Source organism: Pleomorphomonas sp. T1.2MG-36, from assembly GCF_950100655.1.
GTDB lineage: Bacteria > Pseudomonadota > Alphaproteobacteria > Rhizobiales > Pleomorphomonadaceae > Pleomorphomonas.
This window is the reverse complement of the sequence record NZ_CATNLY010000012.1, coordinates 682792-739076: the sequence shown is the minus strand read 5'-3', so window position 1 is coordinate 739076 and position 56285 is coordinate 682792. Positions and strand designations below refer to the sequence as shown.

The 56285-nt window shown below is 65.0% G+C and carries 52 protein-coding genes and 1 riboswitch (1 of these 53 running past the window's edge); of the genes, 20 read left to right on the top strand and 32 right to left on the bottom strand.

Translation table 11 applies throughout. From position 1 onward, the window contains the following. The 4 genes from rhaS to QQZ18_RS10330 all read right to left on the bottom strand — a co-directional run. Positions 1-293, bottom strand: the 5' portion of a protein-coding gene (gene rhaS / locus QQZ18_RS10345; RefSeq protein ID WP_284540754.1) for a rhamnose ABC transporter substrate-binding protein. The gene continues 703 nt to the left of window position 1, outside the view; the window shows 293 of its 996 coding nt (coding positions 1-293); its start codon is at positions 291-293; its stop codon lies off the left edge, out of view. 51 nt (positions 294-344) lie between these two features. Then, a complete protein-coding gene (locus QQZ18_RS10340) occupies positions 345-1157 on the bottom strand; it encodes a DeoR/GlpR family DNA-binding transcription regulator (RefSeq protein ID WP_284540752.1) in 813 nt (270 codons plus the stop codon). A 77-nt stretch (positions 1158-1234) separates the two neighbouring features. Next, positions 1235-2089, bottom strand: a complete 855-nt coding sequence (gene rhaD, locus QQZ18_RS10335) for a rhamnulose-1-phosphate aldolase (RefSeq protein WP_284540750.1) — start codon at positions 2087-2089, stop codon at positions 1235-1237. Between the two features lie 6 nt (positions 2090-2095). Next, positions 2096-3364, bottom strand: a complete 1269-nt coding sequence (locus QQZ18_RS10330) for an L-rhamnose isomerase (protein WP_284540748.1) — start codon at positions 3362-3364, stop codon at positions 2096-2098. A 363-nt stretch (positions 3365-3727) separates the two neighbouring features. Here QQZ18_RS10330 and rhaM point away from each other — a divergent pair, with 363 nt between their 5' ends. Continuing rightward, a complete protein-coding gene (rhaM, locus tag QQZ18_RS10325; RefSeq protein WP_284540746.1) occupies positions 3728-4042 on the top strand; it encodes an L-rhamnose mutarotase in 315 nt (104 codons plus the stop codon). A 3-nt stretch (positions 4043-4045) separates the two neighbouring features. On the opposite strand, the gene QQZ18_RS10320 is transcribed toward rhaM, so the two are convergent. From QQZ18_RS10320 to QQZ18_RS10300, 5 genes are all read right to left on the bottom strand, one after another. Then, entirely contained in the window at positions 4046-5068 is a 1023-nt protein-coding gene (locus tag QQZ18_RS10320; RefSeq protein ID WP_284540744.1) for a LacI family DNA-binding transcriptional regulator, read from the bottom strand. Positions 5069-5139: 71 nt separating this feature from the next. Further along, positions 5140-5973, bottom strand: a complete 834-nt coding sequence (locus QQZ18_RS10315; protein ID WP_284540742.1) for a carbohydrate ABC transporter permease — start codon at positions 5971-5973, stop codon at positions 5140-5142. Next, the gene (locus QQZ18_RS10310) at positions 5970-6860 is read right to left on the bottom strand and encodes a carbohydrate ABC transporter permease (protein ID WP_446728626.1); all 891 of its coding nucleotides are present in this window, start codon (positions 6858-6860) and stop codon (positions 5970-5972) included. The genes QQZ18_RS10315 and QQZ18_RS10310 overlap by 4 nt, the downstream gene beginning before the upstream one ends. Before the next feature lie 193 nt (positions 6861-7053). Further along, positions 7054-8352 (bottom strand): ABC transporter substrate-binding protein, encoded by a 1299-nt coding sequence (locus QQZ18_RS10305; RefSeq protein WP_284540740.1) that lies wholly within the window; start codon positions 8350-8352, stop codon positions 7054-7056. A gap of 69 nt (positions 8353-8421) precedes the next feature. Then, a complete protein-coding gene (locus QQZ18_RS10300; RefSeq protein ID WP_446728635.1) occupies positions 8422-10770 on the bottom strand; it encodes a family 78 glycoside hydrolase catalytic domain in 2349 nt (782 codons plus the stop codon). A gap of 302 nt (positions 10771-11072) precedes the next feature. Here QQZ18_RS10300 and QQZ18_RS10295 point away from each other — a divergent pair, with 302 nt between their 5' ends. Beyond that, the gene (locus tag QQZ18_RS10295; RefSeq protein WP_284540738.1) at positions 11073-12152 is read left to right on the top strand and encodes an ABC transporter ATP-binding protein; all 1080 of its coding nucleotides are present in this window, start codon (positions 11073-11075) and stop codon (positions 12150-12152) included. A gap of 4 nt (positions 12153-12156) precedes the next feature. On the opposite strand, the gene QQZ18_RS10290 is transcribed toward QQZ18_RS10295, so the two are convergent. Continuing rightward, on the bottom strand, positions 12157-12798 hold the full coding sequence (locus QQZ18_RS10290; RefSeq protein WP_284540736.1) for a TetR/AcrR family transcriptional regulator: 642 nt from the start codon (positions 12796-12798) through the stop codon (positions 12157-12159). A 110-nt stretch (positions 12799-12908) separates the two neighbouring features. On the opposite strand from QQZ18_RS10290, the gene QQZ18_RS10285 reads away from it, so the two are divergent. The 4 genes from QQZ18_RS10285 to QQZ18_RS10270 all read left to right on the top strand — a co-directional run bounded on the left by QQZ18_RS10285 (position 12909) and on the right by QQZ18_RS10270 (position 18070). Then, positions 12909-13910, top strand: a complete 1002-nt coding sequence (locus QQZ18_RS10285; RefSeq protein WP_284540734.1) for an HlyD family secretion protein — start codon at positions 12909-12911, stop codon at positions 13908-13910. A 3-nt stretch (positions 13911-13913) separates the two neighbouring features. Further along, complete coding sequence (locus QQZ18_RS10280; protein WP_284540732.1) at positions 13914-15113, top strand: ABC transporter permease; 1200 nt, start codon at positions 13914-13916, stop codon at positions 15111-15113. Next, positions 15110-16228, top strand: coding sequence for an ABC transporter permease (locus QQZ18_RS10275; protein WP_284540730.1), 1119 nt, complete (start codon positions 15110-15112; stop codon positions 16226-16228). Before QQZ18_RS10280 ends, QQZ18_RS10275 begins: the two co-directional genes overlap by 4 nt. 63 nt (positions 16229-16291) lie before the next feature. Then, positions 16292-18070, top strand: coding sequence for a monovalent cation:proton antiporter-2 (CPA2) family protein (locus QQZ18_RS10270; RefSeq protein WP_284540728.1), 1779 nt, complete (start codon positions 16292-16294; stop codon positions 18068-18070). Between the two features lie 2 nt (positions 18071-18072). Here QQZ18_RS10270 and thiM read toward each other — a convergent pair whose 3' ends face one another. The 3 genes from thiM to QQZ18_RS10255 all read right to left on the bottom strand — a co-directional run bounded on the left by thiM (position 18073) and on the right by QQZ18_RS10255 (position 21175). Continuing rightward, positions 18073-18879 carry a hydroxyethylthiazole kinase gene (thiM, locus tag QQZ18_RS10265; RefSeq protein WP_284540725.1) on the bottom strand — a complete coding sequence of 269 codons (807 nt, stop codon included), beginning with the start codon at positions 18877-18879 and terminating at the stop codon, positions 18073-18075. 59 nt (positions 18880-18938) lie between these two features. Further along, positions 18939-19042, bottom strand: a riboswitch (TPP riboswitch). A gap of 85 nt (positions 19043-19127) precedes the next feature. Continuing rightward, complete coding sequence (locus QQZ18_RS10260) at positions 19128-19871, bottom strand: phosphotransferase family protein (protein WP_284540723.1); 744 nt, start codon at positions 19869-19871, stop codon at positions 19128-19130. 86 nt (positions 19872-19957) lie between these two features. Then, positions 19958-21175, bottom strand: coding sequence for an amidase family protein (locus QQZ18_RS10255; protein WP_284540721.1), 1218 nt, complete (start codon positions 21173-21175; stop codon positions 19958-19960). 262 nt (positions 21176-21437) lie between these two features. Between QQZ18_RS10255 and QQZ18_RS10250 the strand changes: the two genes are divergently transcribed. Then, positions 21438-23027, top strand: coding sequence for a diguanylate cyclase (locus QQZ18_RS10250; protein ID WP_284540719.1), 1590 nt, complete (start codon positions 21438-21440; stop codon positions 23025-23027). Between the two features lie 58 nt (positions 23028-23085). Here QQZ18_RS10250 and moaC read toward each other — a convergent pair whose 3' ends face one another. The 3 genes from moaC to tpiA all read right to left on the bottom strand — a co-directional run bounded on the left by moaC (position 23086) and on the right by tpiA (position 25923). Next, on the bottom strand, positions 23086-23565 hold the full coding sequence (moaC, locus tag QQZ18_RS10245; RefSeq protein ID WP_284540717.1) for a cyclic pyranopterin monophosphate synthase MoaC: 480 nt from the start codon (positions 23563-23565) through the stop codon (positions 23086-23088). 1 nt (position 23566) lies between these two features. Then, on the bottom strand, positions 23567-24898 hold the full coding sequence (locus QQZ18_RS10240; protein ID WP_284540715.1) for a dihydroorotase: 1332 nt from the start codon (positions 24896-24898) through the stop codon (positions 23567-23569). Positions 24899-25182: 284 nt separating this feature from the next. Next, positions 25183-25923: a triose-phosphate isomerase gene (gene tpiA / locus QQZ18_RS10235; protein WP_284540713.1), complete on the bottom strand. Its 741-nt coding sequence runs from the start codon at positions 25921-25923 to the stop codon at positions 25183-25185. 157 nt (positions 25924-26080) lie between these two features. Here tpiA and QQZ18_RS10230 point away from each other — a divergent pair, with 157 nt between their 5' ends. The 4 genes from QQZ18_RS10230 to trpC all read left to right on the top strand — a co-directional run bounded on the left by QQZ18_RS10230 (position 26081) and on the right by trpC (position 30528). After that, a complete protein-coding gene (locus QQZ18_RS10230) occupies positions 26081-26575 on the top strand; it encodes a TIGR00645 family protein (protein ID WP_284540711.1) in 495 nt (164 codons plus the stop codon). Between the two features lie 152 nt (positions 26576-26727). After that, positions 26728-28620 carry a peptidylprolyl isomerase gene (locus QQZ18_RS10225; protein WP_284540709.1) on the top strand — a complete coding sequence of 631 codons (1893 nt, stop codon included), beginning with the start codon at positions 26728-26730 and terminating at the stop codon, positions 28618-28620. A gap of 96 nt (positions 28621-28716) precedes the next feature. Next, the gene (gene trpD, locus QQZ18_RS10220) at positions 28717-29730 is read left to right on the top strand and encodes an anthranilate phosphoribosyltransferase (protein WP_284540707.1); all 1014 of its coding nucleotides are present in this window, start codon (positions 28717-28719) and stop codon (positions 29728-29730) included. 9 nt (positions 29731-29739) lie between these two features. Beyond that, positions 29740-30528, top strand: a complete 789-nt coding sequence (gene trpC, locus QQZ18_RS10215) for an indole-3-glycerol phosphate synthase TrpC (RefSeq protein WP_284540705.1) — start codon at positions 29740-29742, stop codon at positions 30526-30528. A gap of 91 nt (positions 30529-30619) precedes the next feature. On the opposite strand, the gene QQZ18_RS10210 is transcribed toward trpC, so the two are convergent. Together QQZ18_RS10210 and fabI are read right to left on the bottom strand one after the other, a co-directional pair. Continuing rightward, complete coding sequence (locus tag QQZ18_RS10210) at positions 30620-31057, bottom strand: glyoxalase superfamily protein (protein ID WP_284540703.1); 438 nt, start codon at positions 31055-31057, stop codon at positions 30620-30622. 248 nt (positions 31058-31305) lie between these two features. Then, on the bottom strand, positions 31306-32124 hold the full coding sequence (fabI, locus tag QQZ18_RS10205) for an enoyl-ACP reductase FabI (protein WP_284540702.1): 819 nt from the start codon (positions 32122-32124) through the stop codon (positions 31306-31308). A 151-nt stretch (positions 32125-32275) separates the two neighbouring features. On the opposite strand from fabI, the gene QQZ18_RS10200 reads away from it, so the two are divergent. Next, positions 32276-33703: an FAD-binding oxidoreductase gene (locus tag QQZ18_RS10200; RefSeq protein ID WP_284540700.1), complete on the top strand. Its 1428-nt coding sequence runs from the start codon at positions 32276-32278 to the stop codon at positions 33701-33703. Here QQZ18_RS10200 and QQZ18_RS10195 read toward each other — a convergent pair. The 5 genes from QQZ18_RS10195 to QQZ18_RS10175 all read right to left on the bottom strand — a co-directional run bounded on the left by QQZ18_RS10195 (position 33687) and on the right by QQZ18_RS10175 (position 36277). Beyond that, entirely contained in the window at positions 33687-34370 is a 684-nt protein-coding gene (locus QQZ18_RS10195; RefSeq protein WP_284540698.1) for a hypothetical protein, read from the bottom strand. The genes QQZ18_RS10200 and QQZ18_RS10195 overlap by 17 nt on opposite strands. 36 nt (positions 34371-34406) lie before the next feature. Next, positions 34407-34676 (bottom strand): hypothetical protein, encoded by a 270-nt coding sequence (locus QQZ18_RS10190; RefSeq protein ID WP_251726904.1) that lies wholly within the window; start codon positions 34674-34676, stop codon positions 34407-34409. A 162-nt stretch (positions 34677-34838) separates the two neighbouring features. Then, positions 34839-35243, bottom strand: coding sequence for a TIGR02301 family protein (locus QQZ18_RS10185; protein WP_284540695.1), 405 nt, complete (start codon positions 35241-35243; stop codon positions 34839-34841). A 67-nt stretch (positions 35244-35310) separates the two neighbouring features. Then, on the bottom strand, positions 35311-35748 hold the full coding sequence (locus tag QQZ18_RS10180) for an NUDIX hydrolase (protein ID WP_284540693.1): 438 nt from the start codon (positions 35746-35748) through the stop codon (positions 35311-35313). Between the two features lie 4 nt (positions 35749-35752). After that, entirely contained in the window at positions 35753-36277 is a 525-nt protein-coding gene (locus QQZ18_RS10175; protein ID WP_284540691.1) for a hypothetical protein, read from the bottom strand. A 139-nt stretch (positions 36278-36416) separates the two neighbouring features. Between QQZ18_RS10175 and QQZ18_RS10170 the strand changes: the two genes are divergently transcribed. Then, positions 36417-37193, top strand: a complete 777-nt coding sequence (locus QQZ18_RS10170; RefSeq protein ID WP_284540689.1) for an SOS response-associated peptidase — start codon at positions 36417-36419, stop codon at positions 37191-37193. Positions 37194-37196: 3 nt separating this feature from the next. Here QQZ18_RS10170 and purN read toward each other — a convergent pair whose 3' ends face one another. Together purN and purM are read right to left on the bottom strand one after the other, a co-directional pair. Further along, positions 37197-37847: a phosphoribosylglycinamide formyltransferase gene (gene purN, locus QQZ18_RS10165; protein ID WP_284540687.1), complete on the bottom strand. Its 651-nt coding sequence runs from the start codon at positions 37845-37847 to the stop codon at positions 37197-37199. Positions 37848-37962: 115 nt separating this feature from the next. Beyond that, entirely contained in the window at positions 37963-39027 is a 1065-nt protein-coding gene (purM, locus tag QQZ18_RS10160; protein ID WP_284540685.1) for a phosphoribosylformylglycinamidine cyclo-ligase, read from the bottom strand. A 229-nt stretch (positions 39028-39256) separates the two neighbouring features. Between purM and QQZ18_RS10155 the strand changes: the two genes are divergently transcribed. The 5 genes from QQZ18_RS10155 to QQZ18_RS10135 all read left to right on the top strand — a co-directional run bounded on the left by QQZ18_RS10155 (position 39257) and on the right by QQZ18_RS10135 (position 45474). Further along, entirely contained in the window at positions 39257-39802 is a 546-nt protein-coding gene (locus QQZ18_RS10155) for a CDP-alcohol phosphatidyltransferase family protein (RefSeq protein ID WP_284540682.1), read from the top strand. After that, positions 39799-40920 (top strand): AI-2E family transporter, encoded by a 1122-nt coding sequence (locus QQZ18_RS10150; protein WP_284540680.1) that lies wholly within the window; start codon positions 39799-39801, stop codon positions 40918-40920. Before QQZ18_RS10155 ends, QQZ18_RS10150 begins: the two co-directional genes overlap by 4 nt. Beyond that, positions 40917-41600: an HdaA/DnaA family protein gene (locus QQZ18_RS10145; protein ID WP_342398917.1), complete on the top strand. Its 684-nt coding sequence runs from the start codon at positions 40917-40919 to the stop codon at positions 41598-41600. The genes QQZ18_RS10150 and QQZ18_RS10145 overlap by 4 nt, the downstream gene beginning before the upstream one ends. Before the next feature lie 162 nt (positions 41601-41762). Next, positions 41763-43970: an RNA degradosome polyphosphate kinase gene (locus tag QQZ18_RS10140; RefSeq protein ID WP_446728625.1), complete on the top strand. Its 2208-nt coding sequence runs from the start codon at positions 41763-41765 to the stop codon at positions 43968-43970. Next, on the top strand, positions 43900-45474 hold the full coding sequence (locus QQZ18_RS10135) for a Ppx/GppA family phosphatase (RefSeq protein WP_446728624.1): 1575 nt from the start codon (positions 43900-43902) through the stop codon (positions 45472-45474). Before QQZ18_RS10140 ends, QQZ18_RS10135 begins: the two co-directional genes overlap by 71 nt. A 61-nt stretch (positions 45475-45535) precedes the next feature. On the opposite strand, the gene rnd is transcribed toward QQZ18_RS10135, so the two are convergent. Further along, positions 45536-46684, bottom strand: coding sequence for a ribonuclease D (gene rnd, locus QQZ18_RS10130; protein ID WP_284540676.1), 1149 nt, complete (start codon positions 46682-46684; stop codon positions 45536-45538). A gap of 75 nt (positions 46685-46759) precedes the next feature. Further along, a complete protein-coding gene (locus QQZ18_RS10125) occupies positions 46760-48199 on the bottom strand; it encodes a cryptochrome/photolyase family protein (protein WP_284540674.1) in 1440 nt (479 codons plus the stop codon). A gap of 124 nt (positions 48200-48323) precedes the next feature. Here QQZ18_RS10125 and QQZ18_RS10120 point away from each other — a divergent pair, with 124 nt between their 5' ends. Then, on the top strand, positions 48324-49709 hold the full coding sequence (locus tag QQZ18_RS10120; RefSeq protein WP_446728634.1) for an L-serine ammonia-lyase: 1386 nt from the start codon (positions 48324-48326) through the stop codon (positions 49707-49709). A gap of 212 nt (positions 49710-49921) precedes the next feature. Next, entirely contained in the window at positions 49922-50836 is a 915-nt protein-coding gene (locus QQZ18_RS10115) for a LysR substrate-binding domain-containing protein (RefSeq protein WP_284540670.1), read from the top strand. A 22-nt stretch (positions 50837-50858) separates the two neighbouring features. On the opposite strand, the gene QQZ18_RS10110 is transcribed toward QQZ18_RS10115, so the two are convergent. From QQZ18_RS10110 to QQZ18_RS10090, 5 genes are all read right to left on the bottom strand, one after another. Next, positions 50859-52136: an ABC transporter permease gene (locus QQZ18_RS10110; protein ID WP_284540667.1), complete on the bottom strand. Its 1278-nt coding sequence runs from the start codon at positions 52134-52136 to the stop codon at positions 50859-50861. Next, positions 52133-52819 (bottom strand): ABC transporter ATP-binding protein, encoded by a 687-nt coding sequence (locus tag QQZ18_RS10105; RefSeq protein ID WP_284540665.1) that lies wholly within the window; start codon positions 52817-52819, stop codon positions 52133-52135. Before QQZ18_RS10105 ends, QQZ18_RS10110 begins: the two co-directional genes overlap by 4 nt. Positions 52820-52822: 3 nt before the next feature. Beyond that, a complete protein-coding gene (locus tag QQZ18_RS10100) occupies positions 52823-53278 on the bottom strand; it encodes a hypothetical protein (protein ID WP_284540663.1) in 456 nt (151 codons plus the stop codon). Positions 53279-53358: 80 nt separating this feature from the next. After that, on the bottom strand, positions 53359-55101 hold the full coding sequence (locus tag QQZ18_RS10095) for an alkaline phosphatase (RefSeq protein WP_284540662.1): 1743 nt from the start codon (positions 55099-55101) through the stop codon (positions 53359-53361). A 183-nt stretch (positions 55102-55284) separates the two neighbouring features. Further along, on the bottom strand, positions 55285-56256 hold the full coding sequence (locus QQZ18_RS10090) for an SDR family NAD(P)-dependent oxidoreductase (protein ID WP_284540660.1): 972 nt from the start codon (positions 56254-56256) through the stop codon (positions 55285-55287). Between the last annotated feature and the right edge of the window lie 29 nt (positions 56257-56285).

Sequence of the window (56285 nt, the reverse complement as noted above, 5' to 3'; positions counted from 1 at the left end):
AGGGCGTCCTTGTCGTTGGCGGAGATGGCGATGGCGTCGACCTTCTGGGCGATCAGCGAGTTGACGACGTCGATCTGCGCTTCGGCGGTCGAGGTGGTCGGGCCGGTGTAGATGATCTCGACATCGCCGAGTTCCTTGGCCGCTTCCTGGGCGCCCTTGTGGGCGGCGTCGAAGAAGCCGTTGCCGAGCGTCTTGACCACCAGGGCGATCTTGACGTTCTCGGCACTGGCCGAGCCCGACATCAGCGCGATGGCGGCGGCGGTGGTTACGATCAGTTTCTTGAATAGGGTCATCTGGGTCTCCTCCCGTTTCGACCTTCCATCGACCTCCGCCTTTTTCCTCAGTCAGGCGACGGTCGGGGATTGCTGGGTATCTTCTTTCCGGTCCGTGGACGCGATGATCAGGCCGATTCCGGCGGTCTCCACCATCCGCCGGTCGCGCTCGTCGATGCCGTCGTCCGTGATGATCGTGCTCACCCGTTCGAGCGGGCAAAGGATAAGGCTGGACCGTGTCTTGAACTTGGAACTGTCGACCAGGACGATGAGCTCGTCGGCCTGGCGCATCAGGCGCTGCTCGGACTGGATGATCAGCGAGTCCGATTCCATGATGCCGAGCGGCGATACGCCGCGGGCGCCCATGAAGAAGCGGCGGGCATAGAAGTGGCCCGTTCCATCGCTGTCGAACGGCGACAGGATGATGTTCTGCTCGCGATAGACCGCGCCGGCCGGCAGCATCACCGTGCATTTCGAATGCTTGATCAGGTGCTCGGCGATCGGGAACGAGTTGGTCATCACCTGCAGGCGCATCTGCGCGAGAAAGTGCACCATCGGAAAGGTGGTGGTGCCGCCGTTGATGGTGATCGCCTCGCCCTCGTGACAGAGCTTCACCGCCTCGCGGGCGATGGCGCGCTTCTGCGCCGAGTTGACGGTCTCGTCGGCTCGGAACGACCGGGCCGCCAGCACGCCGATCTGCGGCGGATGCAAGGCCTCGGCGCCGCCGCGCACCTTCTTCAGGCGGTTCTGGAGCGCCAGCGCGCTGATGTCGCGGCGGATCGTCGCCTCGGAGGCGTCGGTCAGCTCGACGATGTCCTGCACCGTCAGGATCGGTCGTTCCTGGACGGCGGAAAGGATGATGCGGTGGCGTTCGCGTTCGTGCATGGGCTGTCTCGGCTCCTGGAGTTGGGGCTCGGACGATGGCGTGCCGGCGCCGCGGGGGCAAGCGCCGGCGCGATTGATCAGGGCTTGGGGGCGGCGAGCTTCCAGCCGTCGAGCGCCATCGCTTCCGGCTGCGGCACCACCTTGAAGCGGGCGGCGAGGTCGATCAGGTCCTGCGTCGACATGGTCTGGCGCGGCCCTCCCATCGACAACACCTTCACCAGGATCTCGGCCGCCTTCTCGGCAGTGTCGACCAAGCCGAAGGCGTCGTCGAGCGTCGGACCGACGCCGAACACACCATGGAACGGCCAGAGCACCAGCGGCCTCTTCGCCAGCAACCGGGCAGTGGCGTCACCCATCTGGTCGGTGCCGGGCACCAGCCATGGCATGGTGCCGACACCGTCGGGGAACACCACCAGGCATTCCGTGGAGCCTTCCCAGAGGGCGCGCGTCACGTTGGCGTCGCTCCAGTCGAGCACATAGGTCAGGGCGATCAGGTTGGTGGCGTGGCAGTGCAGCACCACGCGGTCGCTGCCGTTGGTGGCGGTCTGGCGGGCGATGTGCCCCTTGAAATGGCTGGAGAATTCCGACGTCGGCCCGCCGCCGTCGCGATAGCCCCACAGCACCTCCAGGAAGCTACCGTCGGCGCCGACACGCACCACGCCGAGGTTGTTTTCCGGATCGAGCTGGACGTTGCGGAAGAACTTGCCGGTGCCGGTGACGATGTAGCTCTGCCCGGCAATCGCCGGCAGCGGCTCGGTCATCGGCAGGCGGCGCGGCTCGCGGATGCCGGCGAGATAGGGCGCAATGTCGTCGTCGGTGAGACGCAGGCTGATGTTGCCCCCGTTGCGCTCGTCCCAGCCCTTGTCCCAGCAGTCCGTCGTGGCTTTCACCATCGCCTTGACGAACCAGGCATCGATCATATTCGCAGTCATAGTGGCTCAGGACTCCCGCTTGGCGAGCACGTCGCGCTCGTAAGCCTTGACGACATCGAACCAGGCGGCGCCGACCGGCACGTTCCGGCTTTCGCAATAGTGATTCCAGACGGCAGCCCACGGGCTCGTCTTATGTTCCTCGAACAGCGCCATGCGCAGCGCGTAATCGCCGGTCGTTTCGGCGGCCTTGAGCTTGATCGCCGGCTCCAGCATGGCCTTCAGCAGCGCCTTGCGCATGTTGCGCATGCCGATCACCCAGGCGGCGATGCGGTTGATCGAGGCATCGAAATAGTCGAGACCGATGGCGGTGCGGTCGAGCATTCCGCCGCGCACCAGTTCGTTGGCGATGGCCTGCAGCTCGTCGTCGAACAGCACCACGTGGTCGCTGTCCCAGCGCATGGGACGCGACACGTGCAGCAGCACGCGATCGACGAACTGGAAGACGGCCGACAGCTTGTCGGATACCACCTCGGTCGGATGGAAATGGCCGGCGTCGAGGCAAAGCATGGTTCCGCGCGTCGCCGCGTAGCCCATGTAGAACTCGTTGGAGCCGACGGTGTAGGCCTCGGCGCCGATGCCGAACAGCTTGCTCTCGACGGCGTCGTAGTGGAACGCCTTGGAGATCTTCTCGGAGATCACCTCGTCGAGCGCCGCCTTCAGCGTCTCGCGCGGTCCGTAACGGTCGAACGGATAGTCCTTCGAACCGTCGGGAATCCAGATGTTCATCACCGAGGCCGTGCCGAGCGAGCGGCCGAAATGCTCCGATACCTTGCGGCTCGCCTTGCAGTGGTCGATCCAGAACTGGCGGATGCCGGTGTCGGGATGGCTGAGCGTCCGGTTGTCGGCACTCTTCGGATGCGAGAAGCAGGAGGGGTTGAAGTCGAGGCCGAGGCCATTTTCCTTCGCCCAGTCGACCCAGCGCTGGAAGTGCTTCGGCTCGATGGCGTCGCGTTCGACCTTGCGGTCGGCCTCCAGATAGAGGGCATGGAGGTTGAGCCGCTTGGCGCCGGGGATCAGCGACATCGCCTTGTCGAGGTCGGCGCGCAACTGGTCGGCATTGCGGGCCCGGCCGGGGTAGTTGCCCGACACCTGGATGCCGCCGGTGAGCTCGCCATCCGGGTTCTCGAAACCCTTGACGTCGTCGCCCTGCCAGCAGTGCATCGACACGGGAATGGTATCGAGCTTGGCCTGGACGGCCTCGGTGTCGATGCCGTCGCGGGCGAAATGCTCGCGGGCGAGTTCGTAGGCTTTGGTGATCGACGCGTTATCGGACATGACTCGCGGTTTCCTCCCGTTGGCTCCGCTGCTCGCTATCAATCATATTTCATCACAAACGATCAAGTGTGATCATGCCGGGGTGTTTCGAATATGCGAGGGCAACCTCAGTTGGTTTGGGACGATATCGACAGTTTGTATGTTGAAAATACAATGATTTTCAGATCTTGGCGGCGGTTCTGGCGTACATTTGCGTACCGACAAAAGTTCTAGCCGAATGACGGGAACGACGATATGCCGATCAAAGGTTTGATTTTCGATTGAAAATGATTGAATTTGCGTAGTGATCCCACTGGGAACGATCGGATAGGATTGACTATGATCCGTTTGTGGGCCGATGTGGCGTCGGCAGGGAGGAGAGCCATGATCAGAAAAGCCTTCGTCATGTGGGTCAATCCGGACGCCCACGCCGAGTACAAGCGTCGCCATGACGAGATCTGGCCGGAGCTGGCCGCGGTGCTCAAGGCGCATGGAGCGCACAACTACGCCATCTACCTGGACCCGAAGACATCGACGCTGTTTGCCACCGTGGACATCGAGTCCGAGGAGCGCTGGGATGCCGTCGCCTCGACGGACGTGTGCCAGAGGTGGTGGACGTACATGGCCGACATCATGCCGTCCAATCCGGACAACAGCCCGAAGTCGGCGGACCTTCGCAAGGTGTTCTTCCTCGCGTGAGCGTCAGGCGCTTACTGGAGCCGGACCGGTTGAGCCCTTCACGTCGAGGCGGGGCGGCAGGATGATGTGCCGGTCGGTCCGGCGCCCTTCGATGCGCTCGATCAGCAGCTTCATCGCCTCGCTGCCGAGCAGGTGCCCCGACTGATCGATCGACGTCAGCGACAGCTGCGGCAGCTCGGCGAGGCGCGAGTTGTCGTATCCGATCACGGAGAGGTCTTCCGGTATCCGGATGCCGAGCTTCAGCGCTTCGGCCATCAGGGTGAACGCGACGGAGTCCGTCCAGCAAAAGACGGCGGTCGGACGCCGGGGGGCGACCAGAATGCGTTGGGCCACCTCCTCGTCATAACGCTCGCCGCGGAAATGTGTGCCCTCGAAAATCGACATGTTGTCGGTCAGGCCATGAGCCGTCATGGTGTCCCGATAGCCTGACAAACGCAGGTTCGTCGAATTGTTGGGGGCGGCAGATGTCGGTTCGAGGCCGAAATAGGCGATGTCGCGATGGCCGAGCGATATCAGGTGCTCGACGGCAAGCCGAGCGCCGACGCGATCGTCGTTGTTGACGGTGTCATAGCCGCAGTCCCGATCGTGGCGGCCGATCATCACGGTCGGCACCGAGGTGGCGACGGTGGTGAGATAGGACTCCTCGAGGCGCGGCGCGACCATCAGGAACCCGTCGATCTTGTGATCGAGCATGGTGTCGATGGCGTGTTTCTCGCTGGCTTCGGCCGAGGGACGAAAGCCGATCAGCGGCTCGTAGCTGGTGCTCCTGAGCGTCGAGATCACACCGTCGAGGATGTCGGGGAAGAACGGATTGCGCATGTCCGGCAGCACGACGCCAAGGGTGTAGGTCCGGCCCCTGAGGCCGCGCGCCGCCGTCTGCGGACGATAGCTGAGCGCGGTCATTGCCGCCTCGACGCGGGTCCGCATGTCGTCAGACAGGCCGTAGGCGTTGCGCAGCACCTTGGAGACGGCGGCGCGCGACACGCCGGCCGCCTCCGCCACATCCTTGATCGTCGCGCGCTTCATGGTGCTCCGCCCGTTTCCGGCTCGTTTCCGAGGTTTCCTCTATACATTCGGCAGTTTGCCGGCAACGGCTATCATCCCTTCACGGCGCCGGCCGTCATGCCCTCAACGATCTGGCGGTTGAAGAACAGGAACATGATCAGTGGCGGAATGGTGATGATCAGGATGTTCATGAAGAGAAGATTATACGACGTATTGAACATGCTCTGGAAGTTGAACAACGTCAGCTGCACCGTGGCGTTCTTGGCTCCCGGCAGATAGTAGAGCGGGTTGGTGAAGTCGTTGAAGATCGCCACCGATTGCACGACGATCACCGTCACCGCCACGGGCTTCAGAAGCGGCAGCACGATGCGGAAGAACAGCGTGAACGGCCCGGCCCCTTCAAGGATCGCCGCTTCGTCGAGTTCGCGGGGGATGGTGGCGATGAAGGCCCGGAACAGCAGCACCGAGAAGGACAGGCTGTAGGCGATCTCGATCAGGATCAGCCCCGACAGCGTCTTGAACAGGCCCAGCCATTGCAGCAGCCAGATCGTCGGCACCACGGCCGGCGGCATGATCAGGCCGGCCAGCACCATGAAGTTGATGAGGCCGCTCCAGCGCGATGGTCGTCGCTGCAACACGAAGCCAACCATGGCGCCGAACACGACGAGCCCGGTTACGGCCACGACGGTCAGGATGATCGAATTGACGAAGGCTGTGATCAGCATGTAGTCGCGCGCCTGCACTACGGCGACCAGGTTGTCCCAGAAGTGTGTCTGGGTGGGCCAGGAGAAGTGCAGCTGCGAGGCTTCCGGCTTGTCCTTCAGCGCGTTGACGAGGATGAACAGGAAGGGCACGACGAACACCGCGAAGGCGGCGGCGAGCGACAGAATGCCGGTCGCGTAGTATCTCAGCTTCCTGGCGGTCATGCCTCGACCTCCTTGCGGTTGAGGACGAAGGACAAGGGCACGACGATGGCCGCCACCAGCACGAACAGCACGACGTTGCCAGCAGTGGAGAGGCCGTAGAAGCCGGCCTGATACTGCTTGTAGATGACCGACGCCACGACGTCGGTGGTGAACCCCGGCCCGCCCTTGGTCATCGCCCAGATCAGGTCGAAGGACCTGAGGCCGCCGATCAGGCTGAGGATGATCACCGTGACGGTGGCCGGACGGGCGAGCGGCAGCGTCACGTTCCAGAAGCGCTGCAGCGCGTTGGCGCCATCCATCTTGGCTGCTTCGTAATACTCGGCCGGAATGGAGACGATGCCGGCGATGTAGATGACGGTGGCGAGACCGACGCCCTTCCAGACATCGACGAAGGCGACCGAGAGCAAGGCGTAGCGCGGATCGGTCAGCCACGCCGGCCCCTTCAGGCCGAAGACGGCGATGATGTCGTTGATGAGGCCGTTGGTCGGATGCATCAGCATGGTGAAGGTGATGCCGACGCCGATGGTCGAGACCAGAACCGGGAAGAACACCACGGCGCGCAGGAGGTCGCGCATCATGACGTTGGACGTCAGCAGGATGCCGAGGAGCATGCCGAGCACCACCTTCGACCCCGAGGTGACGACGGCATAAATCAGCGTGTTGACAAGCCCCCAGACCAGGAAGGGTTCGCTGAAGAACTGCCGGAAATTGTCGAGCCCGATGAAGGAATACTGGAACAGCGTCCAGCGGGTCAGGCTGAAGAACAGCGAGGCGAAGGTCGGAACCAGGAACAGGACGCCGAAGATGATGGCGGCCGGCAGATAGAACCAGCTCGGATAGGCCGCCGCGAGCGAGCGGCGGGTGCCTTTTATTCCGTGACGTGTCATGGGGAACTCCAGAGCCGCTTGTCCGGTCGGTCGCAGCCTCGCGCGAACGCGGGGCCGCTTCTCGGGAGGAGAAGTCTAGATCATCCGTGAGAAAGGTCGTCTGACCTTTCGGATCGATCGACTAGGCCGAACAATGGGGTGGAGGCAGGCCGGCGTGCTGGCGCCGGCCCGGGATCCCATTGTTCGCGATGCTTCATTCCCAGCCGGGCAGGCCAAGTTGCAGCGCCTGCTTGCGCACGTCGTCGTCATAGAGCTTGGCGCCGTCGAGCGGCGAGCGGATACCCGAGCCGATTTCGACGGTGATCTGCTCGAGCGCCGGCCCCTTGACCGGCGACAGGAACTCGAGCGCCGGCGCATTCTTGCTGCCTTCGGCAAAGTAGCTGACGAGATCCTTGGTCGGGGATGGAACGTCGTCCGGTAGCGTGCAGGACTTGGTCATGTACGGCCCCAAGGCCCCGATCGCTTCTGTCTGCACGTCGCAGCCGTCCTTGCTGGCGACGAAGGCGATGAACTTCTTGGCCTCTTCCGGGTGCTCGGTCTGCGAGTAGGCGTAAACGCCTTCTCCGACCCAGACGGTCAGCCCGTTGTTGGCTGCATCGTCGCCAGGCAGGGCGAAGAAGCCGACGTCATCGAGGTTCTCCTTGTAGTTCTCGAACAGATTGCCGATGGCGAAGGTCAGCATCGGGTAGTGGACGCCTTCACCTTTCGACACCATGCGAAGGCCGTCGTCATAGCTTGCCGAGCCGAAGTCCTCGTTGAGATATCCAGCCTTGAACACCTCTTCCTGATGCTCGAAACCCTTCATGGCGGCCGGTGTGGTGGCGAACTTCGCCTTGTTGGCCGTGAAGTCGTCCGGGAAGGTCGGCGCCGCTTGCAGCACGTTGTAGAAGTCGCCCAGGAAGAACAGCTGCGAGGTCCAGGTATCCTTGAACGTCTGGATCACCGGAGCCGCCTTGGTCTTTTCCTTGATGACGGCATTGTTCTTCATGAAGTCGGCCCACGTCTTGGGAACGGACAGGCCAAGCTCGGCATAGATTTTCTTGTTGTAGAGAACGCCGCCGCCCATCGTTGTCCGGAAGGGAGAGCCGTAGATCTTGCCGTTCTCGCTGACCACCGACTTGAAGGTGTCCATGATGTCGGACTGATAGGCTTCGTCGGTGAGGTCGAGCATGTTCTGCTGCGGGTTGAGCGCGTGGAACAGCGAGCCGGTGTTGTACATGAAGACGTCGGTCATCTCGCCGGTGGCGAGCCGCGTCTTGACGATGTTGTCGCCCTCGCCGCCGCCGGGGCGGGATTCGACCTCGACGGCGATCTCAGGGTTCTTGGCGTGGAAGGCGGCGGCCAGCGCTTCGGACGCCTTGACGGTCGCCGGAGCGTTGTCGACGAGGAAGGTCAGCTTCACCTCCGCCGACGCCGGGAATGCAAACGATAGCGCAAGCGCGCTACCGGCCGCGGCCGTCACCAGAAGACGGCGGGAAATCGCAAAGATCATGGTCTCTCCTCCCAGTTTTCCATCCGTCCGGCCGTCCTCTCGGCCAAGGCGGAGAACCGTTCGCTTGCCTCAGTGGGCGACGGCAAACGTGATGACGTGGCGCCCGCTTCCCACGGCGAGACGCTGCTTGCTTTCTTCGGTGGCCGGGTCGACCGGCTTGCCGTCGAGGATGACGTTCCGGGCGCCGGCGGGCACGATCAGGGTGCCGCGCGCCCCGTCGGGGACGACGGTCTCCCAGATGACGGTGCCGTCGTCGACGCGCCAGCCCGCTTCGATCCGGCCTGCTGCCGAATGGTGGATGGCTGCCACCGGCGATAGCGCCGGAATGATCGCCGGCTCGAACAGGATGTGCCGGAAGCCCGGTTCGTCTTCGTCGGGCCTGAGGCCGGCCACCTCCTCGAACAGCCACTGGCACACCGCGCCATAGGCATAGTGGTTGTACGAGTTCATCGACGGATCGAACACCGAGCCGTCCGCCTGGATGGCGTCCCAGCGCTCCCAGATGGTCGTGGCGCCGTTTTTCACCTGATAGAGCCAGCCGGGCACTTCCTCCTGCAGGAAGAGCGCCCCGGCAAGGTCCGGCTCGCCGATCTTGATCAGCGCGGGCAACAGGGCGGGGGTGCCGATGAATCCGGTGCCGATGCGCCCGCCCGCCCGGGCGATGGTCGCCTTGAAATAGTCCTTTGCCGCCGAGCGCTTGTCCTCGGGAATGAGGTCGTGCAGGAAGGCGAGGGCATAGGACGTCTGGTCGTCGTAGGCGAGGCGGCCGGACGGTGTGATGAACTCGTGGGCGAAGGCCGCCTTCACCACCGCGGCCCGGTCCGACAAGCGCTTTTCGGTCGCCTTGTCGCCAACGAAGCCGGCGATCTTCGCCGTCAGCTTGGCCGCGATGAAGAGATAGATGGTGGCTGCCGCGTCGTCGCCGATGGTCGGCAGCGGTTTCTCGCTGGGGCCTTTCGGCTGCAGCCAATCGCCGAAGGTAAAGCCGCGCGCTCCCCAGGGGCGTGGCGGCCGGACGATCGGGCCGTTGCTGATCGACCAGACGAAGTCGTTCCAACGGATCATCGCCGGAAGCGTCTCGCGGAGGATGTCGAGGTCGCCATAGTGGCTGTAGAGCGCATGCGGCACGATCGATATGGCGTCGCCCCAACCGGTCGAGCCATAGAAGCCGACGTAGCGATCCTCGTGCCCGCGTGTCGGGTCGGGAACCACATGGGCGATCTCGCCATCCGCCCGCTGGTCGGCCATCACGTCGCGCAGCCACTTGACGAAGAAGTCGTGGCTGTCGTGCAGATAGCAGGCCGTGGCGGCGAACACCTGCGCGTCGCCGGTCCATCCGAGGCGCTCGTCACGCTGCGGACAGTCGGTCGGCACGTCGACGAAGTTGGAGCGCTGCGACCAGACCGAGTTTTCGACAAGGCGATTGACCAGCGGGTGACCTGTGGTCAGCCAGCCGGTCCGCGTCACCGCCGACGAGATCGGCACCGAGGCGATATCGACGATCTCCGCCTTGCCGGTCACCGTCACCCGCGCGAAGCGGAAGCCCTGGAAGGTGAAGATCGGTCGATAGCTTTCCTGTCCCTTGCCCTTCAGCACGTAGGTGACGAGGCAGGGTGCCGAACGCAGGTTGGTGTTGCAGAACTCGCCCTTGTCGAGGATTTCCGAGTGCTCGACCAACACCGTCGCGCCGGCTTCGCCCGTCACGGTCAGGGCGACATAGGCGGCGGCGTTCTGGCCGAAGTCGTAGATCGTGCGTCCCTCGGCATCCGTGAAGGACGAGACCGGCCGCAACAGATCGAGTTCCTTGACGCCGTTGACCTCGTGGGCGACCAGCACGGACGGATCGAAGTCCTCGTGCGGCACGCTGCCCTGATCGGCAGCGGCGCCTTCGAGACGGGCATCGTAGGTCTCGCCGAAGTAGATGCCGGATTTCAGCACGGGCGTGAGCCCGCTCGACCAGCTCGCGTCGGTGGCGAGGATCGTTTCCCCGTCCGCTTCGATCTCGGCGATGGCGGCGATGCGATCGCCCCAGGTGTTGAAGAGGGCGTGCTCGTGTGCCCACATCATCTGCGAGCGATACCAGCCATCGCCCAGCCAGATGTCGATGACGTTGTCGCCGTCGACCAGCATCGGGCCGACGTCGTAGGTCTGATAGCTGAGGCGATCGTAGTAGGAGGTCCAGCCCGGCGTCAGCAGGTCGTCACCGACGCGCTTGCCGTTGATGAAGGCGCGATAAAGCCCAAGCGCGCTGATCCTGAGAAGCGCCCGGCCACCACCTTTCGCCTGAAACGTCTTGCGCAGGAACGGCTGCCGCGTGCCGACACCGGCGTCGGAAAGCGGGCGGATCATCTGCGCCTTCCAGACATGCCCTTGGCCGGCGTTCGACGCGCCGACGGTTGCACGAGGGCTCGATCCCATCACGTTCATCTGTCTTGTCCTCCCACGGAGCGATCGAGCTGTGGCCAACCGTTCCGGTTTCCCGTTTGGCGCCGTTTGCGGCGCATTTTGTGGACCGGTTTACATTGAGGATGAACTAGCATCCGTCCCGTTCCAACCTTGCTTGCAAAAAAGTGTAGACCAGTTTACAAAATTGTAAAGAGGGAGCCTCGAGGAAAAGCTCTGCGTCCGGCGTTGGAGGCGTTGGGTCGCGAAATTCCAAGTGAATTCAATGCGAAACAACATCGGTCGCAGAGCGGCGTGGTGGGCAAGGGGAGGGCGGCGTGGCTGGACTGAAACTGGAGAGCGTGCGCAAGAGCTTCGGCGAGCTCGCGGTGATCCACTCGGTCGATCTCGATATCGACAGCGGCGAGTTTGTCGTCTTCGTCGGTCCGTCGGGCTGCGGCAAGTCGACGCTGCTGCGCCTCATCGCCGGCCTGGAAGACACCACTTCGGGGCGCATCGAGATCGACGGCGAGGATGTCACCGAGACGCCGCCTTCGCAGCGCGGTGTCGCCATGGTGTTCCAGTCCTACGCCCTCTATCCCCACATGACGGTGGCGGAGAACATGGGCTTCGGCCTGAAGATCAATCGCGCACCCAAGGCCGAGATCGCCCGCAAGGTGGGAGAGGCGGCGCGGGTGCTGCACCTTGAGGAACTGCTCGACCGCAAGCCCAAGCAGCTTTCGGGCGGCCAGCGCCAGCGCGTCGCCATCGGCCGCGCCATCGTCCGCAACCCCAAGGTCTTCCTGTTCGACGAGCCGCTGTCCAATCTCGATGCCGAGCTGCGCGTTCAGATGCGCCTCGAAATCGCCCGCCTGCATCGCGAGGTGAAGGCGACCATGATCTACGTGACGCACGATCAGGTGGAGGCCATGACGCTGGCCGACAAGATCGTGGTGCTGAGGTCGGGCCGCGTCGAGCAGGTGGGTCGGCCGATCGACCTCTATGCCGACCCCGACAATCTGTTCGTTGCCGGCTTCATCGGCTCACCGAAGATGAACTTCCTGAAAGGCATCGTCGGCGGTCGGGCCGATGCCGGCACAGAAGTCCGCATTCCCGCCTTCGATCTGGTGCTGCATCTGCCCATCGACGCCGACCTCGCGCCGGGCACGGCGGTGCTGGCCGGCGTACGCCCCGAGCAGTTCCACCAGACGGCCGCTCATATGATAGCTCTGCCGATCGAGGTGCTGGAGAACCTCGGCGGACAAACATACGCCTACGGCAGGGCGTCGGATGGCGATCAGATCATCGCCGAGGCGCGCTTCCTGCCACCCGGCTGGCGCGGCGCAACGCTCGATATCGGCTTCGATGCCGCGAGCGTTCTGCTGTTCGACCCGGATACGGGATTGCGAATCCGCTGAACGGCTAAGCCGCAAACCCATCCAGGAACAGCGCGATCGACGCCTTCACCCAGCTTTGCCGCTCGGCCGGGGTGAATGGGTCTCTGAGGCCCAGCAGGATCTGTCGTTGCGCCTCGTTGATCGTGCCGCGCAGGAGGTGCGCCACCGTCTCGACGTCGCCGTCTCGCAGAAAGCCGCTGGTCTGGTGGTCGCGAACCCAGGTCTCGAATGCCTTGGTGATGCGGGCCGTGGCTTGCCGGTAGCTGTCGGCAAGCGCAGGCACCTCCTGGCGCTCGCCGGCGATGAGACGGGTAAGCCGTACCGCCTCGTCCGACAATGCGAGATCGGCGTAGTTGGTCAGCAGGGCTTCGAGGCTGGAACGAGGGTCGACCCTTGCCAGGCGCGCCGCGTCGAGCCCCCCGATGGCGGCGTCGATTCGCGCCTCCATCGCCTCCTTCAGGAGATCTTCCTTGGCGTTGAACAGGCGGTAGAGCGTTCGCGTCGACACGCCGGCATCGCGGGCGATGGTGTCTATGCCCGTGCGAACGTAGCCCGTTTCCAGAAAGGCCTTCGCCGCCGCCGCGATGATCAGGGCGCGCGTCTCGTCCTCGCTTCTGACCGGCGGTCGGCCGGGGCCGCGCGTTTGGGGCTGAGTACTGTCGACCATGATGGTTCCCTCTTGCTTGACACAGGGTGGCGTCCGGAAATAAAGAAAACAATGATTTTCCATATTTTCGCAAGCCGAATCCGTTCTGGTTGCAGTTGCGGAAGGCAAGGATGAGATCGTTGTCCGCTTGGCGCCCCCTCGTTATCGCCGGCCTGGCTGCGGCCGGCCTCGGTCTTTCCGTCATCTGGGCGGTCGATCATCCTGAGCCGCTGATGCTGCAAGGCGAGGTGGAGGCGACCCGCGTCGACCTCGCCGCGCGTGTTGCCGGCCGCGTCGTCAGGACGCCGGTCGATATCGGCGATCGGGTCGCCGCCGGCGATCTGGTGATCGAGCTCGACAGTCCGGCGCTCAGGGCCGGGCTCGACACGTCGAAGGCTGCGCTCGCGGTGGCCAACTCCAACCGCGACCTCGCTTTTTCGACGCGGCAGGAAATGATCGACGCCCGCCGGGCCGAACGGGAAAAGGCAGAGGCCGACGTGCTGCTGGCGCAGAAGACTTACGACCGCGTCAGCCAGTTGCAGGAGCGGTCTTTCGCCTCCGAGCAGGTGCTCGACGAAGTCTCCAACAAGCTCAATGCCGCGTTCAAGGCGCGTGCCGCCGCCGAGGCCAATCTTCAGCTCGCGATCAAGGGCAACAGCCCCGAGCAGAAGGCGGTCGCCGTGGCGCAGGTCGAACAGGCCGCGGCTGCCGTCGCCCAGATCGAGACGGACCTTGCCGAACTCACGGTGAAGGCGCCGATGGCCGGCGAGGTGACGGCGCGGACCGCCGAAATCGGCGAACTGTTCGGCGCCGGCACGCCGCTTCTTTCGATCGTCGACATCGACAACGCCTGGTTCACCTTCAACGTCCGGGAAGATCTGCTGAATGGCCTTGCCGTCGGCGACATCCTGAAGGTGCGGGTGCCCGCGTTGGGCGGACGCGAAATCGAAACTCGCGTGACGGTCATTAACGCTCAGGGGTCCTATGCCAATTGGCGCGCCACCAAGGCGACCGGCGATTTCGATCTGCGCACCTTCGAAGTGCGGGCTCGGCCCGAAGAGGCGATCGAGGGCCTGCGCCCCGGCATGAGCGGACTGATCGACTGGTCCGGTCCCCGGCTCATGGATCGCTGAATCATGGCGCGAAGGGCCCACCTCGCGGCCGGCTTCCGACGGGTTCTTCTTGCCGAACTGCGGCAGATCGGTGCGCGGCCGGGCCTGATGTTCATGCTGGCGCCGTTCCCCCTGCTGCTGTTCGTGCTGCTGGCGGCGGTGTTTCAGCTCGGCCTGCCGCGCGAGCTGCCCATCACCGTCGTCGATCAGGATCGCTCGACGCTGTCGCGACAGATGGTCCGCATCGTCGATGCGACGCCGGAGGTGGCGGTCACGCGCGAGGAGGGCACGCTCAGCGAGGGGCGGCAACGGCTTCTCTCGGGTGAGGCCTATGCCGTGGTGCTGATACCGCCCCGCACCGAGCGCGACGTGCTGGCTGGCCGCCGGCCCGAGGTGGTGCTGTTCTACAACAACCAGTACATGACACCGGGCAGCCTCGTCGCGCGCGGGGTCGGCGGCGCTCTCGGCACGGTGGCGGCCGGCATTTCGATCGAGGCGCGCGTCGCCCGTGGCGCCGACGTGGAGAGCGCCACGCAGTCGGTGACGCCGGTGCCGGTGCGACAGAGCGCGCTGTTCAATCCGAGCCTCGAATACGTCCAGTTCCTGCTGGCGGCGGTGATGCCGACGGTGTTGCAGATCTTCATTGGGGCCAGCGCCGCGCTGTCCTTTTCCCGAGATCGTCAGGGCGTCGCCGGCCTCGGCAAGTCGCTCCGGCTCGGTGGTACCCTCTTGAAAACGACGGCGGGCAAGATGGCGCCCTATACGCTCGCCTATCTCCTCGTGCTCTGGGGCGCCGACGCCTTGCTGTTCGGCCCGATGGGCGCGCGCTTCGGTGGCAGTTTGGCCTTTCACGTCGCCTATGGCGTCGCCTTCGTGCTCGCCTCGCAGATGCTCGGCGCGGCGGCGGCGCTCATTGCCCGCGACACGGTCTCGGCGCTGGCGGCCGTCGGCGTCATCACGGGGCCGGCGTTCGGTTTCACGGGCATCACCTTTCCCCGTCTGTCCATGAACGGCTTTTCCGACATATGGGCCGACCTGCTGCCGGTGACGCACTATCTCGAACTGCGGACCGACAACATCCTGAGGGGAGCGCCGCTCGACATTTCGATGCCGGCCTTCGGCTGGCTGCTATCGCTGGCGCTCGCCTATGGCGGAGTGACGCTGCTTCTCCTGTGGCTCCACGGCCGTCCCCGGTCGTCCGTCGCCAAGGCGGTGGCCCGATGATCGCCGCCTTCTTGCGCGAGATCGCCGTGGCGATCCAAGCCATCTGGAACGACAAGGGCGCCCGCTCGACCATGTTGGGCGCGACGCTGTTCTTCTCGGTCTTCTTCCCGCAGCCCTATCTGTCCGAAGTGGTGCGCGATATGCCGGTGGCGGTCATCGATCAGGATGGTTCGACGCTGAGTCGCGAACTGATCCGCCGGATCGACGCTGCCGACGCTGTCGCCGTTACCCGTTATGCGGCCGACATGCCCTCGGCCCGCAAGCTTTTCCTCACGCGCCAGATTTACGGCATCATCGTCGTTCCTCCGCAGTTCGAACGAGATCTTCTCGCCGGCCGTGCAGCGCCGATCGCCGCCTTTTCCGACGGCGGCTATTTCCTGCTCAACTCGGTCATGTCCTCGGCGCTGTCCAACGCGGCCCGCAGCCTGGGTGCCGAGGTCCAGGTCGGGCGGCTCACCGCCTCAGGCGTCGACATGGCCCAGGCCATGGCCATCGTCGAACCGCTGCGCGTCACGACGGTGCCGCTGTTCAACCCGACCGGCGGCTATGCCAGCTTCGTGCTGCCGGCCGTCTTCGTGCTGATCCTGCAACAGACCCTTCTGATGGGGATCGGCAATCTCAAGGCGGGGCGCCGTTCGGCGGGCGGACTGTCGACCTTTGCCGACGCGATCGTCTACGTCGCCCTCTACAGTCTTTGGGCCGGCGTGGTCCTGGTCCTGCTGCCCTGGGTCTATCGGTTGCCCCGCATCGGCGATGTCGCCGTCATGTATGCGGTCGCCGTGCCCTTCCTGGCCGCCGTCACGGCGATGGGCTTCGCCGTCGCCCGGCTGATTCCCAGCAAGGAAGGCGTCATCTTCTTCCTGGTCGTGCTCGGCATGCCGCTGTTTTTCCTGTCCGGCGTCTCCTGGCCGGCCGAGGCCATGCCGCAGTTCCTCCGTACCGTGGCTTTCGCCATTCCCTCGACGACGGCGGTGCCGGCATTGGTGCGCGTCAATCAGATGGGCGCCGACCTGCGGTCGGTCGAGACGACGATTTTCGTCCAGCTCGCCCTTTGCCTCGCCTACTCGATGCTCGCCGTCGCAGCGGAGCGGTGGAAGAAAAAGCCATCAGCCTGACGCGACTTGCGCACCGCAACGGTTTCTGACCACACTCGGGAAAACACTGAGACGAGGTGCAGTATGGCGGCGGCGGGTCTGGGGTCGACGATCGGCCCTGTAGTGGTCCTTCTTTCAGCCGGCGTCCTGGCGGTGCCGCTGTTCCGCCGTCTCGGCCTCGGCTCGGTGCTGGGTTATTTTGCCGCCGGCGCCCTGGTCGGCCCCTCGGCGTTCGGCCTGTTCTCCGACCCCTCCGCCATGCTCCATGTGTCGGAACTCGGCGTGGTCATGTTCCTCTTCCTGATCGGTCTGGAGCTGCGGCCACAGAAACTGTGGGCGATGCGCGGCCAGATCTTCGGCCTCGGCCTTGCGCAGGTGGTGGCCTGCACCGGCTTGCTGACCGCCTGCGGCGTCGCGGTGTTCGGCCTTTCGCCCATTGCGGCCTTCATCGCCGGCGCCGGTTTCGTGCTGTCGTCGACGGCCGTCATCATGTCCATGCTGCAAGAGCGTGGCGAACTGGCCGGTCCCGACGGACAGAAGGCCGTGTCGATCCTGTTGTTCGAGGACCTGTCGATCGTGCCGCTTCTCGCGCTGGTGGCCTGGCTGGCGCCCAACGAGCATGGCGGAACCGGCTGGCTCGGTGTCGGGCTCGGCGCGGCGGGCGTGGCGGCGCTGCTGCTCGCCGGCCGGTTCCTGATCGATCCCTTCTTCGGCCTGCTTGCCCGCGCCCGCGCTCGCGAGGTGCTGACGGCCGGCGCACTGCTGGTCGTCCTCGGCGCGGCGCTGCTGATGGAGGCGGTGGGGCTCTCGATGGCGATGGGCACATTTCTCGCCGGCGTCATGCTGTCGGGGTCGAGCTATAGGCATCAGGTGGAAGCCGACGTGGAGCCGTTCAAAGGCCTCCTGATGGGGCTGTTCTTTCTGGCCGTCGGCATGTCGCTCGATATCCGGGTCGTGGTCGAACGCTGGCCGCTGCTGATCGGCCTGCTCTTCGCCTTCGCGCTGGTGAAGGCGGTCGGCATCTATGCCGTGGCGCGTCTCTTCGGCTCCGGCCATCGGCCGGCCTTCGGGCGCGCCTTGATGTTTGCCCAAGGCGGCGAGTTCGCCTTCGTCCTGTACACGGCGGCGGCGGGCGGTGGCGTCATTCCCACCGGCGACGCGGCGCTGTTCTCGACGGTGATCATCCTCTCCATGGCCTTGACGCCGTTGGTGCTCGTCGTCGCTGGCCACTTCCGTCGGGAGGAGGAAAAGTCGCTCGATGGTGTCGAGGAGGCGCGCGACCTGCGCGGCCGCGTTCTCCTGATCGGCTTCGGCCGCTTCGGCCAGATCGCCGCACAGTTGCTGCTGTCGCGCGGCGTCGACGTCTCGATGATCGAGAACGATCCCGACCGCATTCGCGAGGCGGGACGGTTCGGCTTCCGCATTTTCTACGGCGACGGTACCCGGCTGGATACGCTCCAACATTCCGGCGCCGCCGAGGCCGAGGTCATCATGGTCTGCGTCGACGATCGCAAGGCAGCCAACCGCATCGTCGAGCTCGTCAAGGCGCACTTCCCCTTGGCGCGCCTGCTCGTGCGCTCCTACGACCGCGTCCACTCGATCGAGCTCATCCGTGCCGGCGTAGACATCGAGGTGCGCGAGACCTTCGACGCGGCCCTGCACATGGGGGCCGAGGGCCTGAAGGCGCTCGGCTGCAGCGAGGAACGCACGACCGAAGCGCTTACCACCATCCGCCGTCTCGATGCCGAGCGTCTGGTGGCGCAGGTGCAAGGTGGCGTCATGGCCGGCCGCGAGAATCTGACCACGCGGCCGGTTCCCGAACCTCTGACGCCGCCCAGGAAACTGGCGGCAGACGAGGCCTGACGTCAGGCGACGCGTATCGCCGCGTTGACTTCGAGCCCCGCGAGATCGAGCGCGTAGAGCGCGTCGCACAGTTCCTGCGGCAGGAAGCCCGGTCCCTTGACGCGCTTGCCGGCGATGGCGCCAGCCGCCGCGTAGACGGCAAGCGCCGCCACCGTGCCCTCGAACGCCGGAGCGATGGCGACGAAGGCTCCGACGAGACCGGTCAGCGAGCAGCCGAGGGCGGTGGACAGCGGCATCAGCTCGTGGCCGCCCTCGATGGCAACGGTTCGCGCGCCATCGGTGACATAGTCGATCTCGCCGGTGACGGCGACCACCGCGCCGCTGGAGCGGGCGAGTGCGACGGCACTGTCGAGAGCGGCATTGGAGCTCGCCGAGCTGTCGACCCCTTTCGAGGCGAGGCCGGCAACGCCCGAAAGCGCCATGATCTCCGAGGCATTGCCGCGGATCACCGTCGGCCCCATCGCGACGAGATCGGCGGCGGCGGTGTTGCGAAGACGCGTCGCGCCGACGGCGACGGGATCGAACACGACGGGTTTGCCGGCGGCCTTGTACACGGCCGCCGCCAGCTTCATGCCGGCGATCCAGTCGGACGAAAGCGTGCCGATGTTCAGCGTCAGCGCGCGAGCGATGCGGCCGAAGTCCTCCACCTCGTCCATGGAATGCACCATGGCCGGCGAAGCGCCGGCGGCAAGCAGTACGTTGGCAGCGATGTTCATCGCCACGAAGTTGGTGATGTTGTGCACGAGCGGCCGTTCGGCGCGCACCTTCTCATGAAGGGTGTGAACGTCGGCAAGCGTCAGGGTGGTCATCGCGTGCTCCTTGCGCGAAGATCGCCCGCGGACAAGAAGACGTGTGGCTGCCGGACAGGCCGTGCCGCTCGCTCAATCCCTCCGCCGGCATGATCCGGATCAGGTTCGTGGGGTTGGATCGCTCCTCTCAGTCCGGCCAAGCCGGACACCCCCTTGAGACAGTGGGAGCATAGGCGGGGCGGGAAAGCGGCGCAAGTGGCGGAGGTGGAGCGCGGCCAATCATGGCGGGTCCCCATCCCCGCCCACCATCAAGCTTTGCGGGGTGCGCCAGCGAGCCGCAACAAATCGTCGGTTTGGGCCGGAATCCGCTCCGCCAGACGAGCGGCGGCAACCGGCGCCAGCCAGGCCATGATGTCGGCGGCCGTCGTTTCGCCCAGTCTGGCATAGGCGTCAACGTACTCGGCCGCTGCCATCGGGTCGGCATGGTGGATCAGAACATAGCTTCTGCAGACATCGGCGGCCGGCGTGCCGCTGCACGCATCCAGCCAGTCTAGGACCATGATGTCGTCGGCGGAGCCTTGAATGTTCCAGGGGTGAAAGTCGCCATGACATAGGCAGTCGCCATCCGGCAGTGCGTCGAGTTGGCGAAGGAGGCGGTCCTGCGAGCTACGATCAAGCTCTTCGGCACGCTGGATATTGGCCGATAGCCGCGCTTTCAGGGATGGCAAACCGCTTCCTGGCTGACGGTGCACGAGAAGGTGCAGCCGTGCCAGCTCTTCGATATGGAGTCTCCGGTCGCCCGACATCATCCGATCCGCGAAGCTCGGTCCACGCGCACGGTCCATCACCAGACCCCAGCGGCCGCCATACTCACCGACGGCGTGGATCCTGGGCGTTGGCAGGGCGAGCTGTTCGAGGATGGACAGATTGGACGCTTCCCGGAATGCGGCGGCTTTCTGGGACTCGCTCCGATAGAGCTTGAGCGCGAAGTCTCCGTACTCGAACACCTCGGCTTCCTTGCCTGAGCCGAGCCGGCGAGCAATCTCGCACATTCGGAAATCCTGTCGATAGCCGTCGAACTCCCCCCATCCTACAGGGAAAAGAGGGAGTGACCGGCGCTTTTCCCTGACCGGCTTTTCTAGCCTGCGACGCCAAGGAGTTGGCGCACCGACGCCAGCAGGAACTCGTCCTGATAGTGCCCGGCGGCGAAGGACAGTCCGACCGGGCAGTCGTTGACCGTCAGCAGCGGGGCGGAGATCTCCGGCAGACGACCAACGCCGGCGAATGCCGTGATGGTCATGGTGCGATCGTAGAAATCCAGCACCCTGTCGAGGGTCGTCAGGGTCCCTTTCAGGGGCGCTATGACAGGTGTCGTCGGAAAGCAGATGACGACGCCGGCCGGCAGGAAAGCGTTGATCGCCTCAAAGAAACGTTCGCACCGCACCAGACTGTCCAGAGCAGCAAGACGGTCGAACCGCTGCACGTTGCCATAGGCCAAGGTGAAGGTGGTGCCCAGCTCCGGCTTGGCGGTCTCGATCCAGTTGCCTATGGTGCTTTGAAACTCGGCGGTCTGCAGGTCGCGCAGCGCCTTGTCGTTGCAATCGCCAAGCGGCAGGCCTTCTCCAGCGATCTCGGAGAAGCGGACTGTCTCCAGTGGAATCCCGGTCCGCTCGGAAACTCTATGCAATGCGGCGTTGGCCTGCTCACGTACGGCTTCGTCGCAAATGTCGAATGCATCGGCCAGGAGCAGCAGCCGGCGGAGCGGGGCGACAGCGCGGGAGCCACTCCGCAACAGGACGCGGGCCGCCGCGTCGAGGTGTTCGAAGTGGGCTGCCAACACGCCAACCGTACTGACGCTCGGCATGAACGGCAAAACGCCGGCTTCCGAGATGCGGTGGAGCGAAGGCCGCATTCCCCAGAGCCCGCACAGGCTTGCCGGAACGCGGATGGAGCCGCCGGAATCGGTGCCGATCGAGAATTGCGCCAGCCCATTGGCAACGGAGGCGGCCGACCCGCTTGAGGAGCCGCCCGGAACTCGGTCCGGCGCCCTGGCGTTGCGCGGCGTTCCAAAGAATTGGCTTTCTCCGTCGAGGCTGTAAGTAAACTCGTCGGCGACGACCTTGCCAACGCACTGCGCTCCGGCGGAGAGCAACTGGTCGACACAGACGGCGTTGTGCACCGGTGCGGCATGGCCGTCCCTCCACGCGGGGCTGCCATAGGAGGTCTGGTGGCCGGCAACGTCGATGTTGTCCTTGACCGTGAAGGTCGTGCCATCCAGCGGTCCGCTCCCGACAGGTCTGAGATCCAGTCGCTCGACAAGAGAACCGGATGGGTCGGATGGAACGATTTTGGACATGATTTTCACTCGGACGTTGCCCCAAAGGCGGGCAGAGCACGATTCGTGGTTGGGGGACAACGCTGATCGGACGGGGAACAAAGTCGACGGTGGATATCAGCGCGCCAGCGTCGAGAAACCAGCAGGTCGCGACCGTGCGTCCTGACTGAAAGCTTGGTATTTATAGACAAGAATATTTCCGAATATGAATTGTTTACCTGGCGCACTTAGGATTGCGTTCGGCTTATGCGAATGGCTGATGTATCGGGCAGTGTGACGATCTATGCGTATCAGGCTGGTCATGTTCGTGCTGATCGGGCTCAGCCTGATGCCGTTTCTGGTCAACCAGATTCTTCTCGCCCAGAAGAATATGCGTAGCGCCGTCGATGTGGCGGAGGACAGCCTGCAGCTATCGCTCAGCCGCGCCGAGGACATGTTTGCCGACGCACAGACGGAGCTCGAAAATCTCTCGTTAACCGTCGCCTTGATCGACTCTCTTCGCTATGTCTCACCCGAGCAGTGCGGCCAGACGCTAAGCGAGATTGCCAATGCCTATTCGAGCGTCGAGGCGATTGCGCTGTTGACTCCTCAGGGCACGGCCTATTGCGCCTCGGACCCAAGGGCCTTCGGCGTTTCCTTCGCCGAGCGCCAGTACTTCACCGACAGCCTGCCCTCGAAGGGCATTGTCTGGGGCGACCTTCAGGTCAGCAAGGTCACCGGAAGGGTCATCGTCGCCTCTGCGCGTGCCGTTCGCCACGCAGGCGAGGTGTCCTTCGTCGTTCTGGTTTTGCTCGACGTCGCGGCACTGAAGGACCAGACCTTCGGGCAGTTCCAACTCCATGTCGCGCAGGCCGCCCTTGTGAACGGCAAGGGCGACACTCTCGACAGGATCGCCTTCGACGGTGACGTCGCGCCGTTCGACGCGGCGACGCGGGAGCGGCTACGGTCAGCAGGGACCGGCATCCTGAAACCCGAAACGCGCGACGCGACTTCGACCCTTATCGGCGTCATGAAACTGCCCATGGCCGACGGTCGCATCGTCTTTTCCGCGCCGATCGGGCAGATCTATGCCGAAGCCCGCCGCGAAATGATTGCGGCCATCGTTCTGACCTGTCTGGAAACGCTTGTGATCGCCGTCTTTCTGCTTGCGGCGCTGGAGCTCCTGATCCTGCGCGGCCTGCGCCGGATAGCGCAGTTCGCGGGGCGCATCACGGCTGGCAATCACAATCAACGGGTGATCGTCCGCTCGCCTCTGCCCGAATTTGCCGTCTTGTCGTCGGCGCTCAACATGATGATCGACACGCTGGAAAAAGCGAGCTTTACCGACGCCTTGACTGGCTTGGCCAATCGACGCGCCCTTGAGGCTCATTTCGGCCGTTGTGACGAACGCCTGAGCAAGACGGGCGTCGGTTTCTCGATCGCCATGATCGATATCGACCATTTCAAGCTGTTCAACGACCGGTTCGGCCATGCCACGGGGGATGCCGTGCTCCGCATGGTCGGCGAGACGCTGAGGGCCTCCATTTCGTCCGAAGGAGAGGTCGCGGCCCGCTACGGTGGCGAGGAGTTCACCCTGATCCTGTCGGGGGCCGGTTGCGAGCACGTCGCCGAACGACTGGAGATACTGCGCCGCGCCGTCGAGGATCTGGAGATCCTTCACCCCGACTCGCCGCATGACAAGTTGACGGTCAGCATCGGCTTTGCCTCCGCCCAGTCCGGCGGCACCGCCCAGGAAGCGCTCGAGCAAGCCGATCTCGCCCTTTATGCCGCCAAGGCGGGAGGCCGAAACCGGGTCGAGAGCGAGGCTCGACCGTTGCCGGGCGTGCAAGGCCTTCCGTGGCCGGACGGCGCGGTCGCGGCGGTTGCCTCCTGAACCCGGCCACGACCCGCCGCCGTTCCGCGCCGTCCGCTACCCAAAGTCCCAAAGATCGCTAGTCGGCGAGCCAGCGGCCCGACTTGCCGCCGTCTTTCTCGATGAGGCGAATGGCCTCGATACGAACGCCTTTTTCGACTGCCTTCACCATGTCGTAGACCGTGAGGCAGGCGATGGAGACTGCGGTCAGCGCCTCCATCTCCACACCCGTGTTGCCGGTGCAGCGGACGATGGCGGTGATCTCAAGACCGGGCAAGGTGGGATCCGGCGAGATGTCGATCGCCGCCTTGCTGATCGGCAGCGGGTGGCAGAGCGGAATGAGGTCGGACGTCTTCTTGGCGGCTATGATGCCGGCGAGGCGAGCGGTGGCGATGACGTCGCCCTTGGGCGTCCGCCCATCGACGATGAGCGCCAGCGTTTCGGCTTTCATCACCACCTTGCCGCCGGCGATCGCCGTGCGGGCGGTGATCGCCTTGTCGCCGACATCGACCATGTGGGCGGCGCCCTTCTCGTCAAGGTGGCTGAGAAAGGGCGGCATCTCAGGCCCCCCGTGGCAGCGCTTCGACGAAGCGAACCGGTTCGCCGGTGGACGGCGTCACGAGATCGCCCTCCCACATCACCTTTCGGCCACGCAGAATCGTGCCGACCGGCCATCCGGTCACTTCGACGCCGTCATAGGGCGTCCAGCCGCAGCGTGAGGCGATCCAGCGGTTGCGGATGGTCTCGCGCCGCTTCAGGTCGACGATGGTGAGGTCGGCGTCGTAGCCGACGGCGATCCGGCCTTTCCTGGCCATGCCGAAGATGCGCGCCGGACCGGCCGAGCTCAGGTCCACGAAGCGCTGCAGCGTCAGGCGACCGGCGTTGACGTGATCGAGCATGATCGGCACCAGCGTCTGCACGCCGGTCATGCCCGAGGGGCTGTCGGGGTAGGGCTTCGCCTTCTCCTCCAGCGTATGCGGCGCATGATCCGATCCGAGCACGTCGGCGATGCCTTGCCTCAGGCCACGCCAGATACGCTCGCGATGAGCCTCGGAGCGAACGGGCGGGTTCATCTGAACGAGCGTGCCGAGCCGCTGGTGGTCGACTTCGGTGAGCGTCAGGTGGTGCGGCGTCACCTCGACGGTGGCGACGTCCTTGTGGTTCTTGAGAAAGTCCATCTCCTCGCCGGTGGAGATGTGCAGCACATGGATGCGGGCGCCCTTGTCGCGCGCGATGCGGACGAGCCGCTCGGTCGACTTCAGCGCCGTTTCGACGTCGCGCCAGACGGGATGGCTCGACGGATCGCCGGCGATGCGCAGCGGCTTTCTCTCGATCAGGCGCGCTTCGTCCTCGGAGTGAAAGGCGGCACGGCGGCGCGTGGCGCCAAGGATGGCGGCGACGCCATCGTCATCGGCAACGAGCAGGTCACCGGTCGACGACCCCATGAACACCTTGATGCCGGCGGCGCCGGGCAGACGCTCCAGCTCGGGAATGTCGCGCACGTTGCCATGCGTGCCGCCGACCCAGAAGGCAAAGTCGCAGTGCATGCGATGCGTGCCGGCCGCGACCTTGTCGGCAAGGCGCTCGGCGGTGGTCGTCAGCGGATTGGTATTCGGCATCTCGAAGACGGCAGTCACCCCGCCGAGGACGGCGGCACGGGAGCCGGTCTCCAGGTCTTCCTTGTGGGTGGCGCCGGGCTCGCGGAAATGGACTTGGCTGTCGATGACGCCCGGCAGCACGGTAAGGCCGGAGCAATCGAGCGTCTCGCCGGCCGAGGCTCGGGAGAGATCGCCGATCTCGGCGATGCGGCCTTGACGGAGTCCGATGTCGCGCACACCGATGCCGTCGTGGTTGACGACAGTTCCGTTTCTGAGGACGGTGTCGAAAGTCATGGGGCGTAATCCTATGCGAGTGGCCGAAGGCCTGCAGGGCGACCTCTTATCGGTCTTTCCACTTATTCGCTAGATTTACCCCTCTCCGCCTTCCGGAGGGAAGACGGCGCCGCTCGCACTCCGGCGAGACCGACCATCGATTCCGCACGCGCCCCCGGGGGAGCGGTCGTCTCGACATGCTCTCTTCCCGTTCTCGGGAAGAGCTGGAGAGGGGTGGCGGCCCGCCCTCCTGGCGGTGTCCTTGCGGAAATGGCTCCGGCGCTCGGGCGCCGGAGCCGATATCATCACTTGTAGGCGGCGGCGATGCCGAGGAAATCGGCGGCCTTCAGCGAGGCGCCTCCGACCAGAGCGCCGTTGACGTCCTCGACGGCCATCAGCTCGACGGCGTTCGACGGCTTCACCGAGCCGCCGTAGAGGATGCGCATGCCGTTGGCGTCGGCGCCGAAGCGCTTGACCAGTTCCTTGCGGATGAAGTTGTGGACTTCCTTGACGTCGGCGGCGGTCGGCGTCAGGCCGGTGCCGATGGCCCACACGGGCTCGTAGGCGATGACGGTGTTGGCGGCCGTCGTGCCGTCAGGCAGCGATCCGGCAACCTGGGTGCCGACGACCTCGAGCGTCTTGCCGCCGGTGCGCTCGGCGTGCGTTTCGCCGACGCAGACGATGGCGACGAGACCGGCGCGCCAGGCGGCTTCGGTCTTGGCCTTGACGACGGCGTCGGTCTCGGCGTGGTCGGTGCGGCGCTCGGAGTGGCCGACGATGACGTAGGTGGCGCCGGCGTCCTTCAGCATCTCGGCCGACGTGTCGCCCGTGTGGGCGCCGGACACCTTGGCATGGCAGTCCTGGCCGCCGACCGGCAGCAGGCCCTTCGCGGCGAGGGTGGCGACGAGGGTGAAGGGCGGGCAGATGGCCAGCTCGGCCTTGGCCTTGAGGGCGTCATAGCCGGCGGCGATGGCTTCGAATTCGGCGACGGAGGCCTTGAGGCCGTTCATTTTCCAGTTTCCGGCAACCAGCGGCTTGACCGACATGCTCTCGTTCCTTCGATGTGCGTTGCGTGGGCGTGGATCATTCCGAACCGGGCCCGACGTGAATCCTTGGAGCGGCCTGGAAGATGATCTTGTAGGCGAAAACCCGCAAGCGCATTTATATCCGGCAGGTGCAAAACGCTAGCAAGGGCTATTGACTATGAAGGCACTGGAGACGGTCGTTGAACGTATCATTTTGGGAAGCCGCTGGATTCTCGTCGTCTTTCTCATCGGTCTTTCCGTGGCGCTCGCCGTCTACGGTCTTTCCTTCGGCGTCAAGCTCTGGAAGGTCATTGGCAACGTCTTCGTCTACGAAGAATCCGAGATGATTCTCGCCATGCTCGGCCTGATCGACGCGGCGCTTGTCGCCAGCCTGCTCGTCATGGTGATGATCGCCTCCTATGAGAACTTCGTCGGCCGGTTCGACGACCACAATGCCGAGATCCACTGGCTCGGCAAGCTCGACAGCGGCAGCCTGAAGATCAAGGTCGCCTCGTCGATCGTCGCCATTTCCTCGATCCATCTGTTGCAGGTGTTCCTGAACGCCAGGGAGTACACCGACAACCAGATCATGTGGCAGGTGATCATGCACGTCACCTTCGTGGTATCGGCGCTGATGCTGGGCGTTCTCGACAAGATCATGGCCAAGCATTGAGCGAAGCCGGTTTTTGGCGCTTTATCAGGTAAAACCGGCGCTTGCGGCATGAAGCCGCCGCCCCTATGATCCCGCGCGCCGAAGCGGTCCCTGCGAGACCGGTGGCGTGACTGGGATGGATGGGCGCGCGCGCCCCCGAGACGGACGACACAATGCTTGATTCAATGCGCCGCGGGGCGAACACGCTTCCCGCGAAGATATTTCTGGGCCTCTTGACGCTGTCCTTCATCGGCTGGGGTGTTGGCTCCCGGCTGGGAACCTCGCATACCGACACGCTTGCCACCGTGGGCGACACCAAGATCACGCTCGGCGAGTTCCAGCTTGCCTACCAGCGGCAATCGCAGGCGCTGGCCCGTCAGCTCGGCCAGGCGATGACGCCTGACATGGCGCGCGCCATTGGTTTGCCCCAGAGGATACTCGGCACCCTGATGGCCGATGCGACGGTGGCCGACATGGCCGCCGCCACCGGCCTCGGCGTATCCGACGACCGCTTGGCCCAGGGCATTGCAGACGATCCGCAGTTGAGGCCGCAGGGAGCCGAGAGCTTCAATCGCAACTATTTCACCGAGCTTCTCAACCAGAGCGGTCTCAACGAGGCCATGTTCATCGCCCAGCGGCGCACCGCAGAGCTGCGGTGGCAGCTGTCGTCGGGTCTGGTCGGCGGCCTGACGGTGCCGAAGACCATGGTCGGCGCCATGTATCGCTATCAGAACGAAGCGCGCGACATCCGCTATCTCACGCTGGCTCGCGCCCAGGTGGAGCCGATCGGCAAACCGGCCGACGACGTGCTTGCCAAGTGGTACGAGGAGAACAAGGCCAAGTTCCGGGCGCCGGAGTTCCGCTCCATCGAGACGCTTGCGCTGACCCCCGACGCGGTTGCCGATCCTTCGACCGTCTCCGAGGCGGACGTGTCTCGCGAATACGAGCGCACCAAGGACCAGTACGGCGCGCCCGAGCAGCGCCGTATCCAGCAGCTGTTCTTCGCCGCGCCGGAAGAGGCTGCAGCTGCAGTGGCAAAACTCAAGTCCGGCACGAGCTTCGACCAGCTCATCACGGATATCGGCTCCAAGCCTGAAGACGTGGATCTCGGTCTGCTCTCCCGCGACAAGGTGCTCGATCCGGCGGTGGCCGAGGCGGCTTTCGGCTTGGCACTCAACGTTCCGAGCGAGCCGGTGAAGTCGTCCTTCGGCACCGTTTTGCTGCGCGTCACCACCATCGAGCCGGCGCATACCAAGGCGCTGGCCGAGGTGGCGCCCGAGATCCGCAAGACGATTGCCACCAAGGCGGCCGAACGCTCCGTGATGGAAATGCACGACGAGATCGAGGACGCCCTGGCCGGTGGCGCGACGTTGCAGGAGGTGGCGAACCGCTTCAAGCTGAAGCTCGTGACGGCTGAGATCGATCCGGAAGGAAATGGCACCGACGGCCTGCCTGTGGCCGGTCTGCCCGATCAGGCTCAGCTTTTGAAGGCTGCCTTCACGGCCGAAGAGGGGGGCGAGAACGAGCCGCTGTCCGTCAACCGCGGCTTCATCTGGTACAACGTGATCAAGGTGGTCCCGGGCCGCGACCGCACGCTGGATGAGGTGAAGGACAAGGCGATCATCGCCTGGACCGACGACGAGGCTCAAGTTCGGCTGACGGCCAAGGCCGAGGAAATGGCAAAGGCGCTGAAGTCCGGGACGTCGATCGACGACCTTGCCAAGACCGCTTTGGTGGAAGTCGAGACCGCCACGGGCGTGACGCGCAAGGCGGAGGATGCCGGCCTGGGACAGGAAGGCGTGATCGCCGCTTTCGCCGGTCCCAAGGGGCACGTGGCCGCAATCCCCGGCCTTGATGGCACGCGCATCGTGCTGACGGTCGCCCAGGTCGTCAATCCGCCGATGCCCGAAGGGGCGGGCGACTCGATCGTCATTGCCGATCAAGCCGCTACGGATGTGAGCCAGGACCTCTATGCCCAGTATCTCGGTGCTGCGCAGGAGAAACTGGGGACCACCGTCAACCAATCGCTGCTCAACGCGGTGGTCGGGAGCAGTAACGCCAACTGACGCGGGAGCCGGCATTCGAGCCGTGGTTCCGCGTTTCATGTTTCGGCATTGCGTGGCAATCTGCCGGAGATTGCACAAGCGGGGTGACAACGAGCGATGGCCGATTTCAAGACCCTGATTGCCAAGGTGGCTTCGGGAGCCAGCTTGAGCCGGGAGGAGGCGACTTCGGCCTTCGACATCATGATGACCGGCGAGGCGACTCCGTCGCAGATCGGCGGTTTTCTGATGGCGTTGCGCGTTCGTGGCGAGACGGTCGAAGAGATCGCCGGCGCCGTGTCGTCCATGCGGTCGCGCATGCTGCCGGTCGTGGCCCCCGTGGACGCGGTCGATATCGTCGGTACGGGCGGCGACGCCTCCGGCAGTCTCAACATCTCCACCGCTTCGGCGCTGGTGTCGGCTGGCGCTGGCCTGTCGGTTGCCAAGCACGGCAACCGGGCTCTTTCGTCGAAATCGGGCGCGGCCGACGTGCTGATGGCGCTCGGTGTGAAGATCGACATCGGGCCGGAGGTCATCGCCGCCTGCATTCGCGAGGCGGGCGTGGGGTTCATGTTCGCGCCGGTGCATCATTCGGCGATGAAGCATGTCGGCCCGAGCCGCGTCGAACTCGGCACGCGCACCATCTTCAACATCCTCGGCCCGCTGTCCAACCCGGCCGGGGTGAGGCGGCAACTGGTCGGCGTCTTCTCGCGCCAGTGGCTGCTGCCGGTGGCCGAAACCCTGGCCGCGCTCGGCTCGGAGTCGGTGTGGGTGGTGCATGGCTCCGATGGCCTCGACGAGATGACGCTATCCGGACCGACCTATGTCGCCGAACTGAGGAATGGCGCGGTGCGCAGCCTTGAGGTGACACCGGACGATGCCGGCTTGCCGCACCATGCTCCCGAGGCGGTCCGTGGCGGTTCCGCCGACGACAATGCCCAGGCCCTCCGGGCGCTGCTCGATGGCGCTCTCGGCGCCTATCGTGACACGGTGCTGCTCAATGTTGCCGCCGCCCTGATGATCGCCGATCGGGTGCCGACGCTGAAGGACGGCGTGACGCTCGCCGCCGATGCCATCGACAGCGGTCGTGCCCGTGCCGCGCTCGACCGGCTGATCGCCCGCTCCAACGCCTGAGGAAGACCGGTGGCCGACATCCTTGCCCGCATCGAGGCCTACAAGCGGCAGGAGATCGCCGCCGCCGAGGCAGCCGTTCCGCTTGTCGAGGTCAAGGCGATGGCCGCCGATCAGGCGCCGCCACGCGGCTTTCGCGTCGCGATCGGGAAAAAGCATGCCGAAGGTCGCCATGCTCTGATTGCCGAGATCAAGAAAGCCAGTCCTTCCAAGGGACTGATCCGTGCCGATTTCGACCCGCCGGCGCTGGCTCGCGCCTATGAAGAGGGGGGCGCGGCCTGCCTTTCGGTGCTGACCGATGCGCCATCCTTCCAGGGGCATCCGGACTATCTGAAGGCCGCGCGCGCCGCCACGGCGCTGCCGGCGCTCCGCAAGGACTTCCTGTTCTCGACCTATCAGGTCTATGAGGCGCGCGCCTGGGGAGCGGACTGCATCCTGATCATTCTCGCCGCCGTCGACGACGACACGGCAAAGCGCCTCGAAGAGACCGCCTTCGAGCTCGGCATGGACGTGCTGCTCGAAGTGCATGACGCGGCCGAACTCGAACGGGCGCTGAAGCTGCGATCACCGCTGCTCGGCGTCAACAATCGCAATCTCCGCACTTTCGAGACCCGGCTGGAAACAACAGAAGAGCTGGCGAGAAGCGTGCCCGACGGTCGCATCCTGGTTGCCGAGTCCGGTCTTTTCGTGCCCGCCGACCTCGCGCGTCTGGCGCGTGTCGGCGCTCATACCTTCCTTATCGGTGAGAGCCTGATGCGGCAGGCGGACGTTGCGGCTGCGACGAAGGCGCTCCTCGCCTGAACGGGGCGGCAAGTCGCGCAAGTTTTTGGGAAAGACATGAAGGCTGGAGTCCGCCCGGCTGACCGGACAGACTCCAGGTCGGAGAGACACATCAGGCCGTCAGCACCATGTGCGGCCGGCCGTTCGATGTTTTCGACGGGCTTATGCCTTCCTCGTCGATGGTGGCAGTAACGCGCTTGCGGAACGCCGAGAAGCTATCGAAATCGACCACGTCCACCGGCTCGTCGAAATCGACGGTGATGGTGTAGTAGCCAGGTACCGAGGTGGCCGCCTTGAGCGCCAGCACGGTGCCTTCGAAAGCCTTGCCGAGATAGGTGCCCTTGACGCGGTCGCCGGGATTCCAGGAACGCGCCGGCGGCTCGTTGCCGGCCTTTGCGTAGATCGTGTTCCAGTCGGCGAAGCCGTACTGCTTGGCGATCAGCTCCAGCGATTTGGAGTGGCTGACCTCGCTGCCGGCTTCGGCGAGCGAGCTTCTGAGACGACGAGCCTGGGCCTTCAGCTCATCGAGTGTTGGCAGTCGGGACGACATGACCGTTCTCCAGATGGCATCGGACATGACCGTAGGCAGGGTGCCCGCATTGCCGAGAGGTCTCGATGCCTGGAAACGGAAGCGATCGACGGGAACTTCACCATGGCTTGCGCCGGCGGGCGGCTGGGGTCCCTCACCCATGGCCGCTCATCTAGGAGCGGCGCCCGGAATTGTCAAGGTAATGCCGCTCGAATGCAAAAAGACCGGGCTTTCGGCCCGGCCTCTGCGATGCTCGAAGGGGCGTGTCGTCAGTCCTTGACGACCGAGATGTCCGGCGCGTCCACCGCCTTCATGCCGACGGTGTGATAGCCGTTATCGACATGAAGAACCTCGCCCGTGACGGCGCGGCCGAGATCGGAGAGGAGATAGAGCGAGCTGTCGCCCACCTCCTCGATGGTCACGGTACGGCGCAGCGGCGCGTTATACTCGTTCCACTTCAGGATGTAGCGGAAGTCGCCGATGCCGGAGGCAGCCAGCGTCTTGATCGGACCGGCCGAGACGGCATTGACGCGGATGTTCTGCGGTCCGAGGTCGACGGCGAGATACTTCACCGAAGCCTCAAGCGCCGCCTTGGCGACACCCATCACGTTGTAGTTGGGCATGACCTTCTCAGCGCCGTAATAGGTCAGCGTCAGCATCGAGCCGCCGTCGGTCATCATCTTCTCGGCGCGCCGGGCAACGGCCGTGAAGGAGTAGACCGAGATCAGCATGGTCTTCTGGAAGTTGGCTTCGCTGGTATCGACGTAGCGGCCGGTCAGCTCGTCCTTGTCGGAAAAGCCGATGGCATGGACCAGGAAGTCGATCTTGCCCCACTTCTCAGCGAGCGTCGCGAAGACGGCATCGATGGTTTCCGCCTCGGCCACGTCGCAATGGCCGATAACCAGCGCGCCGAGTTCGGCTGCCAGAGGCTCAACGCGCTTTCTCAGCGCGTCGCCCTGATATGTAAAAGCGATCTCAGCACCGGCGGCGTGGAGAGACTTGGCAATTCCCCAGGCCATGGAACGGTTGTTGGCCAATCCCATGATCAGGCCACGCTTGCCCGCCATCAGACCCACAGCACCTGCCATTTTGTAACCCCGCCTAATCAAATCCGGATGTCGTGCTCGTATGACACAAGGATTATGACAATAGCAAGTCGCGGTGGTGCCTCGCCGGGACACGCTTCGTGACCGTTGCCGGGCCTCGACGGCAAGGGGGCTCCGCTGTAGGTTCCGCCGCATGAAAAGCCCGTCGACGCCCGATCTCGTTTCCCGCTTCTCAGCCCTTGTCGAACCCGGCCATGCCCTCGTGGAGGCGGCCGACAAGGCACGCTATCTCGTCGAGTGGCGCGACCTGTTCCAGGGGGAAACGCCCCTGGTCCTGAGGCCCGCCAACACGGGGGAAGTGGCCGCCATCCTCCGCCTCGCCCACGAAACCGGGACTGCGATCGTACCGCAAGGTGGCAACACCGGCCTCGTTGGCGGTCAGATCCCGGTGCCGGGACAACAGGAAATTGTCGTTTCTCTGGAACGACTTGACAAGGTTCGGTCGATCGATCCGCTTGGCAACAGCATGGTCGTCGAAGCCGGCATGCCACTCGCTGCGGTTCATGCGGCGGCCGAGGCCGCTGGGCGCATCTTCCCTCTGACGCTGGCCTCCCTCGGCTCGTGCCAGATCGGCGGCAACATCGCCACCAATGCCGGCGGCACGGCCGTGCTGGCCTACGGCAACGCGCGCAACCTCGTGCTCGGCCTTGAGGTCGTGCTGGCTGACGGGCGTGTCTGGGATGGTCTTCGGCGGCTCGATAAAGACAATGCCGGTTATGATCTGAAACAATTGTTTATCGGTTCGGAGGGCACGCTCGGCATCATCACGGCCGCTGCGCTCAGGCTTCGCCATCGCCCGCGCGGACTGGCGGCCGCCTTCGTCTCGGTCGCTTCCCCGAAGGCGGCGCTCGACCTGTTCGTCCGCGCTCAGGCTGCGGCCGGCTTTGGTCTGACCGGCTTCGAACTGATGTCCGGCCTTGCCATGGAGTTCGCGCTGCGTCATCTCGCGGGTGCCCGCCTGCCGACGTCTCCGGCGCCTTGGTACGTGCTGATCGAGGTCAGTTCCAGCCTTTCCAACAGCGAGGCCGATGCGATCGTCCTCGATGTTCTCGCCGGGGCAACGGCAGCGGGCGAGGCGGTCGAGGCCGCCGTGGCTCAGTCACTGTCGCAAGTCGCCGACTTCTGGCGCCTTCGTCATGGCATGAGCGAGGTCCAGAAGTACGAAGGGGGCTCGATCAAGCACGACGTTTCCGTGCCGATCGGAGACCTTCCGGCATTCCTTGACGAAGCGATGACGGCGGTGGTGGAGGCGTTTCCTGGCTGCCGGCCGGTGCCGTTCGGGCACATGGGTGACGGCAACATCCACTTCAACGTCAGTCAGCCCGAGGGCAGCGACCGCCGCGCCTTCCTCGCGCGCTGGAACGAGATGAATGCCGTCGTCCATCGCGTGGTGCGCGGGTATGCCGGATCGGTCGCCGCCGAGCACGGCGTCGGCCGGCTCAAGGTCGATCTTCTGGCCGATGTGAAACCGCCGCTCGACCTGGAGTTGATGGGGCGTCTCAAGGATGCGCTCGATCCTCTGGGCATCCTCAACCCCGGCAGGGTTATTCGCCGGCCATGAACATGAGCCAGCGGCCGTCGGCGTCGATCTCGAGGCGATAGAACTCGTAAGACCCCACGGCACGCATCTCCTCGAAGTCGCCGGCGGTCAGCACGCGATAGACCTCGACAAGCTGTCGGCGGTCGAGGCTGCTGGGCGGCAGCTCGGCAAAATAGGGCCAGACATAGCGAACTTGCGGTGTGCCTCCGCCTTTCACCACCCAGCCGGCATCGAGCACGTCGAGAAGGATTGCCAGTACCTCGAGACCGGCCGTGTCGCCCGACGCCGCTTTCAGGATGTCGATCGGATCTCCCTCGCCGGTCGGCGAAAACACCGGCGGCGGGTTGGAAAGACCGATGACGGCCCGCATCTGGGCCTCGTTGCCGGACCGGGCCGCAGCAATGATCTTGTCACGCATGGCGGCGACGGCGGGAGGAAGCGTCAACAGATCGTAGTGTACTTCGGGCAGGCCGGTCGTCGGCTTTTCGCCAGACGAGTCCGCGCCTCCATCCGGTTGGGCGTTGAATTCGCCGCCACCGGGAATGCTGAAACCGAAGCCGCCGCCGGTTGACCGGTTCGGCTCGGCGGGCGATTGCAGCCCGAATGCAAAGGCCATCGGCACGGCATGCAACAACAAGCCCGCCGCGATCGCCGCGGCGAACAAGTGCGCTCCGATGGAAATCCGCATGTCTTCCCCCGACCTCGCGCGGTGGCCCGTCCCGCCTTACTGCAGGGTGCGCAGCAGCGTGTAGCCGCCCGAGGAAATCTTCTCCGGCAACTCGGAAACGAGCCGGGCAACGCTTTCCTCGCCGAAACACTCTACGAGCGTCGTCAAGGCGGCAAACAACGCAGCATGGGCGACGGCGTCGACGGGAATGCCGTCGTCGTCGGCGTCGTCAAAGGCGCGTTCCATGTGGCTCATGGCCCGATGCTTGAAATTGTCGCTTACCGTGGCCTCAACCGGCTCAAGCAGTTCGTCCCGCATATCCGACATCGGCCCCATCCGCACCTTCGGGGACCAGCTCACGGCGCCAGGGCCGCTTGCCGATCCGCATCATCGACGGGGTCACACTAGCATCGTTCCGCCAAGACGCAACGCCAACCGTTAAAGAGCGTTAACGAGTTTGAAGAACCGCGGTTAACTGACTGGTAACCATCAGGGGAGGGCGGGGGCCGGCGAATCGCCGGCTCGGCCGAAGCGTTGGTCGAGGCGCTCGGAGAGCTGCGCCCCTTCCGCGAAATAGCGCTGAAGCACGCCACGGGCCGATGAGGTGCAGGCCCGATGGGCGATCGAGAACGTGCGCTGACCTCGATTGAAGGCCTCGACATAGGGACGGCGAGCCGGACCGTCGAGCCGCTGGGCATCGAGGAGAGCGGCCATCTTGGCGCGCCAGTCGGCGGCGGCCGGACCACCGCACAGGCCGTCGAGATAGGCTGCGGCGCCGAGCACTTCCGACAGCCGAAGAAGGTCGGCCTGGTAGGGGGGAGGTTGGGTCGTGTCCGCGGCGAGAAGCGGCGTCGCCGAGGCAAGCGTCACGAACACGGCCAGAATCTTCAGCAAAAACGCCCCCTGTCGCGCCGAACCTTCTCGCATTCTGGACCGTCCGCCTGGGCGGAGCAAGGACGCGTCAGCTTTCGGCGAGCGTTCTCGTGCGGTCGATGAACTCGGCGAGCTTCGGGGTGAGGCTCAGCGCTGCGAGTTGATCGGGAGGAACGAAGCGGGCGGAGAGTGCGTCGGAGGCCGCGACCGGCTCCGCATTGGCAGCCGCCGTCGCCGCGAAGACGATCAGGACATAGTGGCGGAAGGTGTCGCCATCGCCACCGGCGAGAATCACTTCGTGGACCAGCGGAATGCCGGCGAGCGTCACCCGCAGGCCGGTTTCCTCGAACACCTCGCGGCGCGCGGCGTCCTCCAGGATTTCGCCCCATTCGAGATGGCCGCCGGGAAAGCTCCAGAGGCCACCCGATGGGTCGCCGGAGCGTTCCACCAGCAACACTTCGCCGCCGCGCCAGACGCCGACGCTGACGCCGACGCGCGGTTGGCGGATGGTTGGGCGGGAAGGCACGGGGTCAGCCGAACAGCGCGTCGACGGCCGACTGCGCGTCGCCGGTATCCTCGGTGACCATCGCGGCCACCGGCGCACCGTTGATGAGCCCCATGGCGTGGGCAAGCAGGGGTTTGATTCGCATCTCCGAGAGATCGCTGAGCGCCTCGATCGGCAGTGCGTCCATGGGCGCGTCGATGATCATGCGTTGCAGGTCCGCCATGGCGGCATCGATTCTGACGACGGTATCATCGAAGGCTCGCCGACGCTCGGGATCGGACGCCTCGTAGGCGGCGATGGCGAGATCGCGTTCCTTGAAATGCGACAGGCGGAAGTGGTCGACATAGGAACAGGGCTGCCAGGCGACGACGTCCGGCGCGCAATCCGGCATCATGGGCAGCATGTCGATCAGCATGACCACTTCATTGAAATGGTTGAGATAATCGGTTGCTAGCCACGTGTCGGGATGGATGTTGGCAGCAGAGAGGCGATCCGGAGAGAAATCGGTCTCCGGCCTGACGAGCTCTTCCGTGCCTGCCGTTCCTCCCAATTTTTCCCCCGCAGAGAAATTCGCTTTCAGAAACATACGCCGGTCAAGGTTGCCAAATACCTTACGTCGGCGTCTGTTTCCAGGCGGTCACGGCCGATATTGTTCTCTTCGGCAATTTCTTGGTTTCTGGAGTCGATGCATGTGCGGCCGATTTGTGCTCATCGAGTCGTTGAGGATGATGCAAAACCTGTTCGGGTATCGCCTCCCCGAAGAGTATGACAAACGCATTCTCGACATGGGCAATCGCTACAATATCGCGCCGACGCAGCCGATCGCCGTCATTGACGCCGGTCTCGATGGTGTCCGGCATGTCCGGCTTGTGCGCTGGGGCCTCATTCCCGCCTGGACGAAGGATGCCAAGACCCAGTCGCTTCTGTTCAACGCCCGCTCCGAAACCGCCGCCGACAAGCCGTCCTTCCGGACGGCGATGCGCCATCGCCGCTGTCTGATTCCCGCCTCCGGATTCTACGAGTGGCGGCGGATGGGAACCGCCAAGATGCCCTACTATATTCGCCCCCGCGACGGTTCGACGATGGCCTTTGCCGGGCTTACGGAGACCTGGCTCGGATCCGACGGCAGCGAGATCGATACCGGCGCCATTCTCACCACGGGGGCCAACAGGCTGATGGCCATGCTGCATGACCGCATGCCGGTCGTTCTCGATCCGAAGGACTGGGATGAATGGCTCGACTGCGGCAATCGTCGCCCACGCGACGTCGCCCACCTGCTGAAGTCAGCCGCCGATGATCTGCTGGAAGCCATTCCGGTCAGCGAGCGGGCCAACAGCGTGGGCAATGACGACGAGGCTCTGATCGCGCCGCTCGCCGAGCCGCTGACCGTCGACAGGGAGCCTTCGAGGAAGAAAGCCGATCCCGCGCCGGACGATGAGCCGCCGGCGCAGGGCAGCTTGTTCTGACGCCTATCTTGCCGAGAAAAGACGTGCCGCCTCCTCGACGGCATCGGGCGCGATGTCCACGGTCTCGCCGTTGACCTTTGCCTTGCCCTCGGCGATCAGCCGCAGGGCAAGCGGATAGAGGCGGTGCTCGGCCGTCAGCAGGCGCGCGGCCAGACTGTCGGGCGTGTCGCCGGTGAGCACCGGCACGGCTGCCTGGGCGACGATCGGCCCGACATCCATCTCCGCCCGCACGAAATGCACGGTGCAGCCGGTGAGCTTGACGCCATCGGCCAGCGCCCGCTCGTGCGTGTGAAGCCCCTTGTAGGAGGGGAGCAGCGAGGGGTGGATGTTGATCAGGCGGTTGTGCCAGCGCTCGATGAAGGCGGGCGAGACGATGCGCATGAAGCCGGCAAGGCAGACGAAGTCGACGCCATGGGCGAGCAGAGTGGCGGTTACCGCCTCCTCGAACTCCGCCTTGGACGCATGGGCCTTGTGGTCGATCGCCGCCGCCGGAATGCCGCGCTCGCGGGCAAACTCCAGCCCCTTCGCATCGGGTCGGTTGGAAAGGACGCAGCAAACCTCGGCGGGAAAGGCCGGTTCCCGCGCCGCTTCGACCAGCGCCGCCATGTTGGATCCGCGCCCGGAAATCAGAATGCCGACCTTGAGCTTGCCCATCACGCTTTCCCAATCGAGCATTGCGCGGAAAAGGGAGAACCGCTTTTCCGCAAAAACAATGCGATCACAAGGAGCAAGGCGTCGTGCTTGCCGAAACGCGCCTTGCTCTTGTCTTTCAAAGCTCCAGCGCACCCTCGAACAGGGTGCGCGGCCCGTCCGGATCGGCGATCATCTCGCCGAAGCGGATCACGGTCTCGCCAGCCGCCGAAAGAGCGGCCGTTACCCGGTCGGCATCCTCGGGCGCCACGACCGCGATCATGCCGATGCCGCAGTTGAAGGTGCGCACCAGCTCTGCCTGATCGAGGCCGCCGACCTTTGCCAGCCAGCCGAACACCTTCGGCATCTTGACCGCCGAGAGATCGACGCGCGCCGACAGACCGGCTGGCAGCACGCGCGGAATATTGTCGACGAAGCCGCCGCCCGTGATGTGGGCGAGGGCCTTGATAGCGCCCGTTTCCTTCTGGGCGGCAAGAACCGGCTTCACGTAGATGCGGGTCGGCACCGTCAGCGCCGCTCCCAATGTCTCGCCTTCCGAGAAGGGCGACGGGTCGGCGTAGGACAGGCCGGACCGCTCGACGATCTTGCGCACGAGCGAGAAGCCGTTGGAATGAACACCCGACGAGGCAATGCCCAGGATGACGTCGCCGTCGCGCACGGTGTCGCGGGGAAGAACGCCGTCGCGCTCGACGGCTCCGACGGCAAACCCGGCGAGGTCGTAGTCGCCCTCCTTGTACATTCCGGGCATTTCGGCCGTCTCGCCGCCGATCAGCGCGCAGCCGGCCATCTTGCAGCCCTCGGCGATGCCAGCCACCACTTCGGTGGCGGTGTCGACGGAAAGGCGGCCGGTCGCAAAGTAGTCGAGGAAGAACAGCGGCTCGGCGCCCTGGACCACCAGGTCGTTGACGCTCATTGCCACCAGGTCGATGCCGACGAAGCCGTGGATGCCCGCCTCGATGGCCACGGCAAGCTTGGTGCCGACGCCATCGTTTGCCGCCACCAGCACGGGGTCGCGGAACTTGCAGGCCGCGAGATCGAACAGGCCGCCGAAGCCTCCGATGTCGGCATCGGCGCCGATCCGCCGCGTTGCCTTGACCAATGGCTTGATGCGGTCGACGAGGGCATTTCCGGCGTCGATGTCGACGCCTGCGTCGCGATAGGTGAGCCCGTTCTTGCCGTTCATGGAGCCACGCGCCTCCGCTGGATTGGATATTCGGCAAGAAACCGAAACGGCGGGAAATGACAAGTCCAAACTGCGCCTTTCCTGCCTCTCGTGAGCCGAAAACAGCAGGCTTGGCCGGAGGTCGGTCTTGGAAAGCCCGGCGACGATGCTCAAATGACCCAAAGCTTCCGCCGGTTAGGCTTGGCCGGTTTGAGGAAGCTACGAACGCGACCTTCCACCGGGGACGCTCTTGACCATACCGAACCTCATTACGCTGGCCCGTCTGGTTGCCGTCCCTGTCGTGATCATGCTGCTGCTCGGCGGAGATTTTGGTTGGGCGTTCGCCCTCTTCGTCGCCGCCGGCATTTCAGATGGGGTCGATGGAGCCATTGCCCGCCACGTGCCCGGGCAGGCGAGCGAGCTCGGTCGCCTCTTGGATCCCATCGCCGACAAGGCGCTGCTGGTTTCGATTTTCGTAGTACTCGCGGCCATCGGCCATGCGCCCATGTGGCTCACCGTGCTGGTGGTCAGCCGTGACGTGCTGATCGTCGGCGGCGTCATCCTGTCGTGGCTGGCGTCGAAACCGGTGCCGATCGTGCCGCTCCTCATTTCCAAGGCCAACACTGTGGCGCAAATTCTCTATGCCATCCTGTTGCTGGGCGATCTCGGCCTGGCATGGCAGTTGGAATGGCCTGTGGATATCATGAGCTGGGTCGTCGCGGCCTTGACCCTGCTCTCGGCCGCCGCCTACGTCAGGGGATGGCTTGCGTTCATGCAAGGTGAGGGCGGCGCGTGAAGCTCAGGAACACGATACTCTTCTGGACGGGCGCGGCGCTGGTCTTCGGCCTTCTGCTCTATGTCTTCTCCTCCATCCTGCTGCCGTTCGTCGCCGGAATGGCGCTGGCCTACCTGCTCGATCCGGTCGCCGACCGCCTGGAGCGGCTTGGCCTGTCGCGGACGATTGCCACCGCGCTGATCCTCATCCTCTTCGTGCTGCTGGCGCTGTTGGCGCTGATGATCATCGTACCGGTGCTGGGAAGCCAGCTTCAGGGGCTGATCGCCAACATGCCAGCCTATCTCGACGCCGCCCAGCGCTGGCTGAGCCACGAGGCGGGCACCCGTCTGTTCCGGGCGCTACGCATTTCGGCGACCGACATTCGCGGCTCGCTCGGCGCCTTGTTCAGCAACGGCTCGGCGATCATGACCACCCTGCTGTCGTCGGTGTGGAACGGCGGCCAGACGCTGATCTCGATCATTTCGCTGCTCGTTGTGACGCCGGTCGTCGCCTTCTACATGCTGCTCGACTGGGATCGCATGGTCGCGACCGTCGATGACAACCTGCCGCGCCATCATCGAGAGACCATCAGGGCGCTGGCGCGAGAGATGAACACCGGTGTCGCCAACTTCGTACGCGGACAGGTATCGGTGTCGGCCTTGCTCGGTCTGTTCTATGCCGTTTCCCTGTCACTGGCCGGCCTGTCCTTCGGCCTTCTGATCGGCCTGGTGGCCGGCCTCATCAGCTTCATCCCCTATCTGGGTTCCATCGTCGGCGGCGGCCTTGCCATTGGCGTGGCCCTCTATCAGTTCTGGCCCGACTGGACGTGGATTGCGGTCATTGCCGGCATCTTCGCGGCGGGTCAGTTCATCGAAGGCAACATCCTCCAGCCCAAGTTGATCGGTTCATCGGTCGGCCTGCATCCGGTGTGGCTGATGTTCGCCCTGTTTGCCTTCGGCACGCTGTTCGGCTTCGTCGGGTTGCTGATCGCGGTGCCGGCCGCCGCCTCGGTGGCGGTGCTGGTCCGATTCGCCTTTGCCAAGTATCGTGAAAGCCCGTTCTACAGGCTCGATCCGGATAGTCCCGCCGGTTCAGCGCATGCTGAAATCGCCAGTCACCCCAAGGACCTCATCCCATGAGCCGCATGAAACCGCGCCAGTTGCCGCTCGCGATGCCGTATCAGTCCGCGATGAGCCGCGAGGATTTCGTGGTTGGCGAAGGCAATCGCGAGGCTGCCGCTTTCATTGATGCCTGGCCGGACTGGCCGGCGTCCGTTGTGCTGCTGATCGGCCCGAACGGATCGGGCAAGACGCATCTCGTCAACATCTGGGCGACCAAAAGCCGCGCCTCCGTCGTCGCCGCCGCCGATCTGGCGTCAGCCGACCCGACGGCGCTCGTCGGCACCGGTGCCGTTGCCATCGAGGATGCCGATGATCCCGCCCTCGACGAGAATGCGCTGTTCCATCTTCTCAACGCGGCGCGCGGCCGCGGCGCATCCGTCCTGATCACCGCCCATGCGGTACCATCGGTCTGGGGCGTGACGTTGCCCGATCTCCTGTCCCGCCTCCGCGCCGCCCAGCCGGCCTTCCTGGGACCGCCCGACGATGCCCTCCTCGAAAAGGTGATTGTGAAACTCCTGGCCGACCGTCAGCTCGCCATCGATGCTGGTGTTCTCGACTATATTCTGTTGCGCATGGAGCGATCCTGCGCCGCCGCTTGCGCGCTGGTCGAAGCGCTCGATCGCGAATCGTTGGCGCGCGGTCGCCGCATCACTCGGGCGATCGCCGCCGAGGTGCTGGCACCCGAGGGCGAGGCATGACCTTCAAACGGGCCGTCACGAAAGCGTCATTGCGATCGCCGGAAGCCGTAGACAAACTGTCACATAGCTGGTGCATGGATCTGGACCGTGGGCTAGACTGACCGTTGCCGGCCGGTTCCGCCTGGAGCCGGGGCACAGCCCCGCGAGCGTGAGGTCGTGGAGATGAGCGAGACCGAGGCAGCCGTGAGCGAGACGATAGAGGCCGAAGCCGGGCCTGTTCCGGCGATGACCATGGAATCGCCCGAGCGGTTCGTGAATCGCGAGATCTCCTGGTTGGGATTCAACCGCCGCGTCCTGGAGGAGTCCGAGAACCCCAACCACCCGCTCTTGGAGCGACTGCGCTTCCTGTCGATATCGGCCAGCAATCTCGACGAGTTCTTCATGGTGCGCTTTGCCGGCATCAAGGGGCAGGTGCGCGAGCGCGTCACCACCCGGTCCGATGACGGCCTGACGCCATCCGAGCAGATGGCGGTGATTTCCGAGGCCGCCGCCCGGCTCGCCGATTCCCAGCAGGCCCGCTGGCGCAACCTGCGCACCGAGATCGAAAAGGCCGGCATCATCCTCGTCGACCCCGACAAGCTGAGGAGCGGCGACGAGGTCTGGCTCGAGGATTACTTCCTGTCGTCGGTCTTCCCGGTGCTGACGCCGCTCGCCGTCGATCCGGCCCACCCGTTTCCCTTCATTCCCAACCTCGGCTTCTCGATCGTCCTCGATCTCGTCAGGGTACGCGGCAACGAGAGCATGGTCGCGCTCATCCGCATGGCGGCCAAGATCGATCGCTTCGTTCGCCTTCCCGACGACAGTGCCCATCCCGGCGTGACGCGCTTCATATTGCTGGAGCAGGTGGTGACGATGTTCATCGGCCGCCTGTTCCCCGGCTACACGGTCCGCGGACAGGGCAGCTTCCGAATCCTGCGCGACAGCGATCTCGAAGTGGAGGAAGAAGCCGAGGATCTGGTCCGCCTGTTTGAAAGCGCACTGAAGCGTCGCCGCAAGGGACTGGTCATCCGCGCCGAGTTCGATCGCTCGACGCCGCTGGCCCTGCGGCAACTGGTCACCGAGGCGGTGGGCTGCATGCCCGACGAGGTGCAGCTCCTCGACGAACTGCTCGCCCTCAACGACCTCAGTCAGCTCGTCAGCCTCGACCGCCCCGACCTCAAGTTCGAGCCCTACGCGCCACGCTATCCAGAGCGTATCCGCGAACATGCCGGCGACGCCTTCGCGGCCATTCGCCAAAAGGACCTGATCGTCCATCACCCTTACGAGTCCTTCGACGTGGTGGTTCAGTTCCTGCGGCAGGCGGCGGCCGATCCGGAAGTCGTTGCCATCAAGCAGACGCTCTATCGAACTTCCAACGACAGCCCGATCGTTCGAGCGCTGATCGAGGCGGCGGATGCCGGCAAGTCGGTGACGGCGCTGGTCGAACTGAAGGCGCGCTTCGACGAAGAGGCCAACATCCGCTGGGCGCGCGATCTCGAGCGCGCCGGCGTTCAGGTGGTGTTCGGTTTCTTCGAGCTGAAGACCCACGCCAAGATGTCGCTGGTGGTGCGCCGCGAGGGGCAGCAGCTCACGTCCTACTGCCATCTTGGCACCGGCAACTACCATCCGATCACCGCCAAGATCTACACCGATCTCAGCTACTTCACCGCCAACAAGACGATCGCCCAGGATGTGGCGCGGATCTTCAACTTCATCACCGGTTATGCCGAGCCGCAGTCGCTCAACGCGCTGGCCATGAGCCCGCTGACGCTGAGGAAGACCATCATCGACTGCATCGGCCGGGAGATCGAGCATGCGCGGGCTGGCCGCCCCAGCCAGATCTGGATGAAGATGAACTCCCTGGTCGATGCCGACATCATCGACGCGCTCTACGAGGCGAGCCAGGCCGGCGTGTCGATCGATCTCGTGGTGCGCGGCATCTGCTGCCTCAGGCCCCAGATTCCGGGCTTCTCGGACAACATCCGTGTCAAGTCGATCGTCGGACGGTTCCTGGAACACAGCCGCATTTTCTGCTTTGGCAACGGTCAGCCGTTGCCCAACCCTCGCGCCACGGTTTACATCGGGTCCGCCGACATGATGCCGCGCAATCTCGACCGCCGCGTCGAGGTGCTGGTGCCCCTGACAACGGAGACCGTGCACGCCCAGACCGTCGATCAGATCATGGTGGCCAACCTTCGCGACAACCAGCAGAGCTGGCGACTGTTGCCCGACGGAGGCCACGAACGCATTGTGCCGGAGGCAGGCGAGGAGCCTTTCAACGCGCACCGCTATTTCATGACCCATCCATCTCTATCGGGACGTGGACACTCGCTTGAAAAAGACGCACCCAAGTCTATTGCCGGACGGAACGAAAAGCACCTGCCGGTGTGAAGCCCCCGGGCGCTTGCCCGGGTATGGGCCAGTATCGGTCATCGATATTGGTTCCAACTCCGTTCGCCTCGTCGTCTACGAGCGCCTCTCGCGGGCGCCGACCATGTTGTTCAATGAAAAGATGCTGGCCGGCCTCGGCAAGGGGCTGGCGGCAACCGGTCGGATGAATCAGGAATCGGTGGACAAGGCGCTTGGCGCCATTCGCCGGTTCAAGCTTCTCGCCGAGCAGAGCGGCTCGGTCGAGATCTACATTCTCGCTACCGCCGCCGCTCGCGACGCCGCCAACGGCCCGGAGTTCCTGGCCGCCGTCGAGCAGATCTGCGGTGTCGAGGTCAACCTGCTGTCCGGTGCCGACGAGGCGCGACTGTCGGCGCTCGGCGTCATGTCGGGCATGAACCGGCCGGAGGGCATCGTCGGCGACCTTGGCGGCGGCAGCCTGGAGCTCATCCGAATAGAAAATGGCGGGGTCGGCACAGGCCGAACCTATCCCCTCGGCGGCATCCGTCTGTTGGAAGCCTCCGAGGGGTCCATTCGCAAGGCCGAGAAAATCGTGGCCGATGCGTTGGAGCCGGCCATTGTGCAGATGCCCTGCGCCGGTCTCCCCTTCTACGCCGTGGGTGGCACATGGCGTTCGCTGGCTCTCCTCCACATGTACGAGACCGGCTATCCGCTGCACGTGATGCACAACTACGCGATCCGGGCCGAAGAGGCGCTGGAGTTTGCCAGGGTTGTCGCCCGCCGGGATCCGGACAGTATCGATCAGATCGACGTGGTCTCGCGCTCTCGCCGGGGGCTGTTGCCCTACGGCGCCCTGGTGCTCGAACAGGTGATTCGGGCAATCCGCCCGTCGCATGTGGTGATTTCCGCTCTCGGCGTCCGCGAGGGCTATCTCTACGAGCGCCTGGCGGTCGAGGAACGCGCCAAGGACCCGCTCATCGAGGCATCGTCGGAACTCAACTGGGTTCGTTCGCGCTCGCCGCGCCACGCCACGGAACTGGTATCCTGGTCGGAGGCGGCCTTCTCGCTGCTCGGCATCGAGGAAACCGACGACGAGAAACGTCTGCGTGCGGCGGCCTGCCTCGTCTCCGATATCGGCTGGCGCGCCCATCCAGACTATCGTGGCGAGCAGAGTCTCGGCATCCTGTCCAATGCCGCCTTCGTCGGTATCGATCATCCCGGTCGCGCCTATCTGGCGCTTGCCGTCTTCTACCGACACGTCGGTCTGCTTGACGAGGCGGTGTCGCCGCGCATTCGAGAACTGGCCCCGACCCGCCTCAAGGAACGGGCACGGACGCTGGGCGCCGTGCTGCGTGTCGCCTATCTCGTCAGCGCCTCGATGCCGGATGTGCTGCCGCGCACCAAGCTGTCGACCGAGGGCGATAAGCTGGTGCTCGATCTGCCTGCGGATCTCGGCGATCTCTCCGGCGAGCGCCTGGTCAAGCGCCTCGTCCAGCTGGCCAAGGTCTGTGGCCTCAGGGACGCCATCATCCGTGTCGCTGGATAAAGGCCATATGGAAAGGACGGTCCGCGCGAGCGGGCCGTCTCGATGCACCCGAAAGTGAGTTCTACCGGTCGATGGCGATGATCTTCTTGCCGTCGAAGGTGATGGCAAGCCGGCCGCGCTTGAGCTTGAGAGCCTGTTCGCCGAACATCTCCCGCCGCCAGCCGCGCATGGCCGGCACGTCGGCCTCGTCGGAAACCGCGATGTCCTCGAGGTCGTCGGTGGTGGCGATCACCTTGGCGGCGACCCCCTCGGCTTCCGACACGAGCTTCAGAAGCACCTTCATCAGGTCGACCGCGGCGCCCGTTCCCTCCGGAAGCTGGCGATGGCGGGGCAGCTTCGGCCAGTCTTCCTTGGGCGTCTCAAGGGCGCGGCGCACGGCTGCGAGAATGTCCTCGCCGGAGCGAGACCGTTCCCAGCCCTTGGGGATGGTGCGGAGCTGGCCGAGCGCCTCGGCGGTGGTCGGCGCCTGCGTGGCGACCTCGTAAATGCAGTCGTCCTTGATGACGCGGGACCGCGGCACGTCGCGGCCTTGAGCCTCACGCTCGCGCCATGCGGCCACTTCCTTCAAGATGATCAGTTCGCGCGGCTTCTTGACGCGCATCTTGAGCCGCTGCCACGCCTCGTCGGGGTCGGTGTGATAGGTGTCCTCGGACGTCAGCACCCGCATTTCCTCGGCCACCCAATCGGCGCGGCCGGCCTTGGCGAGACTGTCCTTCAAGTGGCGATAGACGTCGCGAAGATGAGTGACGTCGGCCTCGGCATAGTCGATCTGGCTCTGGCTCAGCGGCCGCCGCGACCAGTCGGTGAAACGGTTCGACTTGTCGAGCACGACGCCGGTCACCCGCGCCACCAGTTGGTCGTAGGAGATGGAATCGCCGAAACCGCAGACCATCGCCGCCACCTGCGTGTCGAACAATGGTACCGGCACGAAACCGCCGAGGTGCCAGACGATCTCGATATCCTGACGGGCGGCGTGGAACACCTTCAGCACCGTCTCGTTGCGCATCAGCTCGAAGAAGGGCGCAAGATCGAGGCCGGGCGCCAGCGCGTCGACCACGAACACCTGTTCGGGGCTGGCAAGCTGCACGACGCACAGCTTCGGCCAGAAGGTGCTTTCGCGTAGGAACTCGGTATCGACGGTGACGAAGTCGAAACGGGCGAGGTGTGCGCAGGCGTCGGCGAGCGCGGAAGTGGTAGTGATCATTGACATGAGCACCGTCTATAGCGCAGGCCAAGCGCTTTGTCGCCCGCTCTGCCTTACGAAATGCACCCGATCCCAGAGGCTTTATCGACACTGGGCGAAAGCGGCAAGGGCGCGCTTTCGCCCGGTGTCGTGATCGACGATCGGCGGCGGGTAGAGAGACGGGTCCGGGCGCAATAGCGGCGGGGTCTCCCAAGGGCAATGCAGCAGGCGATTTGGCAGGTCTGCGATCTCCGGTACGAAGCGCCGGACGTAGCTGCCCTCCGGGTCGAACTTCTCGCCCTGGGCGGTCGGATTGAAGACGCGGAAATAAGGCGCGGCGTCGGCGCCGGTGCCCGCCACCCACTGCCAGCCGAACGGATTGGACGCCAAATCGGCGTCGACCAGCGTGTCCCAGAACCATTGCTCGCCCTGCCTCCAGTGGATCAGCAGGTGCTTGATGAGGAGGGACGCGGCGATCATGCGCACGCGGTTATGCATGAAGCCTGTTTGCCAGAGTTCGCGCATGCCGGCGTCGACGATGGGGTAACCGGTCTGACCTGTCGCCCAGGCTTTCAAGGCCGAGGCATCGTCTTGCCAGGGAAAACTGTCGAAGCCCGCCTGATAGTTGCGTCTCGCAAGGTCGGGGAAGGCGACCAGCAGGTGCCAGGCGAACTCCCGCCAGCCGATCTCGGCAAGGAACTTCTCGGCCGCCTCATCCGATGCCGAACCGGCGGCTTGCGCTTTCAGAACCTCGTGCGCCACACGCGCCACGGCGATCTCGCCGAATCGCAGGTGCGGCGACAGACGGGACGAAGCCTCAATGGCCGGAAAGTCGCGCTCCGCGAAGTAGCGTGAAAGACCGCCGTCGAGAAAGGTGGCGAGCCGCGCCGTGGCACCGGCTTCGCCCGGCGCCCAGCTTGCGGCGAGTCCGCCCGACCAATCGGGACGCGTCGGATGCAGGCCAAGGGACGCAAGGGGGTCGGAGACGACCATGCCACCGAAGAAGGACAAGGCATCGGGTCGGCGATGGAGCGCGGATCGTGGTGAGAGATGCGGCCTATGCGCTTTCCAGAATGGCGTGAAAACGCGGAAGGTCCCGCCGGTCTTCGTCCTGATCGTGCCCGGTTCGAACAGCAGCCAGGCTGCATGGCTGGATATGGCGACGCCCTGCCGGCGCAACTCCGTGGCCACCGTCTCGTCGATGCCGCTTCCCTCGCGGTCGTAGCGGCGGTTGAAGTACAGGCCGGTGGCGCCGGTGCTTGCCGCGATGTCCGGCAAGACGAGGCGTGGGTCGCCACGCCGCAGCACCAGCCGACCGCCGAGGCGCCGTAGGTCGCCGTCGAGGGAGGCGAGACTCTTGTCGAGCCACCAACGGCTGGCGGCGCCGAGCGATCGCCGTTCGGTCCCTTCTTCGAAAACGAACAGGCAAATCACCGGCCGGCCCGATGCCTTCGCCGCATCGAGCGCGGGGTGGTCGGAGAGCCGCAAGTCGTCGCGAAACCAGACGATCACTGGCGCCGCGAGGCTGTCTTCCACGCTCATGTCGCTTCCTTTTCGTCGCTCTTGCCAGTTGGCCGCAAACCACTCCATATGTCGTGGAATTGACGGGCGCCACAAGCCGCCCAACGGAGGAGACCGCCGGGCCTTGCTCTCGCCATCCGACATTCTGCCGGCTGCCGCCGACGAACGCCCGCCGGCCGCCTTCGACGAGTTGTTCAAGATCGGCATCGGCCCATCCTCGTCGCATACGGTCGGGCCGATGCGCGCCGCGTTTGCCTTCGTCCGACATCTGGAACCCAGGCTTTCCGAGGTTGCGCGCATCACCGCCACCGCTTTCGGGTCGCTCGCCTGGACCGGCAAGGGGCACGCCACGGACAAGGCGCTGATCCTCGGCCTCGCCGGATTCCGCCCTGACGACATCGATCCGGACCTTGCCGACGACAAGCTGGCGGACATCGTCGCGGCGCGGTGTCTGCCGCTTCCAGGCGGCAGGCAAATCGCCTTCGATCCCGACCGCGACATCGTCTTCGACTGCGTTGCCACCTTCGAACGCCATCCGAATGCGATGCGTTTTGCCGCCCACGACGCCTCCGGCCACGAGCTTCTGTCTGAGGTCTGGTATTCGGTCGGCGGCGGTTTCGTGCTGCGCGAGGGGGATGGGGAGAGCGACGCCGGCGGCGTGCAACTGCCATGGCGCTACGGCACCGCCGCCGAGTTGCTGGCACTATCGGCGGCCACGGGCCACTCGTTTGCCGACATCGCGCTCGACAACGAACGCTGCCGCAAGCCGAACGTGGATTGCCTCGCCGTCGTCGATCATATCGCCGAAGCCATGTTCGCCTGCATCGATCGCGGGCTTGAGCGCGATGGCGAACTGGCCGGGGGCCTTGGCGTGCGTCGACGGGCGAGGCAACTGCACGAGCGCATCCAGGCGCGCGAGGCGGGCAACAACCGCTCGCCGATGGTGGTGATGGACTACGTCTCCTGCTTTGCCATCGCCGTCAACGAGGAGAACGCCGCCGGCGGCCGCGTCGTCACCGCGCCGACCAATGGCGCCGCCGGCGTGTTGCCGGCCGTGCTGCGCTACTATCGGGATTTTTGCGGCGGCGAGCGGGACGGGCTTCGCCGCTTCTTGTTGACGGCAGCGGCGATCGGCGGCCTCATCAAGCGCAACGCGTCGATTTCCGGCGCCGAGGTGGGCTGCCAGGGCGAGGTGGGGTCGGCTGCGGCCATGGCGGCGGCCGGCCTGTGCGCCGCCCTTGGCGGCAGCCCGGCCCAGGTGGAGAACGCGGCCGAGATCGCCATCGAGCATCATCTCGGCATGACCTGCGATCCGGTCGGCGGCCTCGTTCAGATTCCTTGCATCGAACGCAACGCCTTCGGCGCCATCAAGGCGATCAATGCCGCGTCACTGGCGCTTGCCGGCGATGGTCGTCACGTGGTCAGCCTCGACGCGGCCCTTGAGACCATGCGCCAGACCGGTCTCGACATGCAGTCGAAGTACAAGGAAACCTCGCTCGGCGGCCTCGCCGTCAACGTCACGGCCTGCTGATCGCCGCAGAGGGCTTGCCGGATCGGCGTTGGCTCAAGGCCAATGTCCCGTTGCAGGTGAGGGCTGAGCCCGGCGGCGTCGCCGCGCTGCCGACATAAGACATGAAATAACATGATGGATCTTCCCGAGAGCTTTTCTCTCGTGGGAAAATTTGGCATGTCTGTAACAGGAGATGAAATGAAGCGTCTCCATCTCTTGCATGAGAGAATTTCATGGATAATCAACCAATTCCTCCCATGCCGACCTTGAGGGCTTTCTGCGCCATCGCCGAATTGGGAGGTTTTGGTCGGGCGGCCGAACGGCTGGGAACGACGCAGACGGCCGTCAGTCATCAGATCGCCCAGATGGAAGGTTGGATCGGCGGCGTACTCTTTGAGCGTGGCCGGGGTGGCGCCCGTTTGACCGCCAAGGGAGCCCGGCTTTATCCCGCGGTGGCGGAGGCGCTTCGCTGTCTGGAGGAAGCCTTGCGGGTTGCCCGCGCCGATGCCGGTCGTGCCAGGGTCGAGCTGTCGGTTACGCCGGAGTTCTCAAGCCAGTGGTTGGCGCCGAGGTTGGCCGGCTTCGTCCAGCGTTTTCCCGATATCGAGCTGGCGTTGTCGATCGGCTACCAGACGCCGGACTTCTCAACGGGGCGTACCGATCTGGCCATCCGGTTGGGCGGGGGCGGACCCGGCCTCGTCGCCGACCCCCTGACCGCCGACGATGAGTTCGCGGTTTGCGCGCCGTCGCTTGTCGACTGTCTGCCGCAGCGCCACGCCTTTCTGGCCGCCCCCTGCCTGACTTACGATGGCGTCCGGCATACGGCGCTCGACTGGCAGCGATGGTTCGAGCAGGTAGTGCCTGAGGTCTCCGCATCGGGCTTTGCCGATCGAATGGCAGTGGCCGTATGCTTTCCCACATTCGCCGACATGCTTGCCGCCTGTCGGCGCGGCGAGGGCTTCGCCCTGGTACGGACCTCGCTCGTCGGGGCCGATCTGCAAGCCGGCAGTCTGGTCCGGGCCTTTGTCGAGACCCAGCCGTCGCCCTTCAACTACAGCCTGATCTACCCGCGCTCTGCCTTGATCAATCCCGGCATTGTGGCCTTCCGCGCGTGGGTTCTCGCCGAGGCGGCTCAACCGGCCGCCTGATCCGGCCGTTGTTTCGTCGCCTTCATCCTCTCAGAGCTTCCACCGGCGATTGGCGATAGGCGAGGGCAGCCGGCAGCGCCGCCATCAACGCAGCCACGGCGAGGAAGGCCATTGCCAATCCGGCATCGGCAGCCGTGAACTCGACCGGCAGGCGAACGCCGCTTTGGGCGGTGAACAGGCCGGCCAGGAACTCCGCGGCGCCGTAACCCAGGCCGAATCCCAAGCCGACGCCGATCGCGACGAGCAGCAGCAGCTCCAGCCAGACGATGCCGAACACGGCAAGACGCGGCGCGCCGAAGGCGCGGAGCGCACCGATCTGTTTGCGCCGCTGGGCGACATGGATGACGGCGATCAACATCAACGCCGCGGCGATCAGCGCCTGTGCGCCATAGGCGACATACATCAGCACGGCGCGAGCATCGCCAAGCGTCGCGTAGAGCCCGGTCAGGACCTCGGCCGGAAAGACGGCGCGCGTCGTGCCTTCGGCGCGATACTCCTGCCTGAGCTTGTAGGCATCGGCGATCGTCTTCGGCTTCACCAGCACAGCCGGAAGGCCGGGAACCTCATGGTCGAAGTCTTCATCGAGCCGTGCGTCCGCGTCGATGTGCCCGTGGTGATGGTGCGCTTCGCCGGCCTCGCCCTCATGAGGGGCGGTGGCGTGCTCGTCGGTGCCGTCTTCCTCGTGATCGTGATCCTCGCCCAGGCCGTGGATGTGCCACACCGCCTGGATGGGAACCAGGATGGCTCGATCCCAGGCCGTACCGGTCGGATGAAGCTTGCCGACGACGTGGTAGATGCTGTCCGCATGCGCCTCGCCGCCTTCGCCGGCCGCGCCATGCATCGGCTTCACCTCGGCGCCGATGGCAAGATCGACGCCCGAGCCGACGACGGCTTCACCCTCTTGTGCGAACATGCCGCCCGAGACAAACCCGGTCGTGGTGCCGGAGATCAGGGCCGTGGTGGTGCCGACGATCGGATAGCCCGAGAAATTGTCGCCAAAGCCGATCGGCGCCGCCCAGGCGACGCGTGGATCGGCGATAAGCTTGGTCAGCACGTCGCCGGGCATCAGCGGCAGGGCGGCGGGCTGGAGGAAGACGGAAGAGAGAACGAGCTGTGTTTCCGAACCCGGTGCCCCGACGATGAGATCGAACTTGTCGGCGGCGCGCGCCGAGCCGAGGCGCAGCGCCCGCTCCTGCAAGGTGACGGCGACACCGAGCGCCGTGGCCAGCGCCACCAGAAGCACGATGACCAGCGAGGCGGCCCAGAGGCGGCGAAGGTCGGCGAAGACGAACCGGATCACGACGAAACCTCCGTTGCGGTATCTGAGACCACGCGGCCGGCGGCGAGGCGGATGCGCCGATCGAGCCGTTCGGTCAACCGTTCGTCGTGGCTGACGACGATCAGCGTTGCGCCCTCCTGATCGGCGAGTTCGATGAGCAGGCGGCCAACTTCAGCCCCGGCTTCGGTATCGAGGCTGGCGGTCGGTTCGTCCGCGATAATGACGCCGGGGCGGCGAAGCAGGGCGCGCGCCACGGCAACGCGCTGCATTTCGCCGCGCGACATGGTTTCGACCGATTGACCGGGCCGCGAGAGCCCGACGCGAGCGAGAAGCGCCAGGGCGCGTGTCTTCACCTCGGCCGTGGCGGCGCGGGCAAGGCGGGCGGGCAGCAGCACGTTGTCGGCAGCGGTGAGGCCGGGAAACAGGTGAAAATCCTGCATGACCAGGCCGACGTTCGCCGCCCGCCAACGGTCGCGGCGGCTTTCCGACAGTGTGGCGATGTCGGTGTCGCGCCAGCGTATGGCGCCGTGACCGGGCCGTGTCAGGCCGGAAACGAGGTTGACGAAGGTGCTCTTGCCCGACCCGGACGCACCGGTGACGGCAAGCCGCCCGCCGGCCGGAACCGTCAGGTCGTCGATGGAAAGCACCGGCTGGGCGAGACCGGCAAAGGAGATGGAGACGCCGGAAAGGGTCAGCGAAAGCATGGGTCACACCGTCTCGAACGAAGAATGGACGAGGCGCAGCAAGCTGACGAAGCCGGTCTCGGGATCGGTCCACGAGCCGACTTCCAGCGTGCCCGTCACCTCGATCAGCTTGGAGGGCGGCACGAAGGTGGTCTTCTCGTCGATGTAGACGACGACGATGTTGCTGGGCCAGTCGGCATCCGAGGAGCAGAACGGGCAGAGCGACATCGGGATTTCGGTGAGAACGAAGAACTTCGCCTCGGCCTTGAGTGGTGGCGCCATGAAGCCGCGCATCGACACCGTCTTGTCCTTGAGTGCCTTCACCTTGTCGGAGAAGGCGAGGCCGAGGACGGACACCTTGCCATAGAGCTCGTCGAAGGTGAGCGTGTCGCTGGCTCGCGCGACCCCGACGCAGGGGAGGGCGGCAAGCCCGGCGAGAAATGTCCGGCGGCTGATCGCTGAAGCCGTCATCCGAGCCATGGAAATCTCCGCATGCCTGAAAAAGACCGCGGGCCGGACGGCCGTCGACCGTCCGGCCCGCAAGGGTTTCGTCGAGGTGCTTACTGCTTCACGCCGATGGCGAGGGTGTCGGCGAGCACCTTGTAGACGTCGCTTTCTTCCATGTAGCCCTTGAACTCTTCGGCGCCGGGGCCGGCGGCCTGCAGCACGACGTCGTCAACGGTGTGGGTGCCGGTCGACTCGTCCTTCGGCAGGTTGCCTTCGACGAAGATGGCGCCCGGGACGTCCTTGTACTTCTCGTTGGCGACGTACTCGCCCTTTTCGTTCTTCACCGCCGGCTCGAACGGCCCGTCGAGCTTCGGGTTGAAGGTTTCGTAGTGGTCGGGGTAGTTCGAGACGAACATGGCGAGGCGGCGGCCCGCGTCGATCTTGTCGGGATAGCCGTCCTTGTCCTCGTCGGTGTAGGTCGGGAAGCCGGCATTGGCGCCGACCATGAACTTTTCCCGGCCTTGCTTGCCGGTGGTGTCGTCGATGGTGCCGACGATCGACACGCCGTGGGTGTGGTCGCCGGTGACGACGATCAGCGTGTCGGGATTCTTGGCCTGGAACTCGCGAGCCAGGGCGATCGTCTGGTCGAACTCGATGGTGTCGAAGACGGCGCGCTCCATGTCGAGCGGATGGCTGGCCTTGTCGATGCAGGAGGCCTCGACCATCAGGAAGAAGCCGTCAGGGTTCTTGGAGAGGTTGTCGAGGGCGACCTTGGTCATGCCGACGAGACCCGGCTGGTTCGGGAACTTATCGACGGTGCCCTTCTTGAGCTGCATGCGATCGAGGGCGTAGTCCATGTTGCCGGTGTGGAACAGGCCGAGGATCTTGTCGGAACCGGCCGCCTTGTCGAGTTCGGTCTTGTCGGTGGCGAGCTTGTAGCCGGCGTCCTGGAACAGCTTGATGTAGTCCTTGTCGTCCTTGCGCTTGGAGCCCGGAATGTCCTTCGACAGGAAGTAGGCCGAACCGCCACCCAGAACGACCTCAGGCTTGACGTCGAAGAGCATGCCGACGATGTCGGCCTTGTCGTCGCGCTTGCGGGTGTGAGCGACCACGGCGGCCGGCGTGGCGTCTTCGATCTCGGACGTGACGACGATGCCGATCGACTTCTTGGTGGTGCGGCGCAGCGCCTCGGCGATGGTTTCCACCTTCGGGTCGTCCTGCGTCGGCGGCGTACGGTCGGCGTAGACGCCGAGGGCGTTGATCGCCGTCTTATGGCCGGTCATGTAGGCCGACATGGTGTTGGCCGAGTCGGTGTTGATGGCGTTGGTGGCCGACGTGCCGATGAAGGCCATGTGGTCGAGGTCGTCCATGGCGAGACGGCCGTTGGCCTTGCCCTCGGTCATGCCCTTCGACATCAGGCGGGCGGCGGTGCGGTGAGCAACCGACAGGCCGTCGCCGAGCAGGAAGATGACGTTCTTGGCCTTGGGCGTCTCGGGCGTCGCATAGACGTCCCAGGTGACCGACTTCTTCTCGTCGCCGGCCGAGACTTCGACCGTGTAGGCGCCGGCCTTGTCGATCTTGACGCCGCGCAGCAGCACGGCCGATCCGAGCGCCGCGTCGTCCTTGCCCTTTTCGGAGGCGATGAACTCCACTTCGCCGCCGAGCGCCGCCTTGTAGTCGGCGCCGTTGATGGCGATCTTGACGTCCTCTGCCTTCACCGAGCCGTCGAACTCCACCTTGAAGTCGAAGGGGGAGCCGGCGAGGATGGTCGCCCGGTCAAGCGGAAAGACGGTGGCCGCACCGGCCGTTCCGATCAGAGCCGTGCTGGCGGCGAGTGCCAGAAAAAGACTGCGCATAATCTGCCCCTTGAAAATTGGATCGCGTCGATGAGAGCGCGCGCTCCTTGGTAGGCAGGGGGTATGACGCGGGCGTGACAGTCGCATGAATGCCGCGTGACATCTAAGCGGCTGAAAAATATTCGCAATTTATCGAGATGGTTAGCCGCCGGCCGAGCTGTCGTTCGGCCGGCGGCGCGAATGTCAGTAGCGTTCGCCGACCAGTTCCTCGCTCTTTGCCCATAGCGCCCTGGCGCGATCAGGGTCGAGCGCGTAGGAGCGAACGCCTTCGGCAACGGGGTTGATCACGCCGTCGGTGACCTCCGAAACATGGCAGTTCTCGCAGTAGCGGCCGCCCACCGCGTCGGCCTCGGCGACCACGCCGGCCCAGACGGACGTTGCCGCGCCTTGCGGAATGGTCTTCCAGCTGTAGGGCGGCTTGCCGGCGGCGTCGAGCTCGGCATTGATGCGCTCGATCATCGCCTTCAACGTGTCGACGCCGACGTGACGGCCGAGTTCGGTGTTGATGCCGCCCGGGTGCAGTGCGGTGGCGCGCACGCCGCGCGCCTTGTGACGGCGATCGAACTCCACGGCGAACAGGATGTTGGACGTCTTGGAGCGGCCATAGGCAACCCACGGGTCGTAAGGCGTGCGCTCGAAGTTGGGATCGTCGAGATCGATATCGGCGAAGCGATGGCCCGAGGAGGCCACATTGACCAGCCGGCCCCCCGGCGCAATCAGCCCGGCGATGCGGTTGACGAACAGGAAGTGGCCGAGGTGATTGGTGCCGAACTGCGTTTCGAAGCCATCGGCCGTATGCCCGAAGGGAGCGGCCATGACGCCGGCATTGGCGATGACCACGTCAAACTTCCGGCCGTCGGCGACGAGCCTGTCGGTGGCCTTGCGAATGCTGGCAAGCGAGGCGAGGTCGAGTTCGATCAGATCGAATGCGCCGTTGCCCTGTTTGGCGGCTGCGCGCACGGGCGCCGTCGCCGTTTCGGCTTTGTTGAGATCGCGTGCCGCGCCGGCCACTGCAGCGCCGTGAGCGACGAGTGCACGCGCCGTTTCCACGCCGAGGCCGGCCGATACGCCGGTGATCAGGATGCGCTTGCCGGAAAGATCGATACTGGCGAGTACGTCGTCGGTGGTGGAGGTCGCGCCGAATTCTGCGGTCATGTCTGTCTCCGTAGGTCGAGACCATCCGC

What these genes read in the sequence shown, in the direction of transcription:
- QQZ18_RS10340 (WP_284540752.1), bottom strand. Translation starts at nt 1,157, where the DNA reads ATGCACGAACGCGAACGCCACCGCATCATCCTTTCCGCCGTCCAGGAA.
- rhaD (WP_284540750.1), bottom strand. Translation starts at nt 2,089, where the DNA reads ATGACTGCGAATATGATCGATGCCTGGTTCGTCAAGGCGATGGTGAAA.
- QQZ18_RS10330 (WP_284540748.1), bottom strand. Translation starts at nt 3,364, where the DNA reads ATGTCCGATAACGCGTCGATCACCAAAGCCTACGAACTCGCCCGCGAG.
- rhaM (WP_284540746.1), top strand. Translation starts at nt 3,728, where the DNA reads ATGATCAGAAAAGCCTTCGTCATGTGGGTCAATCCGGACGCCCACGCC.
- QQZ18_RS10320 (WP_284540744.1), bottom strand. Translation starts at nt 5,068, where the DNA reads ATGAAGCGCGCGACGATCAAGGATGTGGCGGAGGCGGCCGGCGTGTCG.
- QQZ18_RS10315 (WP_284540742.1), bottom strand. Translation starts at nt 5,973, where the DNA reads ATGACCGCCAGGAAGCTGAGATACTACGCGACCGGCATTCTGTCGCTC.
- QQZ18_RS10310 (WP_446728626.1), bottom strand. Translation starts at nt 6,860, where the DNA reads ATGACACGTCACGGAATAAAAGGCACCCGCCGCTCGCTCGCGGCGGCC.
- QQZ18_RS10305 (WP_284540740.1), bottom strand. Translation starts at nt 8,352, where the DNA reads ATGATCTTTGCGATTTCCCGCCGTCTTCTGGTGACGGCCGCGGCCGGT.
- QQZ18_RS10300 (WP_446728635.1), bottom strand. Translation starts at nt 10,770, where the DNA reads ATGGGATCGAGCCCTCGTGCAACCGTCGGCGCGTCGAACGCCGGCCAA.
- QQZ18_RS10290 (WP_284540736.1), bottom strand. Translation starts at nt 12,798, where the DNA reads ATGGTCGACAGTACTCAGCCCCAAACGCGCGGCCCCGGCCGACCGCCG.
- QQZ18_RS10285 (WP_284540734.1), top strand. Translation starts at nt 12,909, where the DNA reads ATGAGATCGTTGTCCGCTTGGCGCCCCCTCGTTATCGCCGGCCTGGCT.
- QQZ18_RS10280 (WP_284540732.1), top strand. Translation starts at nt 13,914, where the DNA reads ATGGCGCGAAGGGCCCACCTCGCGGCCGGCTTCCGACGGGTTCTTCTT.
- QQZ18_RS10275 (WP_284540730.1), top strand. Translation starts at nt 15,110, where the DNA reads ATGATCGCCGCCTTCTTGCGCGAGATCGCCGTGGCGATCCAAGCCATC.
- QQZ18_RS10270 (WP_284540728.1), top strand. Translation starts at nt 16,292, where the DNA reads ATGGCGGCGGCGGGTCTGGGGTCGACGATCGGCCCTGTAGTGGTCCTT.
- thiM (WP_284540725.1), bottom strand. Translation starts at nt 18,879, where the DNA reads ATGACCACCCTGACGCTTGCCGACGTTCACACCCTTCATGAGAAGGTG.
- QQZ18_RS10260 (WP_284540723.1), bottom strand. Translation starts at nt 19,871, where the DNA reads ATGTGCGAGATTGCTCGCCGGCTCGGCTCAGGCAAGGAAGCCGAGGTG.
- QQZ18_RS10255 (WP_284540721.1), bottom strand. Translation starts at nt 21,175, where the DNA reads ATGTCCAAAATCGTTCCATCCGACCCATCCGGTTCTCTTGTCGAGCGA.
- QQZ18_RS10250 (WP_284540719.1), top strand. Translation starts at nt 21,438, where the DNA reads ATGCGTATCAGGCTGGTCATGTTCGTGCTGATCGGGCTCAGCCTGATG.
- moaC (WP_284540717.1), bottom strand. Translation starts at nt 23,565, where the DNA reads ATGCCGCCCTTTCTCAGCCACCTTGACGAGAAGGGCGCCGCCCACATG.
- QQZ18_RS10240 (WP_284540715.1), bottom strand. Translation starts at nt 24,898, where the DNA reads ATGACTTTCGACACCGTCCTCAGAAACGGAACTGTCGTCAACCACGAC.
- tpiA (WP_284540713.1), bottom strand. Translation starts at nt 25,923, where the DNA reads ATGTCGGTCAAGCCGCTGGTTGCCGGAAACTGGAAAATGAACGGCCTC.
- QQZ18_RS10230 (WP_284540711.1), top strand. Translation starts at nt 26,081, where the DNA reads ATGAAGGCACTGGAGACGGTCGTTGAACGTATCATTTTGGGAAGCCGC.
- QQZ18_RS10225 (WP_284540709.1), top strand. Translation starts at nt 26,728, where the DNA reads ATGCTTGATTCAATGCGCCGCGGGGCGAACACGCTTCCCGCGAAGATA.
- trpD (WP_284540707.1), top strand. Translation starts at nt 28,717, where the DNA reads ATGGCCGATTTCAAGACCCTGATTGCCAAGGTGGCTTCGGGAGCCAGC.
- QQZ18_RS10210 (WP_284540703.1), bottom strand. Translation starts at nt 31,057, where the DNA reads ATGTCGTCCCGACTGCCAACACTCGATGAGCTGAAGGCCCAGGCTCGT.
- fabI (WP_284540702.1), bottom strand. Translation starts at nt 32,124, where the DNA reads ATGGCAGGTGCTGTGGGTCTGATGGCGGGCAAGCGTGGCCTGATCATG.
- QQZ18_RS10200 (WP_284540700.1), top strand. Translation starts at nt 32,276, where the DNA reads ATGAAAAGCCCGTCGACGCCCGATCTCGTTTCCCGCTTCTCAGCCCTT.
- QQZ18_RS10195 (WP_284540698.1), bottom strand. Translation starts at nt 34,370, where the DNA reads ATGCGGATTTCCATCGGAGCGCACTTGTTCGCCGCGGCGATCGCGGCG.
- QQZ18_RS10190 (WP_251726904.1), bottom strand. Translation starts at nt 34,676, where the DNA reads ATGTCGGATATGCGGGACGAACTGCTTGAGCCGGTTGAGGCCACGGTA.
- QQZ18_RS10170 (WP_284540689.1), top strand. Translation starts at nt 36,417, where the DNA reads ATGTGCGGCCGATTTGTGCTCATCGAGTCGTTGAGGATGATGCAAAAC.
- purN (WP_284540687.1), bottom strand. Translation starts at nt 37,847, where the DNA reads ATGGGCAAGCTCAAGGTCGGCATTCTGATTTCCGGGCGCGGATCCAAC.
- purM (WP_284540685.1), bottom strand. Translation starts at nt 39,027, where the DNA reads ATGAACGGCAAGAACGGGCTCACCTATCGCGACGCAGGCGTCGACATC.
- QQZ18_RS10145 (WP_342398917.1), top strand. Translation starts at nt 40,917, where the DNA reads ATGAGCCGCATGAAACCGCGCCAGTTGCCGCTCGCGATGCCGTATCAG.
- QQZ18_RS10140 (WP_446728625.1), top strand. Translation starts at nt 41,763, where the DNA reads ATGAGCGAGACCGAGGCAGCCGTGAGCGAGACGATAGAGGCCGAAGCC.
- rnd (WP_284540676.1), bottom strand. Translation starts at nt 46,684, where the DNA reads ATGTCAATGATCACTACCACTTCCGCGCTCGCCGACGCCTGCGCACAC.
- QQZ18_RS10125 (WP_284540674.1), bottom strand. Translation starts at nt 48,199, where the DNA reads ATGAGCGTGGAAGACAGCCTCGCGGCGCCAGTGATCGTCTGGTTTCGC.
- QQZ18_RS10115 (WP_284540670.1), top strand. Translation starts at nt 49,922, where the DNA reads ATGGATAATCAACCAATTCCTCCCATGCCGACCTTGAGGGCTTTCTGC.
- QQZ18_RS10105 (WP_284540665.1), bottom strand. Translation starts at nt 52,819, where the DNA reads ATGCTTTCGCTGACCCTTTCCGGCGTCTCCATCTCCTTTGCCGGTCTC.
- QQZ18_RS10100 (WP_284540663.1), bottom strand. Translation starts at nt 53,278, where the DNA reads ATGGCTCGGATGACGGCTTCAGCGATCAGCCGCCGGACATTTCTCGCC.
- QQZ18_RS10095 (WP_284540662.1), bottom strand. Translation starts at nt 55,101, where the DNA reads ATGCGCAGTCTTTTTCTGGCACTCGCCGCCAGCACGGCTCTGATCGGA.
- QQZ18_RS10090 (WP_284540660.1), bottom strand. Translation starts at nt 56,256, where the DNA reads ATGACCGCAGAATTCGGCGCGACCTCCACCACCGACGACGTACTCGCC.